The sequence below is a fragment of the Prevotella sp. P6B1 genome (assembly GCF_000702825.1).
Classification (GTDB): domain Bacteria; phylum Bacteroidota; class Bacteroidia; order Bacteroidales; family Bacteroidaceae; genus Prevotella.
In genome coordinates, this window is sequence record NZ_JNKF01000010.1 from 749730 (window position 1) to 799421 (window position 49692).

The 49692-nt window shown below is 47.7% G+C and carries 32 protein-coding genes, 1 tRNA gene and 1 pseudogene (1 of these 34 cut by a window edge); 24 read left to right on the plus strand and 10 right to left on the minus strand.

Annotated features, from left to right (window positions below):
- The 19 genes and pseudogenes from T495_RS0103825 to T495_RS16120 form a co-directional block, all read left to right on the plus strand.
- On the plus strand, window positions 1-177 hold the end of the coding sequence (locus T495_RS0103825; protein WP_033147624.1) for a glycosyl hydrolase 115 family protein. Its footprint begins 2310 nt before the window's first position; only the last 177 of its 2487 coding nucleotides appear in the window; the start codon falls outside the window, past its left edge; it ends in the stop codon at window positions 175-177.
- A gap of 222 nt (window positions 178-399) precedes the next feature.
- Entirely contained in the window at window positions 400-3534 is a 3135-nt protein-coding gene (locus T495_RS0103830) for a TonB-dependent receptor (RefSeq protein WP_033147625.1), read from the plus strand.
- Window positions 3535-3546: 12 nt separating this feature from the next.
- Window positions 3547-5445: a RagB/SusD family nutrient uptake outer membrane protein gene (locus tag T495_RS0103835; protein ID WP_033147626.1), complete on the plus strand. Its 1899-nt coding sequence runs from the start codon at window positions 3547-3549 to the stop codon at window positions 5443-5445.
- 36 nt (window positions 5446-5481) lie between these two features.
- Window positions 5482-8283, plus strand: coding sequence for a SusC/RagA family TonB-linked outer membrane protein (locus T495_RS0103840; RefSeq protein ID WP_033147627.1), 2802 nt, complete (start codon window positions 5482-5484; stop codon window positions 8281-8283).
- A 15-nt stretch (window positions 8284-8298) separates the two neighbouring features.
- Entirely contained in the window at window positions 8299-10068 is a 1770-nt protein-coding gene (locus tag T495_RS0103845; RefSeq protein WP_033147720.1) for a RagB/SusD family nutrient uptake outer membrane protein, read from the plus strand.
- 37 nt (window positions 10069-10105) lie between these two features.
- Window positions 10106-11161: a DUF5627 domain-containing protein gene (locus tag T495_RS0103850; RefSeq protein ID WP_051651836.1), complete on the plus strand. Its 1056-nt coding sequence runs from the start codon at window positions 10106-10108 to the stop codon at window positions 11159-11161.
- Between the two features lie 20 nt (window positions 11162-11181).
- Window positions 11182-13425, plus strand: coding sequence for an endo-1,4-beta-xylanase (locus T495_RS0103855; RefSeq protein WP_033147628.1), 2244 nt, complete (start codon window positions 11182-11184; stop codon window positions 13423-13425).
- Window positions 13426-13562: 137 nt separating this feature from the next.
- A complete protein-coding gene (locus tag T495_RS0103860) occupies window positions 13563-15221 on the plus strand; it encodes a DUF6057 family protein (protein WP_033147629.1) in 1659 nt (552 codons plus the stop codon).
- Window positions 15205-16689 (plus strand): PD40 domain-containing protein, encoded by a 1485-nt coding sequence (locus T495_RS0103865; protein WP_033147630.1) that lies wholly within the window; start codon window positions 15205-15207, stop codon window positions 16687-16689. The genes T495_RS0103860 and T495_RS0103865 overlap by 17 nt, the downstream gene beginning before the upstream one ends.
- 9 nt (window positions 16690-16698) lie before the next feature.
- Window positions 16699-17922 (plus strand): DUF6057 family protein, encoded by a 1224-nt coding sequence (locus tag T495_RS0103870; protein WP_033147631.1) that lies wholly within the window; start codon window positions 16699-16701, stop codon window positions 17920-17922.
- 12 nt (window positions 17923-17934) lie between these two features.
- Complete coding sequence (locus T495_RS0103875; protein ID WP_033147722.1) at window positions 17935-19395, plus strand: PD40 domain-containing protein; 1461 nt, start codon at window positions 17935-17937, stop codon at window positions 19393-19395.
- Window positions 19396-19607: 212 nt separating this feature from the next.
- Window positions 19608-20909, plus strand: a pseudogene (locus T495_RS0103880) (glycoside hydrolase family 43 protein); the annotation flags it as partial.
- An 81-nt stretch (window positions 20910-20990) separates the two neighbouring features.
- Window positions 20991-22316, plus strand: coding sequence for a family 43 glycosylhydrolase (locus tag T495_RS15520; protein WP_081773201.1), 1326 nt, complete (start codon window positions 20991-20993; stop codon window positions 22314-22316).
- 23 nt (window positions 22317-22339) lie between these two features.
- The gene (locus T495_RS15525) at window positions 22340-24091 is read left to right on the plus strand and encodes a sialate O-acetylesterase (RefSeq protein WP_081832001.1); all 1752 of its coding nucleotides are present in this window, start codon (window positions 22340-22342) and stop codon (window positions 24089-24091) included.
- Between the two features lie 26 nt (window positions 24092-24117).
- Window positions 24118-26019 (plus strand): alpha/beta hydrolase-fold protein, encoded by a 1902-nt coding sequence (locus tag T495_RS15070; RefSeq protein WP_051651837.1) that lies wholly within the window; start codon window positions 24118-24120, stop codon window positions 26017-26019.
- A 12-nt stretch (window positions 26020-26031) separates the two neighbouring features.
- Window positions 26032-28185 (plus strand): TIM-barrel domain-containing protein, encoded by a 2154-nt coding sequence (locus T495_RS0103900; RefSeq protein ID WP_033147632.1) that lies wholly within the window; start codon window positions 26032-26034, stop codon window positions 28183-28185.
- 30 nt (window positions 28186-28215) lie between these two features.
- Entirely contained in the window at window positions 28216-29709 is a 1494-nt protein-coding gene (locus tag T495_RS0103905; RefSeq protein WP_033147633.1) for a carboxylesterase/lipase family protein, read from the plus strand.
- Entirely contained in the window at window positions 29706-30893 is a 1188-nt protein-coding gene (locus T495_RS0103910; protein ID WP_051651838.1) for a hypothetical protein, read from the plus strand. The genes T495_RS0103905 and T495_RS0103910 overlap by 4 nt, the downstream gene beginning before the upstream one ends.
- Complete coding sequence (locus T495_RS16120) at window positions 30890-32662, plus strand: alpha/beta hydrolase (RefSeq protein WP_231495042.1); 1773 nt, start codon at window positions 30890-30892, stop codon at window positions 32660-32662. Before T495_RS0103910 ends, T495_RS16120 begins: the two co-directional genes overlap by 4 nt.
- A gap of 13 nt (window positions 32663-32675) precedes the next feature.
- On the opposite strand, the gene pulA is transcribed toward T495_RS16120, so the two are convergent.
- From pulA to rnr, 4 genes are all read right to left on the minus strand, one after another.
- On the minus strand, window positions 32676-34580 hold the full coding sequence (gene pulA / locus T495_RS0103925) for a type I pullulanase (RefSeq protein WP_033147634.1): 1905 nt from the start codon (window positions 34578-34580) through the stop codon (window positions 32676-32678).
- 11 nt (window positions 34581-34591) lie between these two features.
- Window positions 34592-36805: a glycoside hydrolase family 97 protein gene (locus tag T495_RS0103930; RefSeq protein WP_033147635.1), complete on the minus strand. Its 2214-nt coding sequence runs from the start codon at window positions 36803-36805 to the stop codon at window positions 34592-34594.
- Window positions 36806-36809: 4 nt separating this feature from the next.
- Window positions 36810-39503 (minus strand): 4-alpha-glucanotransferase, encoded by a 2694-nt coding sequence (locus T495_RS0103935; protein WP_033147636.1) that lies wholly within the window; start codon window positions 39501-39503, stop codon window positions 36810-36812.
- A gap of 123 nt (window positions 39504-39626) precedes the next feature.
- Window positions 39627-41768: a ribonuclease R gene (gene rnr, locus T495_RS0103940; protein WP_028902311.1), complete on the minus strand. Its 2142-nt coding sequence runs from the start codon at window positions 41766-41768 to the stop codon at window positions 39627-39629.
- Between the two features lie 106 nt (window positions 41769-41874).
- Between rnr and T495_RS0103945 the strand changes: the two genes are divergently transcribed.
- The 4 genes from T495_RS0103945 (at window position 41875) to T495_RS0103960 (ending at window position 44868) form a co-directional block, all read left to right on the plus strand.
- Window positions 41875-42870 carry an NAD(P)-dependent oxidoreductase gene (locus T495_RS0103945; RefSeq protein ID WP_033147637.1) on the plus strand — a complete coding sequence of 332 codons (996 nt, stop codon included), beginning with the start codon at window positions 41875-41877 and terminating at the stop codon, window positions 42868-42870.
- A complete protein-coding gene (locus T495_RS0103950) occupies window positions 42861-43817 on the plus strand; it encodes a phosphatase PAP2 family protein (protein ID WP_033147638.1) in 957 nt (318 codons plus the stop codon). The genes T495_RS0103945 and T495_RS0103950 overlap by 10 nt, the downstream gene beginning before the upstream one ends.
- Before the next feature lie 150 nt (window positions 43818-43967).
- Window positions 43968-44435 carry a transcription elongation factor GreA gene (gene greA / locus T495_RS0103955; RefSeq protein WP_028902314.1) on the plus strand — a complete coding sequence of 156 codons (468 nt, stop codon included), beginning with the start codon at window positions 43968-43970 and terminating at the stop codon, window positions 44433-44435.
- 40 nt (window positions 44436-44475) lie between these two features.
- Complete coding sequence (locus T495_RS0103960) at window positions 44476-44868, plus strand: HIT family protein (RefSeq protein WP_028902315.1); 393 nt, start codon at window positions 44476-44478, stop codon at window positions 44866-44868.
- On the opposite strand, the gene T495_RS0103965 is transcribed toward T495_RS0103960, so the two are convergent.
- On the minus strand, window positions 44869-45966 hold the full coding sequence (locus tag T495_RS0103965; protein ID WP_028902316.1) for a mannose-1-phosphate guanylyltransferase: 1098 nt from the start codon (window positions 45964-45966) through the stop codon (window positions 44869-44871). It abuts the gene before it with no gap.
- 154 nt (window positions 45967-46120) lie between these two features.
- Between T495_RS0103965 and T495_RS0103970 the strand changes: the two genes are divergently transcribed.
- A tRNA-Leu gene (locus T495_RS0103970) sits at window positions 46121-46205 on the plus strand.
- Window positions 46206-46500: 295 nt separating this feature from the next.
- On the opposite strand, the gene T495_RS0103975 is transcribed toward T495_RS0103970, so the two are convergent.
- From T495_RS0103975 to T495_RS0104005, 5 genes are all read right to left on the minus strand, one after another.
- Window positions 46501-46821, minus strand: coding sequence for a hypothetical protein (locus T495_RS0103975; RefSeq protein ID WP_033147639.1), 321 nt, complete (start codon window positions 46819-46821; stop codon window positions 46501-46503).
- Between the two features lie 337 nt (window positions 46822-47158).
- Window positions 47159-48106, minus strand: a complete 948-nt coding sequence (locus tag T495_RS0103985) for a hypothetical protein (RefSeq protein ID WP_033147641.1) — start codon at window positions 48104-48106, stop codon at window positions 47159-47161.
- A gap of 39 nt (window positions 48107-48145) precedes the next feature.
- A complete protein-coding gene (locus T495_RS0103990) occupies window positions 48146-48673 on the minus strand; it encodes a hypothetical protein (protein ID WP_033147642.1) in 528 nt (175 codons plus the stop codon).
- Window positions 48670-49056, minus strand: coding sequence for a helix-turn-helix domain-containing protein (locus tag T495_RS0103995; protein ID WP_231495043.1), 387 nt, complete (start codon window positions 49054-49056; stop codon window positions 48670-48672). Before T495_RS0103995 ends, T495_RS0103990 begins: the two co-directional genes overlap by 4 nt.
- A gap of 445 nt (window positions 49057-49501) precedes the next feature.
- Window positions 49502-49692: ATP-binding protein (locus tag T495_RS0104005; RefSeq protein WP_033147644.1), on the minus strand; the 191-nt coding region annotated here is incomplete at its 5' end.

Below are 49692 nucleotides of genomic sequence, written 5' to 3' on the forward strand. Positions count from 1 at the left end.
CGCGTGGTGGAACAGGTGGTGGAATTGCCGCTCGATGATCAGGCAGAGGTGCATAGCCTGACCATCCATCCGCAGGATCCAGGAATCGTCTTCGAGAAGGTGGTGATAGATCTGGGTGGCTATCAACCGCAGTATCTTTTTGGCAAAGAATCGCCGAAAACTTATAAAAAGTATTAAAGATAAAGGGTCGCGTTTGCGGCCTTTTTTTATTTGTGGTATCACATAGTTTGCTAAATGTAACAAATAAGTGTAATTGTTACTCTTTATAAACTTTATGATGCTAGTAAAAAGTGATTATTAATATTAAATAATGTAATTTTGCTGCGCTTAGACAATGTGATGTCGGCTTATCTTTATCAAAATTAACTATAGTCAAATTATGTATCAAAATCAATCAAAATGAAACAGCTAACAAGTCTTTTGAAACGCGCTGTTCCTACTTTGCTTCTGCTTTTCTGCTCTGCCTTTGCGCAGGCGCAGGGAGGCGGGATCAATGTTAAAGGTTCGGTCGTGGACAATGCAGGTGAGCCTCTGATTGGCGCATCGGTTGTTTTGAAGGGAAATGCTGGTCAAGGTACGGTAACGGACTTTGACGGTAATTTCCAGTTGAAAGTTCCTTCTGAGAGTTCAATTCTCGTGATCTCTTATGTAGGAATGAACACTCAGGAGTTGAAAGTGGGCAAGCAGCGCACTTTCCATGTGACACTGACCGACAACACCAAGTTGACGGAAGTGGTAGTCGTTGGTTACGGCCAGCAGAAGAAAGCCTCAGTGGTTGGTGCTATCACCCAGACCACAGGCGAAGTGCTGGAGCGTGCCGGTGGTGTAAGTAACATTGGTGCCGCACTGACAGGTAACCTGCCAGGTGTTGTAACCATGCAGTCTACTGGTATGCCAGGTGATGAGGATCCAAAGATCGTTATCCGTGGTATCTCTTCTTGGAACTCAAGCGATCCTCTTGTATTGGTGGATGGTATTGAGCGTTCACTCGGTAGCATCGATATCGCCTCTGTGCAGAGCATTTCTGTACTGAAGGATGCTTCTGCTACAGCTGTGTACGGTGTGAAGGGTGCCAATGGTGTTATCCTGGTAACAACTAAGCGTGGTAATGATGGTAAGGCCAAGATCGAAATCGGTATACAGGCTACAGCCAAGGTGGTATCACAGCTGCCTGGTAAGCTGCACTCTGCCGAAGCTCTGATGGTTCGTAACCAGGCCATTGAGCATGAGCTGGGTCTGACTCCTTCTTCTTGGGGCAAGATCACCCCTGACGCTATCCTGAATAAGTACCGCAACCCAGCCAACCAGGCTGAGCGTGAGCGTTACCCAGACGTTGACTGGCAGGATGAGCTCTTCAAGAAGATGGCTTTTTCTTATAATCCTAATGTGAACATCTCGGGTGGTACCAAGGCGGTGAAGTACTTCGCTTCTGTTGACTTCCTGCACGAGGGTGACCTTTACAAGGAGTTTGATAATAACCGCGGTTACAACGCCGGTTATGGTTTCAACCGTATCAACGTACGTTCGAACCTGGACTTCCAGCTGACTAAGACAACAGTCCTGAAGTCGAACCTGTTTGGTAGCCATGGCCAGAAGAAGGGTCTGTATGGTATTGATACCGGTTCTTGGTATGAGTCACAGTTGTGGCAGGCTGCCTACAGCACACCAACTGATGCCTTCATGCCTCGTTACAGTGACGGTACATGGGGTTACTATCCTGACGACACTCAGGGTGCACACAACTCTATGCAGGATATTGCAACTGGTCACGGTTCTGCCACCTCTACTACTACGCGCGTAAACACCGACTTTATCCTGGAACAGGATCTGTCGTTCATCACACCAGGACTTCGTGCTTCGGCTATGGTATCTTGGGATAACGTGTTTGTTGAGGTGAACCGTGGTATCAACGATATGAACCACTCTACACAGACTAAGTGGATTGATCCTGCTACAGGCGAGGAGAAGTATTCTCAGCCTCAGGATAGTAAGACTAACTTCGACTACCATGAGGGTATCCTTTGGGGTACTGATGGTGGTTCTATCCAGAACTGGAACACACAGCGTAACCTGTTCTATCAGGGACAGTTGTTCTGGGGACGTCAGTTTGGTCAGCACGATGTAACCGCCATGGGTGTATTCAACCGCACAGAGCGTACATGGGGTGGAAACTTCACTAACTATCGTGAGGACTGGGCCTTCCGTACTACCTATAATTATGGTGGTAGATATTTCATTGAGTACAATGGTGCTTATAACGGTTCTGAGAAGTTCTCAAGTAAAAACCGTTTCGCTTTCTTCAACTCAGGTGCCGTAGGTTACATGGTCAGCGAGGAGAAGTTCTTCCAGCCTTTGAAGAAGTATATCGGCATGCTGAAGTTCCGTTATTCTTATGGTGAAGTTGGTGATGACTATATCAACAATCGTTGGCTCTATGCCACACAGTGGTCGTACGGTGGCAGCATCCAGCAGGGTCTGCAGACCGAGACCAGCCCTTACACTTGGTATAAAGAGTCTTCGGTAGGTAACCCCGATGTACATTGGGAGAAGGCTATCAAGCAGAACTTAGGTATCGACTACTCACTGTTGGATGGTCTGTTCGCCGGATCGATTGAAATCTTCCACGAGAAGCGTTCTGATATTCTGATTGCAGGTGGTAACCGCTCTATTCCTTCTTATTATGGTGCAACACCTGCCACTGCTAACCTGGGTCGTGTTCGTACCAAGGGTTATGAGTTGGAACTCCGCGTTAACAAGGTGCTTCATAATGGCATGCGTTTCTGGGGTAACTTCAACATGACTCATGCTGAGAATAAGATTCTGGAGTATGATGATGCTCCTGGATTGCCTGCTTATCAGAAGCAGACCGGCTTTGCCATCGGTCAGGATCATGCTAACCTGACTTCTGGCTACGCTAACACATGGGATCAAGTAATCGGTATGACTGAGTTCAATACCAACGATAACCAGAAACTGCCTGGATCATACGTGATTCACGACTACAATGGTGATGGTGTGATTGATTCTAACGATTCTGCTCCATACAGCCTGACTGGTACTCCACAGAACACTTACAGTGCTTCTATCGGTTGGGAATGGAAAGGCTTCAGCCTCTATATGCAGTTCTATGGTGTACGTAACGTGGTTCGTTATGTTGCCTTCAACTCACTGCCTGGTGGTAAGCTCGATACCGTATATGATGAGGGTAGCTACTGGACGCTTGACAACATGGATGCCGATGCACCTATGCCACGTTGGGGTTCTAAGCCTGACTACTATGAGGGAACCCGTTTCCACTACGATGGTTCATTTATTCGTCTGAAGAATGCTGAAATCGCCTATACATTTACTCAGCCTTGGGTGAAGAAGATGGGTGTACAGAGCCTGAAGCTCTTCCTGAATGGTAACAACCTCTGGGTATGGAGCCGCATGCCAGACGACCGTGAGTCAAACTTCGCTGGAACAGGTCTCGCTTCACAGGGAGCCTATCCTACTGTAAAGCGTTTCAACTTAGGTCTTAAGATCAACCTATAAAATAAGCAAACAATGAAATTTCTAAATAAGTATATGATGATAGGTGCTGCTGCCCTGACCTTGAGTCTGGGTATGACCTCATGCACCGACTATTTGGACAAAGCCCCCGAATCAGATATCTCGGATACTGATGCCTATAAGGATTTCCATAACTTCCAGGGCTTTGTAGAGGAATTATACTATTGCCAGCCTGATCCTACCAACGGTTACTGGACCAACTCTTGGAACTGGGGTGAGGATGAGATTATGAACATCAACATCAACTATCACATGTGTTACAAGGTTGACCAGGGTGATTTCTGGGGATGGCAGAGTCAGTTCGATGGATGGCAGTCTGGTTGGATGGATCGTTCAAGCAATGAGACAACCAGTGCTAATGGCCCTGACCGTTTCAAGCACTCTATGTGGCCTTTGGCATGGTATGGTATCCGCAAGGCTAACATGGGTATCGAGAATCTGGATAAGATTACTGCTACCAAGGAAGAGAAGGACCTGATTGCCGGTCAGCTCTACTTCTTCCGTGGTTGGTTCCACTTCATGCTGATGCAGTATTTCGGTGGTCTGCCTTATATCGATTCTGTACTGCCTGCCGGTGAGAAGCTGACTTTGCCTCGTCTCTCTTATGCCGAGTGCGCAGAGAAGGCTGCTGCCGACTTCCGTAAGGCTGCTGATATGCTGCCTGTTGACTGGGATAAGACTACTGTAGGACGTGTGACTGCCGGTAAGAACCAGTTGCGTGTAACTAAGATTGCTGCACTCGGATACTTAGGTAAGGACCTGTTGTGGGCTGCCAGCCCTCTGATGAACGAGGAGTCAACAGGCTCTGCCACTTATAATAAGGATTTTGCCAAGCGTGCTGCTGAGGCATTCGGTGAGCTGCTGAGCATTGTCGATGGTGGCAATACTCAGTTCGGTCTGATTCCATTCGATGAATACTCTCAGAACTTCGTGACCATGGACGGTTCAGGTAAGATGCCTGGACAGACCAAGGATAACTCTATTACCGAAGCTATCTTCCGTGGACCTACCTATGGTTCTGGTTGGGGATGCTCAGCCTGGGGACAGGCGAAGTGCTATGGTGGTATGGACATCAACGACAGTGGCGTTACCTTCATGCCAACAGCCAACTATGTGAACTACTATGGTATGGCTAACGGTCTGCCTCTGGATGATAACGATTCTAAGTTTGATAAGACACATCCTTGGAAGGATCGTGACCCACGTTTCTATCACGACATCAAGTATGATGGCTGTCAGATGATTGAAAAGGAGGATGATGGCTTTAAGGATTGGCGTTATGCTGATATGCAGACCAACGGTAAGTACCGTGATGAGTTCCGCGGAACCCGTACAGGTTACTTCAACTACAAGTTTGTCTCTACCAAGTGTAACAAGGTGGATGATGGTTATGGTTGGTCACCACAGATCCACATGCATATCCCCTGGATGCGTCTGGCTGATGTTTACCTGATGTATGCTGAGGCTGTTGCCGAGGCTACTGGTAGCGCTACACAGTCTGTTAACTGTCGTCTGTCGGCTGTTGATGCTGTCAACAAGGTGCGCGAGCGTGCCGGTGTGGCAGGTGTTGCTAATAAGAACATCAACTCACTCGATAACTTTATGAGCGAGGTTCGTCGTGAGCGTGCCGTTGAGCTCTCATTCGAGGGACACCGTTTCAATGACTTGCGTCGTTGGCTGCTCTTGGATAAGTATCCTTATAATGTGAAGACTTCTCAGGAATTCCTGCGTGTAGGCGATATGAATCTGGAGGATCCAACTCAGAATACTGTTGCTGGTTGGAGCGAGAAGCAGATCCTGAAGCGTAATTTCTCTAAGAAGCACTACTGGTTGCCACTTAAGAAGTCGGATACAACTCTTTATCCTGAGTTTGGACAGAATCCAGGATGGTAATAATATCAATACTATTATTTATAAGATCATTGATTTATGAAATATATATTTAGAAATATGGCACTTGGTGTGGCTCTGTTGCCTGTGGCAGCAGTGGCACAGACTGAGACGGCTAATACCGACTCTGTGGCAAACCAGGTGAATGTAGCCTTCCGCACAGTCAACGAGGCTGATCTGATGGGAGGTGTTTCAACGGTCAACATGTTAGAGCATGCCCAAAAGAACTATACTACCTATAGTCTTGATGGTATGGATGCTCTGGTTGGCGGTTACAACGGACAGCTCTGGAATCAGGGTGAAGCCTTGGTTCTCGTTGATGGTGTTCCCCGTGATGCCAACAACGTACTGCCCACCGAGATTGAGCAGATCACCTTCCTGAAGGCCGCTTCGGCTGTGGTGCTCTACGGTAGCCGCGCTGCTAAAGGTGTAATCCTGATTACCACCAAGCATGGTCGTAACGACGGTCTGCAGGTAAACGTTCGTGGTAATGCTTCGCTCTATGTCCCCAAGAGCTACCCCAAGTATCTGGGCTCAGCTGCTTACATGGACCTGTATAACGAAGCCTTGCAGAACGATGGTAAGGATCCCGTTTACTCTGAGGATGATATCTATCACTATGCCTCTAATGAGAATCCCTACCGTTATCCAAACATCAACTTCTTTGATGGCCAGTATGTCAAGAAGACCTATCAGCGCTACGACGGTACCGCCGAGTTCTCTGGTGGTGGTCGTCTGGCACACTTCTATGCCAATATCGGTTTGTCGAATGTTGGTAGCCTGATGAACTTCGGTGAGGGTAAGGACAATCATACCACTCGTCTGAATGTGCGTGGTAACATCGACCTGCGTCTGAATGACTGGATTGACGGTTATGTAAACGCCAATGCAACATTCTATGATGCTCGCAACGATAACAGTAACTTCTGGAGCGAGTCGGCTTCAATGCGTCCTACCAGCCAGTATCCTTTGGTACCGCTGATTCCTATCTCATATATTGAGGAAGGCGATGCTGAGTCGCTGAAGACTATTCAGAACTCTAACTATATCATCGATGGTCAGTATTTCCTGGGTGGTACCCAGTCGCAGCAGACCAACCCCTTCGCTGCAATGTATGTTGCAGGTTACAATAAGTACACCTCTCGTCAGATGCAGTTTGATATGGGCATGAACTTTGATTTGAAGAGCATTCTGAAAGGCTTGAAGTTCAAGACAAAGTTCGCTGTTGACTATCACACAGAGTATAATACCTCTATCAATAACGACTATGCTACTTACGAGGCTAAGTGGAACAATTATTCTGGTAAGGATATGATCACTTCGCTGACAAAGTATGGAACTGATAAGCGCACAGGTACACAGAACCTGAGCGGTAGCCACGACCAGCAGCTCATCATGATGCAGGCTCAGTTGGATTATGACCGTTCGTTCGGTAATCATAACCTCAACACCACCCTGTTGGCTCACGGTTATCAGATCAGTAAGGATGGTGAGTATCACCGTACCAGCAATGCCAACCTCGGCTTGCAGATTGCTTATAACTATGCTCACACCTATTATGCTGACCTGTCGATGGCTGCTATTCATTCTGCTAAGTTGGCAGAAGGTCATCGTGAGGCTATCTCTCCAGTACTCTCACTGGGCTGGCGCTTGAAGAATGAGAGCTTCCTCCGTGATGTGAAGGCCGTTGATGACTTGAAGCTGACAGCTTCGTATGGTATCATCAATCAGGACCTCGACATCGAGAAGTTCTATATGTACGACTATAACTTCACAGCTTCTGGAACATGGTGGGGATGGAATGAGTCAGCAAACTCTATGCAGACCAGCGATTCTCAGAAGGGTGCTAACTACGACCTTGGTTTCATCAAGCGTAAGGAGTTCCGTGCAGGTCTGACCGGTTCTCTGTGGCAGGGTGCCTTGAAGTTCGATGCCAACTTCTTCACCGTAGAGACAAATGGTCTGCTGACAACAGCTTCAACAGTTTACCCAAGCTATTTCCAGACTTACTGGCCTGTTTCTACCTTCTTGGCTAACACCAACTACAACAATCAGCGTCGTACTGGTGTTGACCTGACCTTGAACGTACATCAGAAGTTCGGTGAGCTGGATACTAACCTCGGTGTATCGGCTATGTACTATACTTCGAAGAACACCAAGTGGGACGAGAACGTAGAGTACGACTGGCTGAAGGCTGAGGGACAGAGCATCGAGGCTATGCGTGGTTACGAGTGCCTTGGCTTCTTCAAGGATGCTGACGATGTAGCCAACTCTGCTAAGATCAATAACAACACCAAGCCTGGCGACCTGAAGTATAAGGACCAGAATGGTGACGGTATCATCGACTCTAAGGACCAGGTGGTTATCGGTAAGTGGACTGCTCCCTTCCAGATGGGTGTACACTTCACCGCTAAGTATAAGAACTTCACCCTCTTTGCTCAGGGAACAGGTGTTTTCGGTGGCAATGGTCTGAAGAATAATAAATATATGTGGGTATATGGTGACGGTAAGTACTCTGAGGTTGTCCTGAACCGTTGGACTCCTGAGACAGCATCTACTGCTACTTATCCTCGTCTGACCACAGAAGGTGGTGACTTGAACTTCGTTGCTTCTGATTTCTGGAAGTACTCTACTTCTGCATTCCGTCTGAACAAGGTGCAGCTGACTTACGATCTGCCTCAGTCACTGTTCTCTGGCAATTCTTTCCTGAAGGGTGCTTCTGTATATGTAAGCGGTAGCAACCTGCTGACCATTGCCAAGGAGCGCAAGTACATGGAACTGAGTGTAGGTTCTGCTCCTCAGACACGCATGTATAATCTTGGTGTGAAGGTTAATCTCTAAAAGATAATGTTGAATATGAAAAAGATTTTTAATATATTGACTCTGGCCGCTGTATCGGTTGCTTTCACATCATGTGACGACTTGTTCGAGCCTGCTATTGAGAATAACCTCGGTCTGGAGTATATGTATAACAACCCTCAGTACGCTGAAGGTGTATTGGGTAATGCTTATACCCGTATCCCCTGCGCTGACTTCCCATTCAGCGAGGTGGCTACCGACGATGCTGTGAGCAATGACGCAGATAACAGCTGGCGTAAGATTGCTTCAGGTACCTGGACATCGGATAACAACCCCTCAGAGCGTTGGCGCAACTGCCGCTCTGCCATCATGTATATCAATCTGTTCCTGGCTAATGCCGACAAGGTAGACTGGGCTAAGGATGAGATGGCTTCTCGTATGTTTAACGACCGTGAGAAGGGTGAGGCCTATGGTATGCGTGCCATGTATATGTACTATCTTCTGCAGGCCCATGGTGGTCTGACTACCGACGGTCAGTTGCTGGGTGTGCCCATCGTGACTGAGCCTGAGGATGCAAGCAGCGAATTCAATGTGCCACGTAATACATTCGCTGAGTGTATGAAGGCTATCTATGATGACTGCGACCGTGCGCTGGCACTGTTGCCTACCAACTATCAGGATATTACAAATGCCAGTCAGATTCCTGCTAAGTATCAGGGTGCCAATGTTGGTCAGTACAACCGTGTATTCGGTTCTCACTTCCAGCTCCGTATGTCGGGTGCTATTGTTGAGGCCTTCCGTTCAAAGGCTGCGCTCTTGGCTGCCAGCCCTGCATTCGAGAAGTCGGGTGCTACGATGGCTGAGGCTGCCGACTATGCCGCTGTTGTACTGGACCGTATCGGCGGTGTTGCAGGTATGGACCCCAAGGGTTGGACCTGGTACTGCAATGCTGAGATTGACGCGCTTGCTGATGGTGAGCTGCCAAAGGAGGTGCTCTGGCGTGGTGAGGTAGAGAAGAGCGGTAGCAACGACCGCGAGGCTGATATGTTCCCCCCATCACTCTATGGTAAGGGCCGTATCAATCCTACCCAGAATTTCGTAGATGCTTTCCCCATGGCTAATGGTTATCCTATCGACAACGCTAACAGCGAGTATAACGCTGCTGATCCTTATGCAGGTCGTGATCCTCGTCTGGCTGCCTATGTGGTTTATGATGGAAATGTGGCAGGTCATAATAAAACAACCATCAACACCACAGTGGATGATGCTACTAACCGTGACGGTCTGAACAACGTGGTTGGTTCTTCTACCCGTACAGGTTACTACATGCGTAAACTGTTGCGTCAGGATATCAATCTCGATCCTTCATCAAAGACCACACAGAAGCACTACAATGCTCGTATCCGCTTCACAGAGATCTTCCTGAACTATGCTGAGGCTGCTAATGAGGCTTGGGGCCCCACTGGTAAGGGTAGTCACAACTATAGCGCTTATGATATCATCAAGGCCCTGCACGATCGTGCCGGTGTAGGTAACGACTATCTGGAAAGCATCAAGAACGATAAGGATAAAATGCGCGAGCTGATCCGTAACGAGCGCCGTATTGAGCTGAGTTTCGAGGGCTTCCGTTTCTGGGATCTCCGTCGTTGGAAGGCTAACCTGACAGAGCCTGCCAAGGGTATTAGCATCAAGACTGTTGGTGGTAAGAAAACTTACACCGCTATTGAGGTTGATCAGCGTAACTATAAGGATTATATGATCTATGGTCCTGTGCCTTACTCTGAGATGCTGAAGTTCAACAGCCTGCAGCAGAACCAGGGATGGTAATAATAAAACAATGTAAAACTAAAAAGAAAAAGTAAAAATGAAACGAATATATGCATTCATTTGTGGGATCTGCGCGCTGAGTGCTTTCACATCATGCGAAAACAAGGAGGTAGAGTTTGATGACTTTGAGTATCAGACAGTCTACTTTGCCAAGCAGAGTCCTATCAGAACGATTGTGTTGGGTGACAATGTCTATTCAACAGAACTCGACAATCAGCACCAGTTCGAAATCTATGCTACCGTAGGTGGTGTGTGGAAGAACCGTCAGGATCGTGCCATTCAGGTGGCTGTCGACAACTCTCTGGTAGAAGGTAAGACTTTCGAGGATGGAACACCTATTCAGGCTCTGCCCGAGGATTATTATCAGCTGCTGAGCAATACGCTGACTATTCCTGCTGGAAAAGTTCAGGGTGCTGTCAAGGTACAGCTGACTGACAAGTTCTTTGCTGATGCTAAGGCTACAAGTCTGAATTATGTACTGCCTCTGCGCATAGTCAGCGCCAAGGACTCTGTACTCGAGGACAAGGACTATATTCTGTATGGTTTGAAGTTTATCAATAAGTACACAGGCGCATGGATCAGCCACGGTACTGATGAGATCGATCTGAACGGTGCGAAGTCAACCGAAAAGCGTGAGGCTGAGTACCTGGAGCAGAACGAGATCCGTTACCTTACCACAGAGGGCCTGTTTGTATGTAACTATACAGTTTCCACAAACGTGGAAGTTCTCAGACCAAAGGAGGTGGAAGAGAATGGCGTAAAGAAGATTGTATACGAAAAGACCATCGAGACATTGCCCTGCGTTTTGAAGTTGACTTTTGATGATGCAGACAACTGCGTTGCTGAGGTTATTTCTGACAAGTGTTCAGGCGCTGGCTCTGGAAAGTGGACTTGGAAGAGTGCCAAGAATGCTTGGGGAGGCAAGGATCGCGATGAGATCGCTCTGAACTATACTATAGACTATGAGTACATGGACTACGTGAACGAAAACGGTGAATGGAAAACAGTACAGCGTCATAAGATTGTGAAGAGTGCTGATACGCTGGTGATGCGTGATCGTCAGACCAAACTCGAAACTTTCGTAGTAAAATAAAAAAATAATTCCGAAAGATTATGAAACGTAATATTTCAAATATCATATGTGGTGTTGTAGCCGTCTGCGGTCTCGCTTCATGTGCAGATACAGACATCATCAACATCTTCAAGGATAAGACTAAGAATCTGAAGGACTATGAGTACCTGAATGATTACGATGCACTTAAAACATATGCTAACCCTAAGGCCTCTCCCAATTTCAAGTTGGGAGTAGCCTTGGAGGCTGGCGACTATAATGCCAACGGTCTTGTTACCCGTCTGGCTAATGCCAACTTCATGGAGTTGACAGCCGGAAATGCCATGAAGATGGCTTCTTGCGTTGATGGTTCTAATGGTAGTATGAATTTTGAGACTGTACAGTCTTTCTTGGCTAATGCAGAGAATAATGGTATGTCTGTTTATGGACATACATTGGCTTGGCATGCCCAACAGCCCAAGAAATGGTTGGAGAGTCTGATGGCGGATAAGGATCTTCCTGTAGACCCCAATGCCTCAAATAATTTCTTGAAGATAAGCACTCCATCAGCAACGAATGTATCTTATGGCTGGCAGATTTATTATGTACTTCCTACTCCATTGGTAAAGGGAAAGACTTACCATCTGAAGATGCGTGCAAAGGCAAAGAATCCTTTTAAGATGGGTTTTTGGCCATATAAGGACGGAGGAGCAACTATGTATCTTGCAGACCCTGAGGTTCCTAATGAATGGGGAGATTTGTCATGGGACTTTACTGCATCTGATGATCTTGAGCAACTTCAGTGGGCAATAGGTTTCCTTGAGGGAGAACTCTGTTTTGACGACATCAAACTGGTGGAAGATGGTTCGGATATTAACCTCGTGGAAAATGGAAACTTCAATGCTGAGTCGACCAAAGGCTGGCGTAAGAATAGTTGGCATGGTGATTTAAATTATGACATTGATCATGAAGGTGCAGGTCCTCAGCAGTTCCAAGTTGAGGTTAAACGCAGATGTATTGAGGTTAAAACTGGTGCCAAGCAAAAGGAAACTTGGGATAATCAGTTCTGGATTATGACTAATCATACTTTTGCAGAAGGAGAGTCATGGGAGATATCATTTGATTGTCGTGCAAACAAGCGTGCAAAGGCATCTACTCAGGTTCATCAAGGTGCAGGCGCTTATAAGCACTGGCAGGGTATTGGTGATGTGAATTTTACACTAAAGTGGGAAACTTTCACTGCTAATGGAACTTTTGACAAAGATCAGGCTGGTGGTCGTTCTATCGCTTTTAATCTTAGTGAACTTGCTGATGCAACAGAGTATTATTTTGATAATATCAGTTTCAAAGTAAACGGTCATGAGCTTATTACAAATGGAGATTGTGAGGGCGCTGATGCTTCTTGTTTCATAGCAAAGGTTAATCAAGGTGCTGATGCAGGTAAGTTTCTGGCAGCCACAATTGTAGACAAGTATAAGGAAACTCGCGAGGGAAATTCTATTCCTTTGACAGATGAAGAAAAGAAGGATACACTGATTTTTGCCATGGATAAGTGGATCGAAGGTATGATGACTGCTTGTGAGGGTAAAGTGAAGACTTGGGATGTTGTAAATGAGGCTTTGGCTGATGGTTTCCCCGATGCAGAGGGTATTTATGCTTTGAAGCATGCTGATCAGTTCAAACCTGCAGAATTGGCTGATAAATTCTTCTGGCAGGATTACATGGGCGATCTCGACTATGTTCGTACAGCCGTTAAGCTGGCTCGTAAATATGGTCCAGAGGACGTGAAACTCTTCATCAACGATTACAACCTTGAGGCCGTTTGGGATCAGAACAACAAGGCTAAGAGCCTGGTGGCTTGGATTAAGCGTTGGGAGGCTGACGGCGAGACCAAGATTGATGGTATCGGTAGTCAGATGCACGTAACCTGCAGCATGAATGCCGACAAGCAGAAGGCTAATGAAGAGGCTGTTGTTAACATGCTGAACATTCTGGCCGATAGCAAGAAGCTGGTTAAGATCTCTGAGCTCGATATGGGCTGTGAGGATGAGGCCGGCGACGCTATTAAGACCGAGAACATGACCGAGGAGCAGCACAAGGCTATGGCTGCTTACTACAAGTTCATCATCGAAAAGTACTTTGAGATTATTCCTGCCGACCAGCAGTATGGTATCTGCCAGTGGTGCATCACCGACGCTCCTGCCAATTCAGGATGGCGTAAGGGTGAGCCTGTAGGTCTTTGGGATCTCGACTATAGCCGTAAGCATACCTATGGCGGATTCGCCGATGGTTTGCAGGGCAAATGATATTGTTTGTCTATGAACAGACAATTTTAGAACTTTACATTGTTTTGGGGGCCTGGGCTTGTGAAAGTCCAGGCTTTTTTCTTGGTGGATTCAATAAAAATGTGTAATTTTGCAGGGTTTTTGGAAAGATTGGTTTTATGAAGTCGGAATACATCACCAGATATCTCCAGATGGTAGCCAAAAAGAACTGGGTTTTGTCAGTTTTTCTTGGCACTTTTGTCTTCTTATTCTGGGGAGGATATCTGCCCCATGCACTGTCCTATGCAGAGCAATATCAGCTGTTTTTGTGGACACCAGACTATCTACTGGATTGCCTGAACCATCCCGCAGGATTGGTCGAATGGCTCGAAACATGCCTGGTGCAGTTTTATTACCTGCCGTGGTTGGGGGCTATGATTCTGGCTTTACTTTTTATCGGCTATCAGCGAATGGTGGCAAGCTGGTTAAAAGCAGAGTCCTTTCTGCTGAGTTTCATTCCTACCATTTTTCTCTTTTGGGCCATGGGCGATCTGGATGTGCTGCTTTCATTCCCTATCGCTATGATAGTAGCTATGGCGGTGGCTAAGATCCGTTTGGCTAATCGTTGGTTGGATATCTGTAAGGAACTGGTCCTGGTGCCTCTGACTTATTGGCTGATTGGTCCTATGGCTTGGCTGTATGTGGCACTGCGAATCGTTGTGGATTACAAGCGTTTTGCTTGGTTGCCTATATGGTTGCTGGCCGTACAACTGCTACTGTGGCATACGGTACTCGCGCAGGTGCCCTTGCAGTCGGTGATAGGCTCCATGGGCTATTATCGCAGTCCGTCGATGGTGCCGATGTTATGGATTGTACCCTTATCGGTGCTGTTATGTGTACTGGCCGACAGATTCCGTCTTACTCAGGTTGTCAAGTGGCCTGTTCAGGCTGTTGCCGTTGTGGTGTTAGGCTGGTTGGCTGTAACGCGTGGCTATGCCGACGAACGGTATGAGCTGGTTTGGCAGGATTATCAGATCAGGAACGAGCATTGGGATGACATCATTCAGCGGGCAGAGCAGAAGACGGTGGAAACAGCATTCTGGTCGAACAGTGTTAACCTGGCATTGGCAGAGCGCCGACAGTTGGCCGACCATATGTTCGACTTCTATCAGAGTGGTATCGATGCCTTGTTGATGAACATGGTGCGCAATCCCTTCTCGAATATCCCTGCTGCCGAGGCTTTCTTCCGTCTGGGAATGGTGAATTCGGCTCAGCGTTATATGTTCGATATGCAGGAGTCGATCAATAACGGTCGGAAGAGCGGCCGTTTCACCCAGCGCATAGCTGAGTGTTATATCATCAATGGAAAATACAATCTTGCCAGGAAGCATCTGGCACTCTTGAAGCATAGCCTGTTTTATAGCGGCTGGGCTGAGGAGGCAGAGACCTATCTGGGACAGGAGGAGAAGATTGCCCAACACCCTGTATGGGGCAGACTGCGTCAGATACGTCAGCATCAGGATTTCCTGTTCTATTATCCTGAGATGGCTTCGATGTTAGGCAGCCTGTTTAATGGCAACAGATCGAATACGATGGCTCTGGATTATTTTGTGGCGCAGGTGTTGCTGAATGGTGATGCGCCAACTTTCCAGCAGGCACTGCCCTGGGTGCAGCAATATGGTGGTTATATGCAGATGCCTCGTGGCTATCAGGATGCGATGAACTGCATCCAGCGCCAAGGCCAAGTGCCAGCTTCGCCGTATGCAGCCTTTATCAGTAGGATGTTAGCGAAAGCACAGGAACAACAAAACAACAATGTGTATGAAACGGCTCATTAATCATATTTCTATCGTTCTGGCAGCAATCGGCTGTCTGGTTGTATTGGAGGGCTGTCGCCATCAGGTGGAACATGCGGTGCAGGTACACCAAACGCCTGCCATCTATCCTGACTATGCAGGCGTCACCATCCCCGCCGATATTGCTCCTTTGAATTTCAACTTCGTGGGTGGCGATATGGATCTGTTGGATGTCACGGTGCGTGGCTCCAAGGGAGGTGAGCTGCATGTACAAGGTGAGTGGGCCGATTTTGAGATTGAAGCCTGGCAGCAGCTGACCCAGCAGAACGTAGGAGGAGAGTTGCTCTTTACTGTTTGTGTGGAGCGCGATGGGCAGTGGACACAGTATGATGATTTCAAGGTCTATGTGAGCAAGCAGCCCTTAGAGGACTATGGCTTAACCTATCGCCGCATACCGCCAGGCTATGAGGTGGGTGGCGCTAACATCGGCATCTACCAGCGTGATCTGCATAGCTTCGACGAGACAGCTATCCTGAAGGTGAGCGCTGTTTACGGACATTGTATCAACTGCCATACAGCTAATCAGGCCGATCCTTCCACGCTGACCATGCAGTTGCGTGGCGAAGGCGGTGGCACCTTGGTGCAGAAGAATGGTGTACAACAATGGCTGAACACCCGTACTGATTCGACCAAGGCGGCTGGTAGCTATGCCTACTGGCATCCGTCGGGGCGTTATTGTGCCTATGCTGTGAATTCGGTACATCAGAATTTCCATGTGGGTACCGAGAAGCGTATTGAGGCTTATCACCGTTTCAGTGATCTGATTCTCTTGGATACTCAGACCAACCAACTGATACTCTCGCCTTTGTTGCAGACCGAGGATCAGGAGATATTCCCAGCTTTCTCGCCCGAAGGTAAGTATCTGTATTACAGCACTTCGAAACCATGTAATCTGCCCGCAGAGTACGAGCAGGTGAAGTGTAGTATCTGCCGAATCGCCTTTGATGAGAAGACGGGTGCTTTCGGCAACGAGGTTGATACGCTGGTAAATACTACGGCTACCGGTAAGAGCTATACACTGGTTCGTCCCTCGTATGATGGGCGTTGGCTGATGTTCTGTGTGAGCGACCATAGTAACTTTCCCGTATTCCAGAATGATGCCGACTTGTGGCTGATGGATCTGAAAACAGGCGGGATGCGTGAACTGAAAGAGGTGAACAGCCAGCAGACGGAGAGTTTCCATAACTGGAGTTCCAACAGTCACTGGTTCGTATTCTCGTCGAAACGCGAGAATGGCGAATATGCCCAACTCTATCTGGCCTCGATCGATGAACAAGGACGCGTGACAAAGCCCTTCTTATTGCCACAGCGTCATCCCAAGAAGTATTACGATGAGTTGTTTGACTCGTATAATGTGCCCGACTTCACAAAGACACCTGTCAGTCTGGATGCACACGAGGTTCATAGACAGGTGTTTGATGGCAAACGACAGCAAGTAACTATTAGATAACTGAGTGACATGATGAAAAAGAATTGGAAACTATATCTGACAGCCCTCTTTGGTATAGCGGTGTTCTGCTTCTGGGGGTATGTACGACCGGAAGTAGTGTTGGAACGTGAGTCTTTTCAGCTGTTCCTCTATCAGGACGATTATCTGATGGAACGGTTGGCAGTACCTGGAGGTCTGGCACGTTATGTTGGGGAGTTCCTGGTGCAGTTCTTTCGTTTCGTAACGCTGGGAGCCTTGTTCTCTGCTATCCTGTTGGTTGCCATTCAACAGGTTTTCGGTGTGTTGCTGAAACGTTGTCTGCCTGCTGTCAGCGAGAAGATTCTTTTTCCCATATCATTCTTGCCCTCAATGGTGCTATGTTATCTGTTGTGCAATCTGGATTTCTCCATGACATTGCCTGCAGGTCTTCTGCTGACATTGTTACTGATGTTGTTATTGCCTCATCGGAAAGTGGCGGCCTTGATGGTATCGTGTCTGCTGGTGCCAATAGGCTACTGGCTGGCAGGACCTGTCATCGTACTGCTACCGTTATATCATCTCAGATGGCTTTCCGTTCCTCACAGCAGGATAGCTGTTACAGCGCAGACTTCGGCTATGGGCCTGTTGTTGCTGGCATGTATCATCGGTAGTTCATATCTCGTGCCGTATTCTTTGGAGAATCTGTTCAAAGGATTGGACTACCAGATGATTCAGCGAGGCAAGTATGGCACCGATGAGGAGATGGTGTACGACCGTCTTCTGCGTATGAAAGACTGGACTGGGATTGTCAGGAAGTCGAACGAACAGGAGCCGCAGTCGTTGGCTTGCAAAAACGTGGTACGTTTGGCTAAGTATTACCTGAAGCAGATATCCAGTGATGATCTGAAAGAGAATCTGTTGCATACTTACGAGGTGCTGACCAGTGGCATGGCGGCTATGATGATGAGCGATGTCTATCTTCACATGGGTTTCCCGAATATCTCGCAGCGTGCTGCCTTCGAGGTGCTGGAGAGTACTTCGAACTATAATATGAGCGGTCGCGAACTGTCGCGACTGGTAGAGACAAGCCTGATTACAGGGCAGTATGAAGTAGCGTTGAAATACATCTCCTTGTTGGAGTCGACCTTGTTCTATCGTAACTGGGCTAAGCAGATGCGGGAGCTGGCTACGCATCCCGAAACAATCAAGCAGGTGCCGTTCTATGGTCCGTTGCAGGATATCTATGGTCAGACAGTTGATGTGAATTTCTTTTAGATGAATAGTGATATGAAGAAGATAAACAGATGGGCTTTGATGACTTTGCTGGCACTGCTCGTGTCGGCATGTAGTCTGCATCCTGAGCATGTGCAGCAGGTGAACCAGCAGCCTGCTATCTATCCGGATTATATCGGAGTAACGGTGCCTGTGGATATCGCACCGCTGAATTTCTCGATGGCTGATGATGCCTTTACCGATATCTATGTAGATGTGAAAGGTGAAAAAGGAGGTTCGATACATGCGGAGGGTGCCTTTGCTGATTTTGACATCGATGCGTGGCATCAACTGTTGAAGGCCAACAAGGGCAGCCGTTTGCAGGTATCTGTGACGGCACGTAAAGAGGGCATATGGTATCAGTATCATGACTTTACCATCGAGGTCAGTCCGAATCCGCTTGATGAGTGGGGCGTTACCTATCGCCGTATTGCTCCCAGCTATGCACTCTATGGACATATGGGGCTTTATCAGCGTTGTCTCTCCGACTTTACGGAAACCGCTATGCTGGAGAACTCGCAGGTCCACGGCCAATGCATGAACTGCCATACGGCTAATCGCAGCAATCCTGACCAGTATGTGTTCCATGTCAGAGGCGAGCATGGTGCCACCGTGGTTCATCAGCATGGAAAGGATGAACTTCTCAAGGCGCGTAACGACAGTCTTGGTGGCTCAATGGTCTATCCCTACTGGCATCCCAGTGGCCGCTATTGTGCTTTCTCGACCAATAAAACGGCACAGATGTTTCATACCGGCAACAACAAACGTATAGAAGTATTCGACAGCTCGTCGGATGTGTTTGTCTATGATATGGAGCGCCATGAGGTTCTCAAAGATACGCTTATCATGACATCGGCGTGGGCGGAAAACACGCCAGCTTTCTCGCCCGATGGCAAGTGGCTCTATTTTACTACTACCCGATGTGGCGACTATCCCAAGGGCTATCAGCAGGTGAAGTACAGTCTTTGTCGTGTGGCTTTTGACGAGAAAACCGGTAAGATCGGCGCAGTGGTGGATACACTGGTGAATGCCGACAAGACTGGCAAGAGTGTGACGTGGCCTCGACCTTCGTATGATGGCAAGTACCTGATGTACACCCAGCTGGACTATGGCTACTTCTCGGTATGGCACCCGGAAGCCGATCTCTATCTGCTTGATCTTCAGACTGGTGCGACAAGCCCTATGGCGGAAGTGAACAGCATGCGTTCGGAGAGTCTGCATAACTGGAGCAGAAACAGTCGCTGGTTTTTGTTCACCAGTCGTCGCGATGATGGCTTGTACACACGTCTTTATTTCTCGTCTATCGATGAAAAGGGACGACTTACTAAACCATTCCTGTTGCCGCAACGTAATCCCAAACAGTATTATCGTCGTTTGATGTACTCGTATAATACCCCCGATTTCACATCGGCACCGGTGAAAACAGATGCCCGTGAGATGGGACGAAAGATTGAAAGTAATAAACGTAGGGAATAACCCCCTACGTTTATAGCCGATGTATATCTTGTTGATAATCAGTTGTAAGCCTAATATCATAATGTAACGTTTCGCAAAGAAAATGATACATTTCCAAAACGCAGTGTCGTGTTTTTGATGTATCTTTGCAGCAGAAAACTTATAAAACGGTAAAAAGAATGATCAAGACAACAAAAACTTTAGCAGCTGCCATGCTGCTAACTACGAGCGCGATGGCACAGAACCCCTTCGTGCAGACGTGGTACACCAGCGACCCAGCACCATTGGTACATAACGGAACAATGTATGTGTACACTGGGCATGATGAGGATAACGCCGACTTCTTCTGGATGCAGGAGTGGCGTGTGTATTCTACTCAGGATATGGTAAACTGGCAGGACCATGGTTCGCCATTAGCCTTGGAGACCTTCTCATGGGCCGACGATCGTGCCTGGGCCGGGCAGACCATCGAGCGCGATGGAAAGTTCTATTGGTATATCTGCGCTCATTCCAGGATATCGAATGGCATGGCCATCGGCGTGGCAGTGAGCGACAGTCCTACTGGTCCTTTCAAGGATGCCTTGGGTAAGCCCTTGTTCGAGAATGGCTCGTGGGATCATATCGACCCCACGGTAATGATCGACGATGACGGACAGGCTTGGCTGATGTGGGGAAATCCACAGTGCTACTACCTGAAGCTGAACCGCGACATGATTTCGTATAGCGGTGAATTGGGCAAACTGCCTATGACGGAAGAAGCCTTCGGCGGTCCGATGATGAAGGAGCGCGAGAAGGGTAAGACATATAAAGATAGTTATGTAGAAGGCCCTTGGCTCACCAAGCGCAATGGCACGTATCAGCTGTTGTATGCTGCTGGCGGTGTGCCCGAGCATATCTCGTACAGCACGGCGCCATCGCCCTTAGGACCATGGAAGTATGCCGGTGAGATTATGCCATTGTGCGATACCAACTCGTTTACTAACCACTGCGGTGTTGCCGACTTCAAGGGGCATAGCTATTTCTTCTACCACACCGGTAAGTTGCCCAAGGGCGGCGGATTCGGTCGTAGTGTGGCTGTCGAGGAGTTTAAATACAATGCCGATGGCAGCTTCCCGAAGATCATGCCTACCGATGCAGGTGTGAAGCCTGTTGCTGTGTTTAACCCTTATCGTAAGGTTGAGGCCGAGACGATGGCTTTCTCAAAGGGCGTTAAGACTGAGCAGAACGACGAAGTGGGCGTATATGTCAGCGATATACACAATGGCGATTATATTAAACTGCAGAACGTGGCGTTTGCCAATAAGTATCCACGTACTTTCACGGCCCGTGTGGCCAGCGGACTGCGTGGTGGACAGATTGAGATTCATCTCGATAGTATCGGTGGCAGATGTCTGGGTACACTGAATGTGCCTAGTACAGGTGGCTGGGAGAAATGGCAGACCATTACCGTTGATCTGGACTATTCAACCCTTACCGATATCGATGCACCTACACGTACCATCTCTGGCTTGAATCTGCCTGCAACAGCCGACGTATATCTGGTGTTCAAAGGCCGTAAGGGACCGAAACTCTTTAATTTCGACTGGTGGGAGATGCGTGGACTGGAGCAGGTGAACATGCCATTATTCCAGACCAAGTATACCGCCGACCCCTCACCACTGGTAGTGGGAGACACCTTGTTCCTCTATACTTCGCACGATGCTTCGCCTGAGGATATCCCCGATGTAAACGAGAAGAGCTCGGCTGGTTTCTTTATGTATGACTGGCTGTTGTGGAGCACAACTGATATGGTGAACTGGACTGAGCATGGCGCTGTGGCTTCGCTGAAGGATTTCCCTTGGCGTGGTCGTGAGAACGGAGCCTGGGCCATCCAGACCGTAGAACGTAATGGGAAATATTACCTCTATGCCCCGTTGCATGGTCATGGTATCGGTGTGCTGGAGGCAGACTCGCCTTATGGTCCCTTCAAGGATCCCCTTGGAAAACCACTGGTTTGGAATCAGGAGAACTGGTATGATATCGATCCATCGGTTTATACCGACGATGACGGTCAGGCCTATATGTACTGGGGAAACCCACATACCTTCTGGGCTAAGTTAGGTCAGGACATGACTTCGCTCACCAGCGAGGTACACCAGTTGCCGCACATCCCCAACTATCAGGAGGGGCCTTGGTTCTACAAGCGTAATGGTCATTATTATCTTGGTTTCGCATCAACTTGCTGTCCTGAGGCTTTAGGCTATGCTATGAGCGACAGTCCTACCGGTCCTTGGGAGTGGAAAGGCTATATTATGAAGCCAACCCAGCGCGACCGTGGTAATCACCCTGGTATCGTAGATTATAAAGGTCACTCGTATGTATTCGGTCAGAACTACGACCTGATGCATCTGGAGACTTTCGTTCACCACGAGCGTCGTTCGGTGTCAGCTCAGGAGATTACCTACAATGCTGATGGTACTATCCAGGAGATTCCTTACTGGTTAGACCAGCAGCCTATGAAACAGCTACACTGGCTGAATCCTTATCAGCGTGTAGAGGCTGAGACCATGGCTTGGGGCTTCGGGCTGAAGAGTGCCAAGATGGGTATCGAGAATACAGGTGTAGTGGCTGATATGCCTACCTCGACAGGTAAGAAGAATATGTATATCTTCGATATCAACGATGGCGAGTACATCAAGTTGCGTGGTGTTGACTTCGGTAGTAAGGGCGCTAAGCAGTTCCAGATGGTAGCTGCTGCCAATGGTACCACGACCATCACCCTGCGTCTGGACAGCAACAACGGTCCCGTGATAGGTACCGTGACCATCGGTAAGACCGGTTCGGTTGAGAAGTATCGTGCCTTCAGCGGCAAGGTGAAGAATGCAACAGGTGTTCACGACCTGTATCTCTGTTTCGGTAAGACCAGTGGCGATGTACGTCTGGACTACTGGCAGTTTAAATAGGGTGTAAGATTGAATTACTTAAAATGAGAAAAACGATTATAACACTTTGTATGATGCTCGCCGGCATGGGCGTGCAGGCTGAAGTGGATCCACATTTCTATATCTATCTTTGTTTTGGTCAGTCAAACATGGAGGGCAATGCCCAGTGGGAATCACCGGCTGATGATGTTGTGGACCCGCGTTTCCAGATGTTGGCTACCACCAACTTTACTAATCTTCAAAGAACAATGGGCAATTGGTACACAGCCAGTTGCCCCATTGTGAGTCCTACGGGTAAGTTAGGTATGAGCGACTATTTCGGTCGCACCATGGTGGCTGCGTTGCCTCAGGATACCAAAGTAGGTGTGGTGGCTGTGGCTATGGGTGGTAGTCCTATCGAGATGTTCGATAAGGATGAATATCAGCAGACACTGACAGAAAATCCTGATGCATGGTGGGCTACCCTGTCGAATATGCATTATGGCGGAAATCCTTATGGACGACTGATAGAGATGGCGAAGAAAGCCCAGCAGGTAGGTGTCATCAAAGGCATCCTGCTACATCAGGGCTGTTCGAACTGTGGCGATCCTAACTGGCCCAATAAGGTGAAGAAGATTTATCAGGACATGCTGACTGACTTAGGATTGCAGGCTGCTGATGTACCTCTGTTTGTGGGTGAGACCGAACAGGCCGACATGGGTGGAGGATGTGCTGGACACAACGCTGTGGTGGCACAGATTCCAACAGTCATCCCCACAGGACATGTGGTAAGCTCGGTAGGTATTCCTGGTAATGGTGATGATGCCTGGCATTTCTCTGCTGCCGGCTATCGCACATTCGGAAAGCGTTATGCCTATGAGGCCCTGAAGGTATTAGGACTTCAGGCTCAGAAGGCTACCGACTATACGATGCCTGATAATATGAAGAACCTGACGACCTTAAAGACGTTAGAGAATCCTGGCGATCTGCAAATCAGGATAGGCGGTAGCAAGGCACTGACCATCTGGGGAGAGTTTGCTGATGGCCATCGAGAGAATCTGACCAATGAGGTGACCTTTAGCAGCACCGACTTTACTATTACAAATGGTGTGGTAAGTGGCACCGTAGCTAAGAAAGGTGTGATAACAGTTAGCTATACCGACTTTATGGGTACGCTGCAACAGATGGCTGTCAACGTGGAGGTTTCAGACAAAGGCCCTAACCATGTATTGGTAGTAGATAATGGTACGGCAGGCAGTAACCCGTGGGACAAGCAGTTGCACTGCACCTTGACAACGCCGATGACGACAGGTAAGACCTATGTGGTGAAAGCGCGCATCAAGGCTGATAATCCTGGCGACTGTGCATTATGGCCCCTGTGGACTGCAAGTCCGGAGCGTGATGATTGGAATAACAGTAAGGCCGTGCAATATGAGGCCAGCTATCAGCTGACTTCGGAGTTCAAGGAGTTTACCTGGGAATTCAATGCTAATTATACCATCGACCGTCTTCAGTTTGCTTTCGGTAAAATCGGTGGTCAGGTGTATTTTGATGATGTGACCTGTGAGGAAAAAGGCGGCAGCACCGAGTTGGTTCCTAATGGAGGCTTCGAATCGGATAATATCGCTGACTGGGCGGTGATTGGCTATATGGGACAGACGATGACTATCGGTGAATTTGAATTGACCTCAGAAATCAGTCGTCCTCGCATCCGGAAAGCCGAGGCTACTTGCTACGATCTGAATGGCTGTGCCGTGAAGAACCCTCGCAAGGGACTCTATATCAAAGATGGCAAGAAAGTGTTTATAAAAAACTGAGCAATAACAATCAAAACTAAAAACTTATGAAAACAAAAACCGTAATCTCGTTGCTGCTGACCTGTTGCTTGCAGGCAAACGCAGGCACTATCTGTCATGAGGATGGCACGGTGACATTTCAGTACAAGAACGACCAGGCCAAAGAGGTGCTGGTAGATGTACAGTTTGCCGGGCGCAAGCCAATGCAGAAAGATGCCAAGACGGGGCTCTGGACCGTAACCTTAGGTCCAGCGGCTCCTGACATGTATCCCTATTGCTTCATCGTTGACGGAGTGAGTATCATGGACCCGGACAATCCACAGTATTTCCCCAACGAGGGGTTTAAGAACAGTCTGCTGGAAATCAAATCGAAAGACGGACTGCCTCATGATATCAAAGACGTGCCCCATGGCAGCATGGAGTATATCCATTATTACTCAAAGAGCTTAGGTGGCACGAATACTGCCATTGTCTATCTGCCACCCAACTACATGATGAACCGCGAGAAGAAATATCCCGTGTTCTATCTGATTAGTGGTACTACCGATACTGAAGAAGTCTATTATAAGGTAGGACGTGTGAACTATATTCTCGACAATCTGTTGGCTCAGAAGGCAGCCAAGGAAATGATTATCGTGTTGCCTTATGGTAATCCAACCAAACTGTTGGCTGCAGCTGCTGCCAACGGGGCGCCACAGACTCGTTTCGGAGGCGATGTGTTCAGTAAGGACCTAATCAACGACTTGATGCCCTATATCGAAAAGAACTATCGCACCATCAACAATAAGGAGCATCGTGCCATTGGCGGTTTCTCACGTGGTGGCAACCAGGCGCTGTTCAACGGACTGAGCCATCTCGATAAGTTCTCGTATCTGTGCAGCTATAGCTCGTTTACGTCAACTGATATTGCTGGTGTCTACGATCAGGCAGAGGACACCAACAAGAAGATCCGTCTGTTCTGGTTGGGTGTAGGTACCGATGATTTTCTGTATGGCAATGCTCGTGACTATATGGAATTCCTCGACACCAAGGGAATCCGTAGTGTGAAGGAGTTTACCAATGATAAGTTCGGTCATACTTGGATGAATGCCAAGTATTTCCTGACCAAGACCTTGCCACTGCTTTTCAACAAGAAAGCCTCAGAGGAAGCTATGAAGAACGGTGAGCCAGCTCCTGCCAAGACAGGTAAGGAACAGCAGTTTACGGCTGGTGTGATGGCGCGACTCTTCCCCCGTCCCATCATCTCGCCGGAATATACTGAAGATGGTATCATCTTCCGTTTCAAGGCACCTCATGCCAAGAAGGTAGAACTGGAGTGCGAGATGTTGCCAAAGAACATGACTATGGAGCGCGACAGTGATGGCGTATGGAGTGTGAAGATGAATGAGTACCTGTTTGATACCTTCAAGTATTGTTTCGTTGTTGACGATATGCAGGTGACCGATCCCAGCAATATGTACATATCGCCTGATGCTGGCTTCAAATACAGTGTTGCTGATAATCCCAAATCACCCTTTAACTTTGCCTCGCAAGGTGAGATAGAACATGGTCGTGTGGGTTATGACCTCCAGAGAGATATGGCTATCTATATCTCGCCCAAGATGCAGATGGGCGTGTTGCCTGCTTTCATTCAGTTGGTAGCGCCTGAGAGCGAGTCGGTTGAGAGTTGGTTCAAGGTGGGCGGCGCCGATGCCATAACTGATAGACTGATAGCTGATGACCATGCGAAACCTTGCATGATTACTGTGAGTAAGACCGATCTGAGTCAACAGATGGGAGGGATGCGGATGCCTGGCATGAGGATGAATGTGTTGAAGGCTGACGATTATCCTACATGGACCCAGCGCCGACGTGCATTGGTGAAGCTACTGCTTGAAGTGAAGAAACAACCCGATCCTCAGTTCCCCGGAATGGGAGGCGGATTTGGTGGTGGTCCTGATATGCAATAAAATAAAAACAGAATGAGAATAGTTAATAAAAAGTTTTTCTCTACCATCGTGATGCTGACTATCGGCATGACGATGGTAGCACAGCAGATAGAGGTGAAGTATGTTGCCCCAAATGCTGTACGTGTGCAATGTGGTAGTAAGAGTCAGCTGCCTGATTGGATCTATGTGAAACATGACCAGTTGAAGCAGGCTGATGTGAAGGTTAAGGTGAGAGGACACGAGGTGACCATCCAGAATCAGGCAGGAAAGACCGTGTTCCGTGCCACTAATCATCAGTGGCAGTCAGGTGTAGCTACGCTTACCATCCATTCGCCAAAGGATGAATGCCTGTTCGGACTTGGACAGTTCCAGGATGGCTACAGCAACGTGCGTGGCCTCTCACGTCGACTCACTCAGGTGAACACGCAGATCAGTATTCCTATGCTCATCTCGAACAAGGGCTATGGCATTCTGTGGAATAATTACGGCCTAACGGAGTTTAATCCCAGCGATCAGAGCGTCAAACTGGTAAAGCGTGCTGGTGCAGGAGAAAAGGAGGTGGTGGATGTAACCTCGACAGAAGGAGGTAAGCGTGAAGTCAGAGAGCGTCATATCTTCGAGGCTGCCATTGATATCAGCGTGACAGGCGACTACGCCTTGTTGTTGGATGTTGGTCAGAAGATGGCACGTCGCCATAATCTGACGATTGACGGACAACCAGTGATAGAGATGCAGAACCTCTGGTTGCCGCCTACAGCTTCGAAGATTGTACACTTGGAGAAAGGGCGTCATCATTTATCTGCCGAACTGACTAAGGATGATCATCCTGTACTCTATTATCATCAGGTGAAGGATGAAACGGTGTTCCGTTCACCTGTAGCCGATGCTGTGGACTATACTGTGTTTGTGGGGACACCCGATGAGATTATTGCTACCTATCGTCAGCTCACTGGTGAGTGCCCGCAGATGCCGGATTGGGCGTTGGGGTATATCCACTGCAGGGAGCGTTTCCATTCTTCGGATGAGATTCTGCAGACTGCCAACCGTTTTCGTCAAGAGCAGTTGCCTGTGAGCGTGATGGTACAGGACTGGCAGTATTGGGGTAAATACGGGTGGAACTCGATGCAGTTTGATGAGGAGTTCTATCCTGATCCCAAAGCGTTGACCGACAGTCTGCACCAGATGGGTATGAAGCTAATGGTGAGTGTGTGGTCGAAGATAGACAGACACTCGGAAGTGGGACATCAGATGGAGGCTGATGGTCACTATATCCCAGGTACCGATTGGATTGACTTCTTCAGTCCAGATGCTGCAGAGGCTTATTGGAAGAACTTCAAGGAGCGTCTGTTGCCTTTAGGTATTGATGCCTGGTGGCAGGATGCTACCGAACCAGAGAATGATGACCTGGCAGGACGTCGTGTGAACAAAGGGCAATGGTCGGGTGAGCAGGTGAGAAACGTCTATCCGCTACTGGTCAACAAAACGGTGTGCGAAGGATTGAGACTGGCGGGCAAGGAACCGATGATTCTTACTCGTTGTGGTTTCGCGGGTATCCAGCGTTATGGCTCTGCCATGTGGAGTGGTGATGTAGGTAATGACTGGGAGACTTTCCGAAGACAGATTACCGCTGGCTTGGGTATGCAGGCTGCCGGCATTCCTTGGTGGACCTATGATGCTGGTGGATTCTTCCGTCCGCAAAACCAGTACACTGACAGCGGCTATATCGAGCGGATGCTACGCTGGATTGAGACCAGTGTCTATCTGCCATTGATGCGTGTACATGGTTATATGAGTAATACCGAACCCTGGAATTATGGACCAGAGGCTCAAGAAGTGATTGCAGCCTGTCTGAAAGAACGCTATCGTCTCATGCCTTATATTAAGCAATGTGCACGACAAGTATCTGAGCGAGGCGGTACCTTGATGCGACCGCTGGTGTTCGACTTTACTAATGATGCCGAGGCACTCAAACAGAAATATGAATATATGTTCGGACCAGCCCTGCTCATCAGTCCTGTGACAGAACCCGGTGTGACTATTTGGCGTACCTATCTGCCAAAGCATGAGGGTGGTTGGTACGACTATCGTACAGGTCAGCATTATGATGGCGGACAGTATGTCAACACCACAGTGACTAAGGCCTATATCCCTGTGTTTATCCGTGCTGGATTTCAACTTCCTAAATAAACAATAACAAAATCAATTACCTAACTATTTATGAAAAAATCATTTTTATTTGTTGCACTCGTAGCCCTCATGGGGTGCCAGCAAGTTCAGCAGGAGGAATCTCCTATCTTAACCGTTGAGGGAGGTCAGATTCAAGGTGCCAAGATTGATAGCCCTGACCATGATACCTATTATGCCTATAAGGGAATCCCTTATGCAGCAGCACCTATTGGTGACCTGCGTTGGAAAGAACCACAGCCCGTTGTGGCCTGGGAAGGTGTGAGAACATGTGATAAGTTCGGACATCCAGGCTATCAGGCTGTTCATTATCCTGGTTTCTATACCTCGGAGTGGGGCTACGGCGATGAGGCTCCCTACAGTGAGGATTGTCTGTATCTGAATGTGTTTACCAAGGCTCCGGGGAAAGCAGATAAGAAACTGCCTGTAGCCCTGTGGATACACGGTGGTGGCTATCGTGAAGGCTGGGGAACAGAACCAGAGTTTGATGGTAAGGCATGGGCCCTGAAGGATGTGGTGCTTGTCACCATCAACTACCGTTTAGGTATCTTTGGTTTCATGCCTTATGGTGAACTCTCGGCTGAGAGTCCTCACGGGGTGTCGGGTAACTATGGCATTCTGGATCAGATCCAGTCGTTGAAATGGATCAAAGAGAATATTGCCCAGTTTGGTGGCGATCCGGATAATGTAACCATCTTCGGTCAGAGTGCTGGTGCTGGTAGCGTCCGTACGCTCTGTGAGAGCCCGTTGGCTCGCGGCTTGTTCCACAAAGCCGTGATTATGAGTGGTGGTGGTCTGAACATCCCTTCAAAAGATGGCGAAGCTGCTAAACCTGCTACTCCGATGGCTAAGTTCTTTACCTATAATCCCACGCTGAAAGAGGCTGAGGCAGAGACCAAGAAGGTAATGGACTGGGCTGGACTCACTGATCTGAAGAAATTGCGTGCCGCATCGACTGAGGTCATCTATAGTGTGGCTACTATATATAATATGGTAAATAAGAGTGATGTCTATGTGATGGAGCGTCCTATTGTGGATGGTTACGTATCACTCAAGAGTTTTGATGAGGCTGCCCGTGCCGGTGAGATTGCCGACGTGCCTTATATGATTGGCTATACTATGAACGATATGGGGTCGATGGCGCCTGGCATTGCTGAGTTCTGCAAGGTTCGTGAAGCCCAGGGTAAGAAGGCTTGGGCCTATGAGTTCGCACGTCCTCTGCCAGACGATGGTAAGCACCCTGAGATTACCAATCGTCTGAAGGGAGCCTTCCATTCCAGCGACCTGTGGTTTGTCTTCAAGAGTCTGGAGCACTGCTGGCGTCCTTGGACTCAGGGTGACTGGGATCTCTCTGAGAAAATGCTGACTGCCTGGACCAACTTCGCTAAGTTCGGTAACCCTAATGGAGAGAAGGATGGTGTATGGGAACCTTGCACTGCTGAGAAACCAAACTTTATGCTGTTTAAGCTCGACGAAAAGGATGCCGAGGCATCTGAGATGGGAGAGCCAATACTGCCAACCAAATGAAACAACTTTTATCAACTATTGTATTGTGCTGTGCTACCCTCTGGGCGCAGGCCCAGACGGGTAGCCAGCTTCCTTTGGCTTATCCGGTTGAACATACCGGTGCGGCCTTTGCAAAGCCTGCGATGCCCGAAGCTCAACAGTTACCAGTAATCAAGGAACTACCTGATCCGTTGAAAGGTGTGAATGGCTTCAACGACTGGTCTCGCAGACGTAGTGAGATTGCTGCGTTGATACAGCATTATGGTATAGGCGAGAAACCTGCTGTGAAAAAGGAAAGTGTGAAGGCCCGTATGAGCGGCGATACGCTGATTGTGGATGTGACAGTGAATGGCGAAACGCTCACCCTGCGTTCGGAGATTAATTATCCTAAGACGGGAAAAGCACCTTATGCCTTGATGATTGGTTCGAGTATGATTTCATTACCTCGTCAGTTGTTTGTGGACCGTCCTATTGCTACGATGAACTTCCACGAGAAGCAGGTGAACGACTATGGTCAGTGGGGTAAACATCATGAGCGTGGTGAACATCATTTTGATCGCCTCTATCCACAGCTGAAGGATAACGGTGCCTATAGTGAGTGGGCGTGGGGCTTCAGTCGTTTGATTGACGGTCTGGAACAGCTAGGACCAGAGGTGACAAAGATTGATACCAAGCGTATCGGTGTGACCGGTTGCTCGTATGCGGGAAAGATGGCTCTTTACTGTGGTGCTTTCGATGAACGTGTGGCATTGACTATCGCACAAGAACCAGGTGGAGGTGGTGCTGCAGCCTGGCGTATCTCGCATCTGCAGGACAGCGTGGAGAACATTGACAAGACCGACTACCATTGGTTCTTGGAGAGTCAGCGCGAGAACTTTCATGGTGATAGCGTGTATCAACTGCCTTATGATCAGCATGAGCTCTGTGCGCTGGTTTGTCCGCGTGCCTTGTTACTATTGGGCAATCCTGACTATAAGTGGCTGGCTGATGAGGCAATGCTGGTGTCAGCGAAGGCTGCCAAGAAGGTGTGGGAGCGTTTTGGTATTGCCGACCGTATGGGATGGAGTGTTGTTGGTGGTCATGGACATTGTCAACTGCCCGAATGCCAATGGCCTGAGGTGCTTGCCTTTATCGATAAATTCCTGTTAGGGAAAGACGCTAACACACATGATATCCGAATATATTCTAAAACATTAATAAAATGAAGAAACAACTATTATCAGTATGTATGTGCTGTTTGTCGGCTGTGGCCATGGGGCAACCGGCAGGCGGATTTGGGGGATTACAGGTGCCTCAGGTGAAGTTGGAAACATCGCAGGAATGGAAAGATGTGAACTATGCAGGTGATGATCAGGCTTATCACACCTGCGACATCTATCTGCCTAAGCAGGAAAAAGCGGCTTATCCTGTGGTAGTTCATATTTATGGTAGTGCCTGGTTCAGTAATAGCAGTAAGGGTATGGCCGATTTAGGCACGATTGTGAAGAGTCTGTTAGACGCAGGCTATGCTGTGGTTTGCCCGAATCACCGTTCAAGTATGGATGCAAAGTGGCCTGCCCAGATTCATGATGTCCGTGCCGTCATCCGTTTTGTACGTGGCGAGGCTAAGAAATACAAGTTCGACACTTCGTTTATCGCTACCAGCGGCTTCTCTTCTGGAGGTCATCTGGCATCTATAACTGCTACTACCAGCGGTGTGAAGCATACTAAAGTGGGATCGGTGGATATTGATCTGGAAGGTCAGGTAGGAAAATTCCTGGGCGAGAGCAGTGAGGTGAATGCTGCTTGCGACTGGTCGGGACCAATCGACCTGACAGCCATGGATTGCGGCGAGCATATGACGATGGGAGAGAACAGCCCGGAGGATGTACTACTCAATTCAAAATTGGACAAGGAACCGGATAAATACCTCAGTTTGAGTGCTACCAGCTATATCGACAGTTATGATCCACCAGTCATCATCTTCCATGGTGAGAAGGATAACGTAGTGCCTTGCTGTCAGGGCAAGAAGTTCTATGAGTTGTTGAAGGCTTCGGGTGTGAAGACAGAGGCAACCTTTGTGCCAGAAGGCAATCATGGCGGACCTGCTATGTACACTGAGGCCAATCTCAAAAAGATGGTCAGCTTCCTGCAGGATGTCAGATTGCAGTCGCGTATCATCGAGGAAGGTGGAACAGGCGCTTATAAGGCTATCATGAAAGAAGTGCCAGGACTGGAGGAACACACGGTATTCTGTCCGCAGGATCTGTCGCAGTTCGATGCCCAGCATCCGTTGCCTGTGTTGGTATGGGGTAACGGTGCTTGTGCCAACTCACCATTCGAACACATGAACTTTCTCAATGAAATTGCCTCGCACGGCTATCTAGTGCTGGCTACAGGAGTCATCCCGATGACCGACGAATGGTATAAAGGACCTATGTCGAGATCGGAACAACAGATAGAGTCTATTGACTGGGCTTTTGCACAGAATGCAGATCCGGAATCACCCTTCTATCAGAAGATTGACGTGAAGAATATCTGTGTGTCGGGTATGTCATGTGGTGGCTTGCAGACCTTATTTAATTGCGCAGATCCACGTATCAAGGCACTGATGATCTGTAACAGTGGACTGTTTAACCAGCAGAATGCGGCTCAGGCTGTAGGTGGTATGCCCATGCCTCCGAAGGAGAAATTGCAGGAGATTCACACGCCTATCATGTATATGTTAGGCGGCAAGGAAGATATTGCCTACGAAAACGGTATGGACGACTTCCACCGCATCAAGCATGTTCCTGCATGCGCTGTTAACTATCCCGTAGGTCATGGCGGTACTTACCGTCAGCCTCATGGTGGTGAGTTTACGGTGGTTGCTTTGGCATGGCTCGACTGGCAGCTGAAAGGTGACAAGCAGGGTGCCAAGATGTTTAAGGGGAAAAAATGCGACCTCTCGAAGCGCCAGGGTTGGACTATCGAGAGGAACGCAAAATTTAAATAGTTTATCGGTAGGTTTAATCGTGAAGGATTAAAGCCGACTGAGGATCGACAACGGTCTTGGTGCCTGTGATGGTGCCGAGGCCGTTCTCGTTAATGTTGCCATCGCAGCATACGACAGTGTATCTGCCGTCAGGGATGGTAATCTCTACAGGCTCCTTACTGCTATTAAGTATCACGATGATATTACGCCAATCGTCGCGCCCTGCATAGTTCTTTAGACGGAATGCCACTGTACTCTCAGGGGTGTCGATAAACTCCAGATGCTTGCGTACCAAGTCGGCATTGCCTAAACGGAAGGCTGGGTGATGCTTGCGGAGCTGAATGAGTTGCCTATAGTAGTTGAATACTTGTGGATACTGTTTGAGATTCTCCCAGTGCAACTGGTTGATGCTGTCGGGTGATTCGAAACTGTTGTGTACTCCTTTTTTATTACGCAGCAACTCTTCACCACAGAGCATAAAGGGAACACCCTGCGAGGTGAATACTGTTGTCTGAGCCAGCAAGTCGAGCTTGATGAGTTCCTCGGTGCTGATGCCTGGCATGCTGGAACGTAGGCGATCGACTAAGCACATATCATCGTGGCAACTGACGTAGCTGATCATCTGTGTAGGTTCTATGGCCCAGGGCTTCTGACTGTAATTCACTTTGGTCATATCTACCTGAGGATGGCAGATAGCACCAGTAATTCCGAATTTGATGCTCTCTTTGTTACCAGGTAGTCCAGCTAAGAATGCTGGTTTAGTATCGTCGCTGAACGGACCGCGCAGTGCATCGCGTATCTCGTCGCTGAAGGCGGCGATACCTGGCATCTCTGTGATGTTGGCTTTCATGGCCAATTCCTCTTGTGGATAGGCGCAACTTCCTGCACTCCATCCTTCACCATAGATAAACAGACTGGGGTCGATGGCATCTACAGCCTTACGAATCTCTTTCATTGTCTGGATATCGTGGACACCCATCAGGTCGAAACGGAATCCGTCGATATGATATTCGTTGATCCAGTATTTCACACTCTCTATCATAAACTGGCGCATCATCGGTTTGTCAGAGGCGGTTTCGTTGCCGCAACCGCTGCCATTGCTATACTGACCATCGTTAGTCTTGCGATAGAAGTAGTCGGGATAGGTGCGCTGGAAGTTGGAGTGCTCGATGTCGTAGGTGTGGTTGTAGACCACGTCAAGAATCACACGGATGCCTGCCTTGTGTAGAGCCTGTACCATCTGCTTGAACTCGTTGATACGAACCTCTGGTTGATAGGGATCTGTGGCATAGCCGCCCTCAGGTACATTGTAGTTCACTGGATCGTAGCCCCAGTTGTACTTATGGTCGCTCAGGCGAGTTTCATCAACTGAACCGTAATCGTAGCTGGGCAGGATGTGGATGGCGTTGATACCTAATTTCTTGAGATGTTTGATAGCCCATGGCTCAGTCAATGCCATGAACTTACCAGGATATTTGGCATCCTTGCGATTGATTGAGAAATCGCGGTGGTGCATCTCGTAGATAACCAGGTCGGCGGGGGATTTCAGCACGGGATGCTGGTCTTTGTCCCATCCTTCAGGATTGGTTTTCGCCAGATTGATGATGGCGCCGCGCTGACCGTTGACGCCAACAGCTTTGGCGAAAATACCTGCGCACTCGCCTTTGCCTATATCGAAGGTATAGAACTTACCCATCAGGTCGCCCTTGATGGTCGCAGTCCAACACTCGTTGCCCGTCTTCTGCATTTTGGCGGTTTTGATAGCCTTACCACCCAGTCCGTCTTTATAGATGCGAACGGTAATCTGCTTGGCGTTGTTGGGGGCAAATAACTGAAACTTGGTTTCTTTAGGAGTGTAGTCAACCTCCTTGAAAGTCTGTGCTACTGCCTGTTGAGACAGTAGCATAGACAACAATCCTGCGAAAATCAACTTTTTCATGCGTCTTTTTTTTATTTTGCCATCAGTGATACAGCAAATCCACCTCCAGGGGCTTCGGTCACCTTTAAAACATCGCCCTTCTTGACGACACGCTTTGTGATGGTGTAGGCCTGAGGATTCTTTTCGTAGTGTGCATCCTTAGCATCGGCATAGATGGTACAGTCGTACTTCTTACCTTTATCCAGGAAGTCAAGTTTTATCTGGGTCTTGTGCCCGTTCTCATCGCACTTGCCACCAATGAACCAGTTGTCGGTTCCCTTGGCCTTACGGGCTACAGTAATGTAGTCGGCTGGTTCTGCTTCCAGATAGATACTCTCGTCCCAGTCGCAAGCTACATCACGGATGAATTGGAAAGCATCATCGTACTTCTCATAATTCTCAGGTAGGTCGGCTGCCATCTGGAGTGGCGAGTACATTGTCAGATAGAGTGCTAATGAGCCTGCAAGTGTGATGCGTGCCCATGAGTCATTATTGCTCCACTCTTTCAGCTTTGTTACAAAAATACCTGGCGTGTAATCCATTGGTCCACCCTGCAAGCGGGTGAAGGGCAGGATACAGGTGTGGTCGGGGTTAGAGCCGCCGAAAGCTTCATACTCGGTACCACGGGCACTCTCACCTCCTACGAGGTTAGGCCATGTACGACAGAGACCGGTAGGACGGGTAGCTTCGTGTGAGTTCACCATGATATGGTGCTTGGCAGCTTCCTTAATCACGTAGAGGTAGTGATTGTTCATTGACTGTGAGTAGTGATGATCGCCTCGTGGAATGATATCACCAACATAACCAGTCTTCACAGCGTCGTAGCCGTATTTGTTCATGAGTTTGAAGGCCTCTTTGATGTGTCGCTCGTAGTTCTGGGTTGAACTCGATGTCTCGTGGTGCATCAGCAGTTTGACACCTTTTGAGTGGGCATAGTCGTTCAGCATCTTGATATCGAAGTCGGGATAGGGAGTTACGAAATCGAATACATCGCGTTTCCACATGTTAGCCCAGTCTTCCCAACCTACGTTCCATCCTTCTACAAGAACTTCATCGAGGCCGTTTTTGGCGGCAAAGTCGATATAACGCTTAACCTTCTCATTATTGGCTGCGTGACGACCGTTGGGCTTGACTTTCGTCCAGTCGATCTGGTCGAGTTTGATGCTGGGAAAATCGTCAGTGTAGTTCCAACTGCTCTTGCCAACAATCATCTCCCACCATACTCCACAGTATTTAGTGGGGTGAATCCATGAGGTGTCCTCTATCTTACAAGGCTCATTCAAGTTCAAAATCAGGTTGTTTGATAACATGTCACGAGCATCGTCGGACACCATCACCGTGCGCCAGGGTGTCTCACAAGGTGTCTGCATGGCACCCTTCAGTCCGGTGGCATCAGGTGTCAGATGACTGACGAAGGTGAATGGCTTCGGCAGTGGGAAACGTGAAGGCGCTGGGTTGGGGGTGTAGGCATTTGAAAAACCTTTCAATTCCTGTGAGAGTTGTTTGGTTTCTGCATCAACCAGTTCGAGATGCATAGTGGCATAGTCCTGACAGGCTGCTTCGTGGATGTTGATATAGAGACCGTCGTCGCTCTTCATTTGGAGGGAGGTCTGTACACCCGTCTCAGAGAATACGGCTACCGATGAGTTGTGCCAGTTGACTGCTTTTCTGAAACGTGCACGGATGCCCGAGAGTTTGGTCTCTTGAGTTACCTGCTCTTGTGTGTCGTAATCACCAGGCAGCCACCAGGCAGTATGGTCACCGGCCATGGCAAACTCTGTGCGCTCTTCTTGAATGAGGAAATAGTTGAGCTCTTGTTGCTGAGGGAACTCGTAACGGAATCCGATACCATCGTCGTACACACGGAAACGAATCACTATCTGACGTTTGGTAGCAGGCTGTGATAGCGTAGCTGCGAGTTCGTTGTAGTGGTTACGGATGTTTTTTGTTTCACCCCAGACAGGTTGCCAAGTCTCGTCGAATGTTGAGGTTTCCTCCTTGGCGATAGCAAAGCCGTCCATCAAGTCGGTTTCTTTGGGCCACTTTGAGGCGTGATGGTCCTTGGCCAATTCCAATCCGAGATGCGAAGGCTTGATGACAGGGCGCCCTTTGTAGGTCATCTCGTAGACGGGACGTCCTGTGTTATCTACCGAAAACTTTAATTCGATATGGCCGTTAGGCGATTTTACGTTGCCGGCAATGGCCATCATAGGCAGCAAAGCCAGAGATAAGAGTAACTTTTTCATTTTATTATTTTCTTCCGCTTTGAATAATTAATGTGCTGATTTCTTCGTTGAAACGATCGGCCTGCAGCAACTGCTCTATGCTCAGATGCATGCGGTAACGCCAGTAGTGACGTGGGTTGGCTGGGATGTTGATGCGTTCAGCGTTCTGGTCGGGGAGCCGCAGATTCTCATCGATACTCAGCCAGTCCTGTAGTGAGAGCAGACAGAGCATCGAGGGTGAGGTGAGATGGCGGCTCACAATATCCTTCGCCAACCAGCCTGGCAATGGATGTGGTGCGGCACCACCACGATGGAGCATCGAGTTGTAATAACTCTGTGTCTGTTCTTCATCTTCATCCCACCATTGGCGCAGGGTCGACATATCGTGTGTTGATATGGTGTCGACAGAGCGGTATGGGTTGTGCTTCAACTTGCCGAAACGGGTCGTAGGATCCTTCGGCATTGACTGGATTTCCAGACTCAATATACGCAGCTCGTTCATCACCCAAGGAACACAGTCGGGTACCATGCCAAGATCTTCGGCACAAACCAGCATACGGGTGGCCTGCGTCAGACGAGGCAGTTTCTTCATCGCTTCGGTGTACCAGAACTGGTTGTTGCGACGATAGAAGTAGTCGTTGTACAAACGATTGAACACGGCTTTGTCGTTGTCCCATAAAGCCTCATAGATGAAGTCGTTCTGTACACCGATTCTTGGGTGGAACTTATCGTCGTTTTTGCGGTCACGCACAAAGAGTACATCACTGATAAGTGCGTAGAGACCGTCGCGCATGTTGGCTAATGCGGTTATATCACTTCCTTCGACAGCATGCTCTTTGTACCAGGCTTCAACCTTGCGCTGGGTATCGAATGCGGGCTTCATCTGCCAGATGTCGTCGTGGGCGTGATTCAGGAATGTCTCCTTTACATATTGTGCCTGTTCGCCGAATATACGTGCCAGCGTCCAGTCGGCAATGAATGGCTTGGTGAATAGTTCTTCTTGGAAATGCAGTCCATAGGCCTCAATCTCCTCGCGGGTCATGCCGAGTGAAGGTGAGAATTGTCCTAATAGTCCGTGAACGGCGTCGATAGGAATCTCCCAGATACGGAAGAAGCCTAAGACGTGGTCGATACGGTAAGCATCGAAGTACTCTGACATCTTACGGAATCGGCGAACCCACCATGAGCAGCCATCTTCGAGCATGGCATCCCAGTTGTAGGTGGGGAATCCCCAGTTCTGACCGTTGGCCGAGAAGGCATCAGGTGGGGCACCAGCCTGTCCGTTCAAGTTGAAATATTTGGGTTCTACCCATGCCTCTACACCATCGCGGCTAATGCCGATGGGGATATCGCCTTTCAGCACGACGCGTTTCTCTCGGGCATATGCATGGGCTGCATGCATCTGCTGGTCGAGATTGAACTGTACGAAGTACCAGAAAGCCACCTCTTTATAGAGTTTTGTGGTCGACTTGCTCATAGCCTCGCGTTCTTTCTCGGGCAGTGTGTGGTGATCGGGCCAGTCTTGGAACGTGGCTGTGCCATAGAGATCACGATAATAACAGAAAGCAGCATATGGTACCAGCCACTCCTTATTCTGCTCGAAGAACTGCTTGAAAGCTGCGGTCTTCATGATTTTTGCTCCCTCCTGAACATAGATGGCACGCAGATAGTCCATCTTGGCATTGTTCACGCGCTCATAATCTATTTGTGGCAGGGCGTTGAGAGTCTTTTGAAGGACCTCGTACTCTTTGCGTAACTTCTCGTCCTTGAGCTGTGGCAACTGTCGCAGATCGGTATATTGTGGATGCAAAGCGTAGATGCTGATAGAATTATATGGATATGAGTCCTGCCAGGTATGGGTGATGTTGGTGTCGTTGATGGGTAATACCTGCAGCACACGTTGCTTGGTTTTATCACACCAGTCAATCATCATTTTCAGGTCGCCGAAGTCGCCTACGCCGAAACTGCCTTCAGAACGCAGTGAGAATATGGGGATAACAGTTCCTGCACCTTTCCAGGGATAGACAGGGAAGTAAGCCTGCGAGAGCTCGTAGACCACAACTTCGCCCGATTCCATTGGTGGCAAGGCGATGGTACGGTTCATGCCATTCTCCCAAAGTGGAGCGTTGTCAAATTCTTGGCCAAGAGAAACAAATTTAAACTCGAATGTGCTTGACAGTTTGTCGGCATCCAGACTGATGACCCACTCGTTGTTCTCGTGCTCAACCATGTCGATGGCGCGCTTGGCCTCCCAGCTGCCTAAGGCTTCACCGCCGCCAATGAGGGCCAGACGCTCGTTGTTGCGCAATTGTGGAGCTCGTACCTTCAAGCGTACAGTCTTGCTGTATGTGGTCTGCGCGCTGAGCTTTTGCTGTCGGGCTGCGATACACTCTGTGAAGGCGGTAGAATACATGTACGAGTCCTCTGGAATATCAAGCCAGTGGTCGTAGACAGTGTACTTGGCGCCTCGTGCAGCAGCAAATTCCAAACGGTGTGGAATCACCAACCACTCATGTCGTAGTTCCTGCTCACCACGCATCAATGTATAATAATAGTCGATGTGGGCGCTGGTTTTCACCGCCTTACTCATCTCGCACATCCAGTGCAACCCGTCAAGGGTCGTCATCTTGTGCTGTTCCGTCTTGCCATCCGTTAGGATGTTCAGTGCCAGTTCCTCTCCGAAGGTTGTCTGGTACTCGAGGTTGAAATTGATCTTCATACCAATTGTCTTTAGTTATTTTTGGCAAAAGTACGAAAATAACCCGTTCGGTGTTTCCAAACGGGTGTGTATTTGATGGTTTCTCGATGCAAACGATTGCATGGTGACCAGTGCGATATGTCGTTAATCGTCGGCAAGGGTGAAATCCAACTGTTTGCGTTCCAAATTGGCTCTTGCTACTTGGATGCGGATGGGATCACCCAACTGATATTTAGTATGATGACGCCTACCGATAATCATGTAGTTTTTCTCATCGAAATCGTAGTAGTCATTACCAAGGTCGCGGATGGGAATCATACCTTCGCAGTGGGTCTCATCAATCTGGGCGTAAATACCATACGACTGGATGCCACTGATATGGGCATCGTAGGTGTTGCCAATCTTGTCGGCCATAAACTCTACCATCTTATATTTAATAGAGTCGCGCTCGGCATTCTGACTGATCTGCTCCATGTCGCTACAGTGCTCACAAAACTCCTCGTATTTGTCTTTATTGGCCGAGCGGGCACCATCCTGATACTTAGTGAGCAGACGATGCACCATCATGTCGGGATAACGACGGATGGGGGAAGTGAAGTGTGTGTAGTAGTCGAACGCCAATCCATAGTGTCCGATATTATGTACACTGTATTTCGCCTTCATCATGGCGCGTAGTGCTACCGTTTCTATGGCATTCTGCTCGCGGGTGCCTTCGGCTTGTGTCATCAGCGCGTTTAATGATTTGGTAATGGCGCCTTTGGTGCCAGCGGTTTTTACCTTGTATCCGAATTTTGCTACGAACTCACGCAAGTTCTCAAGCTTCTGTGGATCGGGCTGGTCGTGAATGCGGTAGGGGAGCGTCTTGGCTTTGATGCCCTTCTTTACACGTCCGATAGACTCGGCAACGGTTTTGTTGGCCAGCAACATGAATTCTTCAATCAATTTGTTGGCATCCTTTGATACCTTGAAGTATGCGCGGATGGGCTTGCCCGTTTCATCGATGTCGAAGTGCAGCTCCTCACGGTCAAATTTTACACTACCGTTCTTAAATCGAGCTTCGCGGAGTTTCTTGGCCAGCGCATCGAGTTTGAGCAACATTTCTGCGTTCTCGCCTTTTCCTTCTTCGATAATCTGCTGCACTTCTTCGTAGGCATATCGACGGTCACTCTTAATGACGGTATGAGCCAGGTGCCAGTCCTTGATGTTGGCTTCGTCGTCTAATTTGAAGATGACGCTGTAACATAGCTTCTCTTCGTCAGGTCGTAGCGAGCAGATAAAGTTACATAAACGCTCGGGTAGCATCGGAATGGTACGGTCAACCAGATAAATACTGGTGGCACGAGCATAAGCCTCCTTATCGATGGTGGAACCTTCCTTCACATAATGTGATACATCGGCAATATGGACACCGACTTCCCAAAGACCTTTGTCGGTATTCCTGATACTCAGGGCATCGTCGAAATCTTTAGCATCCTTCGGGTCGATGGTGCAGGTGAATACGTTGCGGAAATCTTCGCGGCGTGCGATTTCTTCAGGGGTGATAGTGGCTTCAATCTTCTCGGCAGCTTCCTCTACGTTCTTCGGGTATTTGTAGGGGAGGTTGTACTGCGCTAAGATGGCGTGCATCTCAGCGTTGTTCTCGCCTGTCTTTCCTAAAATGTCGACAACCGAACCGATGATGTTCTTGTGGTCCTGATCAGGCCATTGGATAACTTTGACCACTGCTTTATCGTCGGTCTTGCCACCTTTCAGCTTGCGTTTAGGGATAATGATATCGTGAACGAATGTTGAGTCGGGCGTGACAAGGAAGGCTATATCTTTCTCAACGCGCAGTTTTCCTACGATGGTATCATGGGCGCGTTTTACAATTTCAATGACCATCGCCTCCTTGATGTGCTTGTCGCGACGAGCCATCAGTGAAACCTTGACACGATCGCCGTCCATGGCCGACATAGAGTTGCGCTCTGCTACGAATACTGGTGTACCGCCATCTTCGGGAACAAACGAGTTGCGACCATTAGCTTTGCGGTGGAATACACCCTCCTGTACCTGTGTCTTTAGGTTCAGCCTGTAGGAGTTGTCGCTTACCTTAAGTAGGAAGTCATCCCATGCCATTTCTTCCATCACGTCGATGGCAAGCATTTTGAGTGGATGGGTATCGAATTTCAATACCTTGAATATTTGTTTGAATGAAAATGTTTCGTTTGGATTATGCTGGAACAGGTTCTGTAATAGCTCGCTCACCTGCTTCTTACCCAGTCGTTTTCCACCTTTCTTTTTACCCATAGCTTGTTATTATTAGTTTCTTTCGACTGCAAAGATAAGAAAAAAAAGGCACGGATTATACGGATTACAAAAAAAATTGTAACTTTGCACGCAAATTTCTGAAAATATGAAGATACTGATCACGGGTGCGAGTGGTTTTATTGGCTCGTTTATAGTCGAAGAGGCTGTTAGGCGTGGGTTCGAAACCTGGGCTGCAGTGCGTCGTAGCAGCTCGAAGGCCTATCTGCAGGATGAGCGGATTCATTTCATTGAACTCAATCTCTCGTCGAAAGCCCAACTCGTGGAGCAGCTACGGGATACGAGTTTCGATTACGTGGTTCATGCGGCAGGGGTTACCAAGTGTCTGCATAAGCAGGATTTTTCACGTATCAATACCGAGGGAACCAAGAACCTGGTCGAATCACTTCTTGAAGTGGGTATGCCGCTGAAACGATTTGTGTTTGTGAGTAGTCTGAGTATTTTCGGTGCCATCAAGGAACAGCAGCCTTACGAGGAAATCCGTGAGACTGATACACCTCAACCCAATACAGCCTATGGTCGCAGTAAACTGGCTGCCGAGCAGTATCTGGAACAACTGGGCTCGCGCGTACCTTATATAATAGTGCGTCCCACTGGTGTATACGGTCCTCGCGAGAAGGATTACTTCATCATGGCCAAGAGTATCAAGCAACACTCTGATTTTGCGGTGGGTTATAAGCGTCAGGACATAACTTTTGTGTATGTGAAGGATGTGGTTCAGGCCATTTTTCTGGCGCTGGAAAAAGGACAGAACGGTCGTAAGTATTTCTTAAGCGACGGCAATGTGTATCAGAGCGAGACTTTTAGCAATTTGATTCACGAAGCGTTAGGACGTCCATGGTGGATTCGTATCAAAGCGCCCATCTGGGTGCTCCGAGTAGTGACTTTCTTCGGTGAATATGTAGGCCGAATGACGGGTAAGGTAACGGCACTAAATAACGATAAGTATAATATATTACGACAGCGCAATTGGCGGTGCGACATTCAGCCTGCTATTGATGAATTAGGCTACAAGCCCGAGTACGATTTGTCGCGTGGCGTGAAGGAAACGATTAAATGGTATCAGGATAACAAATGGTTGTAAAGAAACTTTTCGAGATAGAACGGAAACCCCGTAAAGGACTCCTGGCATTTGAATGGGCAGTGATGGCCTATCTGGCACTCACACTGCTGGTGATGCTGCTCACCTATACCAAGTTGGAGAATCCGGAGTCGATGCTCTGGGGACGTGGTCGTGTGGTGGCCTCTACACTGGCCCTCTGGGGGGTGTACAGACTGGTGCCCTGTCGTCTCACCATGCTGTTCCGCGTCTGTCTGCAACTGGCGCTGCTGTCGTGGTGGTATCCCGATACCTACGAGATCAACCGCATGTTCCATAATCTCGACCATGTGTTTGCAGGTATGGAACAACAGCTTTTCCATTGTCAGCCGGCATTGCTCTTCTCGCAGAAGGTGTCGAATGGCGTCTTCAGTGAGTTGATGCATCTGGGCTATGCGTCGTATTACCCATTGATAGCCTTGGTGACATTCTATTATTTTCTGTACCGCTATCAGGAGTTTACCCGTGTGGCGTTCATCATTCTGGCAGCGTTCATGCTCTACTACGTCATCTTCGTGTTCCTGCCTGTCACCGGACCGCAGTACTACTATCTGGCAGCAGGCGTGGGAGAGATCGCTCAAGGCCATTTCCCTAACGTAGGTGACTATTTCGCGACGCATAGTGAGGCGTTGCCCATCCCTGGCTGGAAAGACGGCTTTTTCTATCAGTGTGTGGCCAGTGCCCATGCTGCCGGTGAGCGTCCAACGGCCGCTTTTCCCAGCAGTCATGTGGGCGTGACCACCATCCTGTTGCTGTTGGCCTGGCATGCCCGTAACCGCAAGCTGATCTATACCATCCTGCCTTTCTATGTGCTGATGTGTCTGGCTACCGTCTATATCCAGGCCCACTATGCTATCGACGTGATTGGCGGCTGGGTTTCTGCCGTGGTTATCTATGCAGTTTTACTTTTTTTCTCGAAAAAATTTGTTTAATTCAAATTAATTACTTATCTTTGCAACCGATATAGTAAGGATAAGACATGATATAACCGAGGATTCCGACACTGTGTGAGTCGGGATTCTTTCTTTTTTGTTGAGTCCAAGTAGAATGGTAAAATTATAAATAGTAAAATTGTATATATTATGGCATACATGTCACAAGACGGCTACGATAAACTGATAGCCGAATTACATCGTTTAGAGGCAATTGAGCGCCCTAAGGCTTCGGCAGCTATTGCTGAGGCCCGTGAGAAGGGTGATTTGAGTGAAAATTCAGAGTATGATGCTGCCAAGGAAGCTCAGGCTCATCTCGAGGATAAAATCAATCAGTTGAAGATGACTATCGCCGATGCCAAGGTGGTAGATACCAGTCGACTGAGTACCGACTCTGTGCAGATTCTCTCGAAAGTAGAGATGACTAATATGACCAACAAAGCCAAGATGACCTATACTATCGTGAGCGAGAGTGAGGCAAACTTGCGTGAGGGTAAAATATCTATTCAGACCCCTATTGCTCAGGGTTTGTTGAACCATAAGGTAGGCGACGAGGTTGAAGTGAAGATTCCACGTGGTACCATAAAGCTGCGTATCGACAAGATTAGTGTTGGTTAAGTTGGTTAAGTGAACAGTGAATAACGAATAGTGAATAGTTATGGATATCTTTAGCAAGATTGCTGCTGGTGAGATTCCCAGCTACAAATGTGCTGAGAACGAAGAGTTCTACGCATTTCTCGACATTAATCCGCTGGTTGAGGGTCACACTCTGGTGATTCCCCGACGTGAGGTCGATTATATCTACGATATGGCTGACGACGAGTTGGCTCGTTATCAGGTGTTTGCTAAACGTGTGGCACAGGCTATCAAGAAGGCTTTCCCTTGTAAGAAAGTGGCTCAAGTGGTGCTCGGACTTGAAGTCCCTCATGCACACATCCACCTCATCCCTATGCAGAGTGAGGCTGATGTTGATTTTCGTCGTGAAAAATTGAAGCTTACTGAAGAGCAATTCAAGGCTATTGCTGAAAAAATACGTGGTGAGTTTGTGTGATCACACAAACTCATCGCCGTATTTAATCCTTACTTCATTGACATATTTCTTTACCATCGAAGAGTTGTCACTTTTCTTGCAGATAAGCAGGACTCCATCTTCTTCGGCTACAATGTATCCTTCTAAACCATTAAAAACGCCTATTTTTCCTTTTGGGAGTTTGATAATGTTGTTTTTGCAATCTTCCAATATCACCTCTGAATCCATAACTACGTTATCGTCGCTTACTTTGTGCATCACTTCATAGATAGCGTGCCAGGTACCTAAATCGGCCCATCCGAAGTCGCATTTCATGACGAATACGTTGTTCTCACTTTGCTCTAATATTGCGTAGTCGAGAGATAGGTTGGGGTAACGAGGATAGTTCTCGGCTACATACTTCATCTCGGTTTCATAAGTGTATTCCTGTACTTCATAACGCAGTTCGCGTAACACTGGTGGAAAAACTTTCTCGAAGGTGTCCAGTAGATGGAAGGCACTTGAAATGAAGATACCGGTGTTCCAGTAGAATTCGCCGCTTTCCATAAACATGCGTGCGAAATCACGTTCGGGTTTCTCGGTAAACGATTTTACTTTGTACACATCGGGCTTACAACTCAGATCGCCTAACTGGATGTAGCCATAGCCTGGTTCTGGGCGTGTGGGTTTTACGCCCATAGCCAGTAGTACATGATTCTCCGATACATAACCGATGCCTACATTAATACTGTTGGCAAACGAAGACTCGTTGAGTACCAACTGGTCACTAGGCGAAACGATGATGTTGGCGTTAGGGTCCTGATGATGTATACGCATGGATGCCCATGCTACACTGGGCGCCGTATTGCGGTGTATGGGTTCTACGATGAGGTTATGGTCGCTCAACTTTGGTAGCTGCTGTTTTACCAAATCTTGATATTCAGCGCATGTACAAACAAGAATATTCTCTTTGGGGAGTAGCTTCTCAAAACGGTCCCACGTCGACTGTAACAGGGTGCGACCAGTGCCAAACAGGTCGAGAAACTGTTTGGGGCGCTGTTCTCTGCTGACGGGCCACAATCGTTGACCGCGACCCCCGGCGAGAATCACGCAGTAATTTTTCTGATCAGTTATTTCCATTCATTAGGATTTTAGCATAATTCTATCAGCAAAGATACGAAAAATATATGATGTAAACAAGAAAAACAGAGTTTTTTTTCATTTTCTTTTGGTAATTCAAATAAAAGTCGTATCTTTGCACCCGCTTTAGGAGATTAATGACTTGAAATGTCAAGCCCAGATGGCGGAATCGGTAGACGCGCTGGTCTCAAACACCAGTGGAGCAATCCATCCCGGTTCGATCCCGGGTCTGGGTACCAAGAAATAAAAGCATCTCTTAAAGCAAAACGCTGTAGGTCAATAACTTGCAGCGTTTTTTATTTTCTCAAAACTGCTTTCAAGGTGTACTAAAAGTGTACTAAGTGTTTTTAAAGTGTACTTTTAAGGGGTTAGCCTCAACAAAAAAGGGTGTAAGTGCATCCCTGCAGCCACACCCCAAACCAAAAGATAAGTTAGTTACAACTTATCGTGTGCAAATTTAATAAAAATATTGTTTCTCCGCTCAACTCTGGCTATTATTTTTAATTCCTCAATATTGCACTCTCTTGGATCTCGTTACAAATCCACCTCACTTTCACTACTTGGAAATATATCATCTTTTGGGTTTCTTGATACGTGTGTTATAACAAGATCCTTACAGATACCTCCTAAGTCCACATCTGCACTAACCGCCTGTTGCTTAGGTATTACATACTGCATCATACTAAGATACGCTGCAACCCTTTCTTTTGGCCTTAGTGCTTTTAAGTCCTCTTGCATCTGTTCCCTGTTATCGTTTAACAGGTCTGCAATAAACTCTTTCAAAGATCCAGATACCTTGTTAGGTGTTCCCGCCTGTCTGCCGCCTGTCTTGGGCGTTCCTTTTGTTCTACTCATATCTACTTTAATCTACTTTAGATAAACTATATTTCTTTTCTGGCTCAACAAATCAAGGCTTTTTAACCGATCCATCAGTTTCTTGGCCTCCTTAGGGTATGTATGAAAGCGCCCACACAAACAAGTTATCATTGCACTCTCATAACTTTCTGATTTACCAAAGTGCTTTTTGTACCATTGGCAAAACTCTTGCAACTCACTATCTGCTGCTATTAGGGAGTTCTCTTGCTTATTCATTATACTATAATTTAATGCACATTATTTTTTAATGATACCAAATATTGGTAACAAACTACACCTTACTATAAGACAAAAGGCTGTTTTTGATATTGCACACTCATACATAAGCACCACTATTTTTTATCTCATCATCCAACTCTTTTATAAGATCATCTGATATGGTAATATTGGCTTTGTGGGCTACCTCTTGGATCTTTGCTTTTAATCGGCTGTAGTTCTTTCTATCGGTGAACACACCCGCTTGTTTCAACTCATCCAAAAAGCCCTCTATCTGGCTTGGATCTGTTTGGCTTATCAATCTTGCTACTAATACATCAAATGCATCTTTGGGGCTCTTAATCTCGCTCATAACATCTGTTTTTATTTGGTTTAACTTAGATATTGAAAAATAACTATCTTGGTAGTACTTAACCATCTTTCTGTAAAAGTCTGGCTCTGTCAGCGTTGAGGCTTTAACCTCTGGGACTGATAACTGATAAGGCAAACGCCCATTTAGTCTTGTTTCATATCTCAATAGGTTTTCAAGATCCTCTGGGTATTCCATCCTCTTTTTTGCTGCATCTGCTATTTTATCATAGAAAGCAAATACTTTGGGTTGCTGTTTCCCTTTGCCCCCATAACGTATAGAATTTGCAGTAACTTGCAACCTGTCAAATCTTGGCATAGTTCCCAATTTAGAAAGGTACTCCGCTACAGGGTGTTTCATAAGGTAGTTAGCGCCAAACTCAATCCCTGTTACATCAGCCTCACTTACCTGTATGTGTAATATATCGGCCAACTTTTCAAGCGCTTGGGCTGCAGCACGTTTATTTAAGGGGTAAACGTTGCTACCAAACAGAAACTTGGGCAAACTACCAATAATCGACAAACCGCCTGCAGAAATAGATACTTTCAACCCCTCAATACGACCAAAGGTTTTCACCTCGCCTGTTTGAATATCTGTTTGCTGTTTGGCACTATCCAGATAGTTGGCTATAGTGGGGTACTGTCCCCCTACTATAGTCCGATCTATCCAGAGTTTTATTTTGTCATAGCCTGCCTCCATAGATTTCTTTGTTACCAAAAATTGGGTACATTATACACACTATAACGTTTTTTGTGCCTGCTTTCTCAAAGCCTCCAAAGCCTCATCAAAACCGCCCATCAACAGCTGTTTACAATAGGCGCTTATCAGCACCTTTGCACCCTCCAATACAACCAACTCTATACTATCGGGTGTTTGGCTCTCTGGGGCTTGCTCGCTCTGGTGTATCAAGAATAAAAAGCCATCCTCTTTGTATTCAAAGAAAGGGTTTTGTTTGCTGTCTTTGCTGTAGGTGGGCTTATCCAGAGGGTAGCCGTATGCAAACCCGCTTAACTTGCCGTCTACAAAGTAATCCTTTAGTCCTGTAAAGTTTAGGCTTTTAATAGCCTGCAGCCTCATCGATGGTACATTTTCACCCTCTTTTAGTTTCTCCATTAAATACATTGAAATTTGCCCATCACGCCCTTTTAATTGATCCATTGGGGGATAATAGCCCGCCTGTTTTATAATAGTAAATTTGGGCGTTTTCTTGCCATTCTGGGTAGTATTCACCAACTTGGCATAATAGCGTATGTTTGGGGTGTTCATTTCTTGCCTCCTTTCCTTGTTATTGTTTGGGCTTGCTGTTCCAACTCATCATTGGTTGCAACCCTCTGGCTCTGCATCCACGCCTCTATTTCTTTTCTGTTGAAAAAGCACATTTTTCCTGTAGGGCTTTTAAAGTGGGGGATCTGTCTGCCCATAGTCCACTTATACAAACAAGATTTTGAAATGCCCAAATATCTTGCAGCCTCATCGCTTGTTAGCACCTCTTTAGTACAAAAAATTGTGTTTGCCGTTATAAGGTCGGCCACCTCTTTCAATTCCTCTGCCATAACTCTTTTATATTGAGGTTGAGGCTTTCCAGAGGTGTGTACAAGTCCACCCCTATCTTTGCCATAGATCTCAACCATCTGGGGCTTGTACTCCATCCCATCGGGTTGTAAATCTGCTGCAAAGATAGAGGTAAAAAGAAATAAAAAGCCCCCACAATTGCCCATTGTAGGGTATTGCAGGGGGCGTTTTAAATCAGATCTTTTCTATTCAAAGACTTTATCAATCATCCAAATATTACTTGGGTTTTGCCCTGTCTTCTGTATGTCGTTATAATTTGATCTTAACTTTCCATTGGGTAGTTTAAACAATGTTTCAAAGGGTTTCCAAGATATTCTGGGGCTATCATCACTATTTGCACCCTTTCCAAGTTGTAGCCTTAAACTCATTTCTCTGGCAAAACAGGCTAATTGCTGATATCGCTGTATCGGTACCAAGTGTAACACTGTAATCGGTACCATGCTAGCGCTGCAATCGGTACCGTCCGTATCGCTGCAAACGGTACCATGATCATCGGCTCTGCCTTACTGGGTGCAAATATAACTATTTTTTCTTTTTCTGACGCATAGAATCACCTTTTAATTCAATTTTATTCGCATTTGACACCAATCTGTCCATGATGGCATCGGCCAGAGTGGGATCTCCGATGTAGTCATACCATTTATTTATAGGTAGCTGAGAGACGATGATAACGGACTTTCTCTCATACCTCTCTTCCAAAATCTGCAGCATGG

Excerpts from the sequence above, each read along its gene's own strand:
- T495_RS0103830 (WP_033147625.1), top strand. The coding sequence starts at position 400 with ATGAAACAGCTAACAAGTCTTTTGAAACGCGCTGTTCCTACTTTGCTT.
- T495_RS0103835 (WP_033147626.1), top strand. The coding sequence starts at position 3,547 with ATGAAATTTCTAAATAAGTATATGATGATAGGTGCTGCTGCCCTGACC.
- T495_RS0103840 (WP_033147627.1), top strand. The coding sequence starts at position 5,482 with ATGAAATATATATTTAGAAATATGGCACTTGGTGTGGCTCTGTTGCCT.
- T495_RS0103845 (WP_033147720.1), top strand. The coding sequence starts at position 8,299 with ATGAAAAAGATTTTTAATATATTGACTCTGGCCGCTGTATCGGTTGCT.
- T495_RS0103850 (WP_051651836.1), top strand. The coding sequence starts at position 10,106 with ATGAAACGAATATATGCATTCATTTGTGGGATCTGCGCGCTGAGTGCT.
- T495_RS0103855 (WP_033147628.1), top strand. The coding sequence starts at position 11,182 with ATGAAACGTAATATTTCAAATATCATATGTGGTGTTGTAGCCGTCTGC.
- T495_RS0103860 (WP_033147629.1), top strand. The coding sequence starts at position 13,563 with ATGAAGTCGGAATACATCACCAGATATCTCCAGATGGTAGCCAAAAAG.
- T495_RS0103865 (WP_033147630.1), top strand. The coding sequence starts at position 15,205 with ATGAAACGGCTCATTAATCATATTTCTATCGTTCTGGCAGCAATCGGC.
- T495_RS0103870 (WP_033147631.1), top strand. The coding sequence starts at position 16,699 with ATGATGAAAAAGAATTGGAAACTATATCTGACAGCCCTCTTTGGTATA.
- T495_RS0103875 (WP_033147722.1), top strand. The coding sequence starts at position 17,935 with ATGAAGAAGATAAACAGATGGGCTTTGATGACTTTGCTGGCACTGCTC.
- T495_RS15520 (WP_081773201.1), top strand. The coding sequence starts at position 20,991 with ATGCCATTATTCCAGACCAAGTATACCGCCGACCCCTCACCACTGGTA.
- T495_RS15525 (WP_081832001.1), top strand. The coding sequence starts at position 22,340 with ATGAGAAAAACGATTATAACACTTTGTATGATGCTCGCCGGCATGGGC.
- T495_RS15070 (WP_051651837.1), top strand. The coding sequence starts at position 24,118 with ATGAAAACAAAAACCGTAATCTCGTTGCTGCTGACCTGTTGCTTGCAG.
- T495_RS0103900 (WP_033147632.1), top strand. The coding sequence starts at position 26,032 with ATGAGAATAGTTAATAAAAAGTTTTTCTCTACCATCGTGATGCTGACT.
- T495_RS0103905 (WP_033147633.1), top strand. The coding sequence starts at position 28,216 with ATGAAAAAATCATTTTTATTTGTTGCACTCGTAGCCCTCATGGGGTGC.
- T495_RS0103910 (WP_051651838.1), top strand. The coding sequence starts at position 29,706 with ATGAAACAACTTTTATCAACTATTGTATTGTGCTGTGCTACCCTCTGG.
- T495_RS16120 (WP_231495042.1), top strand. The coding sequence starts at position 30,890 with ATGAAGAAACAACTATTATCAGTATGTATGTGCTGTTTGTCGGCTGTG.
- pulA (WP_033147634.1), bottom strand. The coding sequence starts at position 34,580 with ATGAAAAAGTTGATTTTCGCAGGATTGTTGTCTATGCTACTGTCTCAA.
- T495_RS0103930 (WP_033147635.1), bottom strand. The coding sequence starts at position 36,805 with ATGAAAAAGTTACTCTTATCTCTGGCTTTGCTGCCTATGATGGCCATT.
- T495_RS0103935 (WP_033147636.1), bottom strand. The coding sequence starts at position 39,503 with ATGAAGATCAATTTCAACCTCGAGTACCAGACAACCTTCGGAGAGGAA.
- rnr (WP_028902311.1), bottom strand. The coding sequence starts at position 41,768 with ATGGGTAAAAAGAAAGGTGGAAAACGACTGGGTAAGAAGCAGGTGAGC.
- T495_RS0103945 (WP_033147637.1), top strand. The coding sequence starts at position 41,875 with ATGAAGATACTGATCACGGGTGCGAGTGGTTTTATTGGCTCGTTTATA.
- T495_RS0103950 (WP_033147638.1), top strand. The coding sequence starts at position 42,861 with ATGGTTGTAAAGAAACTTTTCGAGATAGAACGGAAACCCCGTAAAGGA.
- greA (WP_028902314.1), top strand. The coding sequence starts at position 43,968 with ATGGCATACATGTCACAAGACGGCTACGATAAACTGATAGCCGAATTA.
- T495_RS0103960 (WP_028902315.1), top strand. The coding sequence starts at position 44,476 with ATGGATATCTTTAGCAAGATTGCTGCTGGTGAGATTCCCAGCTACAAA.
- T495_RS0103965 (WP_028902316.1), bottom strand. The coding sequence starts at position 45,966 with ATGGAAATAACTGATCAGAAAAATTACTGCGTGATTCTCGCCGGGGGT.
- T495_RS0103975 (WP_033147639.1), bottom strand. The coding sequence starts at position 46,821 with ATGAGTAGAACAAAAGGAACGCCCAAGACAGGCGGCAGACAGGCGGGA.
- T495_RS0103985 (WP_033147641.1), bottom strand. The coding sequence starts at position 48,106 with ATGGAGGCAGGCTATGACAAAATAAAACTCTGGATAGATCGGACTATA.
- T495_RS0103990 (WP_033147642.1), bottom strand. The coding sequence starts at position 48,673 with ATGAACACCCCAAACATACGCTATTATGCCAAGTTGGTGAATACTACC.
- T495_RS0103995 (WP_231495043.1), bottom strand. The coding sequence starts at position 49,056 with ATGGAGTACAAGCCCCAGATGGTTGAGATCTATGGCAAAGATAGGGGT.